Origin of the sequence: Halomonas sp. (genome assembly GCF_052095695.1) — a bacterium.
Taxonomy (GTDB): domain Bacteria; phylum Pseudomonadota; class Gammaproteobacteria; order Pseudomonadales; family Halomonadaceae; genus Vreelandella.
On the sequence record NZ_JBQDLQ010000023.1, the window covers coordinates 1 to 42,533 of the forward strand.

Here is a 42,533-nt window from a genome sequence, read left to right on the forward strand (position 1 = left end):
TAGGAAGACGCTGCCGATTACCGCGCCGAAATCCACCTGCCATTTGCTACTCCCATTTTTACATTACACATCAAGTTAATCGCCAAACGAATCGCCGTAGCTATCCGGGGCTAAATCTTCAAAGCGCGTATACTTACCGATAAACGCCATATGCACCGTACCGATAGGTCCATTACGCTGCTTACCAATAATCAACTCGGCAATCCCCTGGTTGTCGGGATTGTCAGGGTTATAAACTTCATCGCGATAAACGAAAGCGATAACATCAGCGTCCTGCTCGATAGCACCCGACTCACGTAGATCCGACATAACAGGACGCTTGTTAGGGCGCTGCTCCAGCGAGCGGTTCAGCTGTGAAAGTGCGACCACTGGACAATTAAATTCTTTCGCCAAGCCTTTCAAAGAGCGCGAAATTTCCGAAATCTCACCGGTGCGGTTTTCATTGAAGCCGGGGATCTGCATTAGCTGAAGATAATCGATCATGACCAGCGCAATGTTGCCATGCTCACGAACTACTCGACGCATCCTGGAACGCATTTCATTGGGCGATAACGCGGCCGTATCATCGATAAATAGCTGCTTATCTTTGAGCAAATTCACTGCCGAGGTTAAGCGTGGCCAATCTTCGTCTTCTAATTGGCCGGTACGAACACGCGTTTGGTCAATTCGTCCAAGCGAAGACAGCATCCTCAGCATCAGCGATTCGGCGGGCATCTCCATAGAGAACACCATCACCGGTTTATCGCTGGCGATCACTGCATGCTCGACCAGGTTCATAGCAAAGGTGGTTTTACCCATTGATGGCCGGCCGGCAATAACCACCATATCCGATGGCTGCAGACCCGTGGTCATATCATCCAGGTCACGAAAACCCGTCGAAAGACCGGTCATCTCACCTTTCAGATTAAACAACTCATCAATACGATCGACGGCTTTGGTTAGCAGCTCGCTCATGCCAATAGGGCCGCCCGTTTTAGGACGCTCCTCAGCAATCTGGAACACTAACCGCTCGGCTTCATTGAGCAGCTCATCCGCCGGACGCCCTTGCGGCGTAAAGGCGCTGTCAGCAATTTGATTAGCCGCGCGGATCAGCTTACGCAGCGTGGCACGCTCACGCACAATATCGGCATAAGCACGAATGTTGCTGGCAGACGGCGTGTTACGCGCAAGCTCGGCCAGAAATGCCAGGCCACCCACGGTATCCAAGTGATCGCGTGCTTCCAGCGCCTCAGAGATCGTCACCACGTCCAGCGGCTGTGCGGACTCGGCCAAATGGATCATCACGTTGAACACCAATCGATGCTCATAGCGATAAAAATCATCGGCGACGAGGCGCTCTGAAACGTTATCCCACGCCTGATTATCCAGCATGAGCCCGCCTAATACCGACTGCTCTGCTTCAAGCGAATGCGGCGGCAGTTTTAGCGCGGCCGTTTCTTTATCAGCAGAAGGCGTGTCCTGCATGGCAAGCTCCTTTAAATACGACAACGTACCCAGTGAAGATGCTTATCTTAGCCGAGCCCATACCGCGAGACGACCCACATCATCAAGATGTTGCCTTAAAGTACCCGGCGTTAATAAGTTGGATAATTTAGGCAACGTCCAGAAATAACAAAAGGCGCGGGAAAACCCGCGCCTTTTGAGGCGTATATGTCAGCGCAAAAAAATTACTCTGCGACGACAACCACGCGTACAACGGCGTCCACTTCAGCGTGCAAGTGTAGCACGATGTCATATTCGCCCGTTTGACGAATCGGGCCATTCGGCATACGTACTTCGCTCTTGGCAACATCGATGCCAGCAGAGGAAATTGCGTCAGCCAGGTCACGTGGACCAATCGAACCAAACAGTTTGCCTTCGTCGCCTGCTTTGGAAACCAAAGACAGTTCGATATCGTTCAACTGCTCAGCACGCGCTGCAGCTTCTGCTTTACGCTCAGCGGCTTGCGCTTCGAGCTCAGCGCGCTGCACTTCAAACGCTTCGATGTTGTCTTTGGTGGCCGGTACGGCTAAACCGTAAGGCACCAAATAGTTACGACCATAACCAGGCTTAACAGTGACCTTGTCACCCAGGCCGCCCAGCTTACCAATGTTGTCGAGCAGAATGACTTCCATCTCGTAAACCTCTTGTCAGTTGCTACGGGCAAGGCGTGCGCGAATGTTCGCGAATGTATCAATCAGCCCCAACAGCAGCACAATGAGAATCGTGGGCCAGGTCGTGATCAGCAGCACATAAAATGCTACCAGCCACAGCCCGTTCATCCCCTTTAATCCAATAAACCCGTGCACTAACGCAACGCCAGCTACCAATAGCGGAATCCAGCCAAGCATGGCCAGCGCGTGGACACCTAACAGCGAGCCTGCCACCCCAATCACGGCCAAAATGGCCAGCTCTTTGGGACTCAAGCGCAGTGCGTGAAACTCTTCGCGAAAGCCGCCTGGGTTGTACAACCCAGCTTGCCAGCTCCGCGCAAGCGCTAAACACACTATGGCTGCCAAAAGCACCACGAGCCCGGTAGCTCCCCCCACTACCAATGCGGCAATGGTTTGAGTGTCGTAACCTTGGTTGGCAAATTCCGTGAGCATGCGATCCACTTCTTGCGAACCTTCTCGCAATTGCTCAAGCATTAGCTCTGTACCACCTGGCGGTGAAAAAATGCCAAGTTGAACCATGACCACAGCGACCAATGTCCCCACAATCAATGTTTCTCCCCAACGCATCCTTTCGCGCAGGATGACGGCCATCAGCGTTACCAACAATATGCTAGCAAGCGGAATCACATCTCCCTGGGCCCACCACCAGCCAGCCGGTAGCGCTGCTGCGATGATCACCGGTAGCGCAGGCGCAAAGCCTTTACGTAAGGTCATCAGCGCGGCAATGGCTGCTCCTAACCAGAACAGCCAAGGCACTAGCGTTGCCAGGGCCGCCACGCCTGCAGCGTAGGGCGTGCCCCGCATCAGCCATCGGGCTAGTGCCAGCATCACGTTAAACGCTTACTGGTGACTATCGGAGTAGGGCAGCAGTGCCAGATAGCGCGAGCGCTTGATAGCGGTCGCCAGCTGACGCTGATAGCGTGCTTTGGTACCGGTAATACGGCTTGGAACGATCTTGCCGGTTTCGGTGACATAAGCCTTCAGCGTATCCAGATCTTTATAATCGATCTGTTTGATGCCTTCAGCAGTAAAACGGCAAAACTTACGGCGACGGAAAAAACGTGCCATGGGCTAGCTCCTTAAAACGTGCAGTGAATAAAATCAGGCAGTTTCTTCTTCTTCAGCACGCGGTTTTTCTTCGCGACGCGGACGTTTTTCTTCTGCCGGTTTCATCATCGGGGAAGCTTCAGTAACAGCTTCCTTGCAGCGTACAACCAGGCTGCGGATGATGGCGTCGTTGAAGCGGAAGATGTTCTCGATTTCTTCGAGAGTCTCGCCTTCACACTCAACGTTCATCAGCACGTAGTGGGCTTTGTGGATCTTGTTGATCGGGTAAGCCATGTGGCGACGGCCCCAATCTTCCAGGCGATGCACAGTACCGCCGTTTTCGGTGACGATGCTGGTGTAGCGCTCGACCATGGCCGGCACCTGCTCGCTCTGATCCGGGTGGACCATAAACACGATTTCGTAATGACGCATGGAATCTCCTTGCGGTTTGACAGCTTCCTTTGTGTGCCACGGCTAAACGCAGATAGCGACGACAGGGAAGCAAGGAGTTAACTGAAGTGTTCAGTGGCCACATTAAGCGATCACTGAAGCATCAAACAGATCGTTTATTTCAATTACCACTGTTCACAGCTAACGCCCGCTTGCATACAAACGGGCGCATGTATCTTAGTGGCGCTGGGGTTAACTTGCAAGCTGCCGCTGACGAACAGCCTCAAACAGACAAATTCCGGCCGCGACCGACACATTCAGGCTAGACACCTCACCTGCCATCGGAAGCTTAGCAAGGTTGTCACATGCTTCACGGGTTAACCGACGCATGCCCTTGCCTTCAGCGCCCATCACCAGAGCGGTCGGGCCAGTCATATCGATGGCAAATACGCTGCGCTCCGCCTCACCGGCCGTACCGGTTATCCAAACGCCCGCATCCTTGAGTTTGGCGAGAGTGCGCGCCAAATTGGTGACTTGGTAAACCGGAACAACTTCGGCGGCTCCGCAGGCCACTTTGCGCACGGTGGCATTTAGCGGCGCCGCTTTATCTTTCGCTACAATCACTCCGTGAGCACCGGCGGCATCGGCACTGCGTAGGCAGGCACCAAAATTATGCACGTCGGTCACACCGTCTAAAATCAGTAAAAGCGGCGGCGTTGACGACGGCCAGGCACTCAGCTTTAACCATAACGACTCTTCGCCCTCAGGCGTTAGCGGTGGGCAAAAAGCGACGACGCCCTGATGAGCCGCGCCTTGCGTCAACTGATCCAGCATATCTCGCGGCTGCTCCTTCACGCGAGCACCGCGCGCCTGAGCTTGAGCAACGACTTCTTTTAAGCGGTTACCTGCGCCCTGCTGCACCCAAAGTTCACGCGGTGATTCACCTCGATCCATAAGGCTTTGCAGCGCGTGCACGCCATACACTTGATCTAACCCATCGGGAGTCTTAGGCCCCCGTCGAGACGATGCCGGCTTCATGCTCAACCCTTATTCGGTGATGGCTTGCGCGGACCAGTGCGAGTGCGCCGAGGGCCACGACGTACAGCAGGCCGGTCGCCGTGAGACGCTTTGGCACCGGCAGCCTTAGCTCCCCCCGTAGAGGAACCACCACCCTCTTCGCGGCTCTTACGCGGCTGACGGCGCGGCCGAGGCTTCTCATCACCTAGGCCAAAGTCGATCTTACGATCGTCCATATCGACGCGTGCCACTTGAACAGTAAGACCATCGCCTAGCCGGTAGGTGGTGCCCGTCCGCTCGCCCTTGAGTCGATGCTTTTCAGCTTCGTAATGATAGTAGTCGGACGGCAGCGAGGTGACGTGAACCAAGCCTTCTACGTAAAAGGCATCTAAGCGTACAAACAGACCAAACTGAGTAACCGATGCAATGGTGCCTTCGAACATCTCACCCAGCTTGTCGGACATAAACTCACATTTCAGCCAGCTCTCTACATCACGCGTGGCCTCATCAGCGCGACGCTCGGTCATTGAGCAGTGTTCACCCAGCTCAAGCATTTGCTCGAACGTATACGGGCACCACTTGCTCGGCGGCTCAACCGGCGCACCCTCAACGCGTAATACCGTGTTGGTCTGGCGCGGCCCGCGGATAACCGACCGTATAGCGCGATGCACCAACAGATCAGGATAGCGACGAATGGGCGAGGTGAAGTGAGCGTAGGCTTGATAAGCCAAGCCAAAATGGCCTTCATTTTGCGGAGAATAAACCGCTTGATTCATCGAGCGCAGCATGACGGTTTGAATAATATCCGCATCAGGACGATCAATAATCGCCTCACGCAGCGCCTGATAGTCTTGTGGCGTCGGCATGTCACCGCCGCCAACAGATAAGCCGAGTTCGTTCAGGAACAGGCGCAGCTTATCAAGGCGTTCAGGTGTAGGACGCTCGTGGATGCGGTAAAGCGCGGGCAAATCGTGCTTGTCTAAGAAGCGCGCGGTCGCAACGTTGGCTGCCAACATGCACTCTTCAATCAGCTTATGGGCATTATTACGGCTACGCGGAACGATTTTTTCGATCTTCCGCTCATCGTTAAAGATAATCGCCGTTTCGGTGGTATCAAAGTCGATAGCGCCGCGCTCTGCACGCGCTTCTCGCAGCAAATAGTAAAGCTCTTCTAGGCTTTTCAGCGGCTTCACTAATTCGCTGTACTCTGAGCGGAGCGCTTCGCCCTCTTGACTGTCCTCATCAAGAATCGCCGCTACTTTGTTATAAGTAAGGCGCGCATGAGAGTTCATTACCGCCTCATAAAAGCGATAACGACTAATCGCACCCGCCTGAGATATATTCATCTCACAAACCAGCACTAACCGATCCACATGCGGATTCAGTGAACAAAGGCCGTTTGAAAGCAGCTCTGGCAGCATAGGAACGACTTGGCCAGGGAAGTAGACCGAGTTACCCCGCGTGCGGCCCTCATCATCCAATGCCGTACCAGGACGTACATAATGGGAAACGTCAGCAATCGCCACCAACAGCTTCCAGCCACCCGACTTTGTTTTCCACGCGCAAACGGCATCATCGAAATCTTTGGCAGACTCATCATCAATGGTGACCAGCGGCACATCACGCAAATCAACGCGATGCTGCTTATCGTCTTCCAGCACTTCGGCTGAAATACCGCCAATTTGATCAATGACCTCAGGCGGAAACTCAGCAGGAATATCATAGCTGCGAATCGCTATATCAATTTCCATGCCCGGATCCATGCGCTCACCCAGCACTTCAACTACCTCGCCTACCGGCTGCACGCGGGTAGCGGGCTGCTGAACGATTTTGGCAGAGATCACCTGCCCATCCTGTGCTCCACCGCAGGCGCTATGAGGAATAATCACTTCCTGCGTGATGCGCGGATTTTCCGGAATCAGAATGCCAAACTCAGGCGTGTTACTGCGGTAAACGCCTACAATCGTTTGCGTGTTGCGGGCGATGACGTCGGCGATGGTCGCCTCATCGCGGCCACGGCGGTCGCGACCACTAACGCGAGCCAGCACGTGATCGCCGTGAAAAACACGCCGCATTTGACGCGGTGGCAGCACCAAATCAGGCTTTTTGCCGTCATCGCGCAGTAAAAAGCCAAAGCCATCGCGATGACCCAGCACTTTGCCTTTCACTAAGTCGAGCTTATCAATCAGTGCGTAGGCGCCTCGACGGTCGCGCAACACTTGGCCATCGCGCTCCATGGCGGCCAAACGACGCCTGACGGCTTCGATAAGATCTTCATCCTCAAGCCCCAGCATGCGGCTCATATTTTCGTGGCTAATCGGCTTGCCGTAGCTTTCTAATGCGGCTAGAAGATATTCCCGGCTCGGCGCTGGGTTGCCGTATTTGTGCGCCTCGCGCTCGGCGTGCGGATCATCACTTAACGTCCAATACTTCATGCGATCAACATCCTTAATGGCGTCATTTGCGAGAGGCGTAAAAAAAGCGCAGACGCTATGCGTTGCGGGCGGGCTACTTCAGCGCTTGAGAGGCTAAAATGAATAGGGTTTTGTTTAGTCATGGGCGCAGTATAGCGCCGCGCGTTCAATCACCCAACCGTCTTAGCCGTTGTTTGTACAATTTGCTTTATAAAAAGCGCCCGCGGGGCCTTGCATTTAACCATCACCCCGGTATTATACGCGCCACTTGCCCAGATGGCGGAATTGGTAGACGCGCTAGCTTCAGGTGCTAGTGTCCGTATGGACGTGGAGGTTCAAGTCCTCTTCTGGGCACCAAACGACAACATGTTATCCCCTTTTCATGGTGTAATTTGGTGCGGCGGCAAGTAATAGCATTAAGCAAGAGCAGTCAGTTTGTGTTCGCCCAGGTGGCGGAATTGGTAGACGCGCTAGCTTCAGGTGCTAGTGTCTGTATGGACGTGGAGGTTCAAGTCCTCTCCTGGGCACCATACGAACACAAACAGCAAGTGTTAATCTAAGCGTTAGATGATGCGCCCAGGTGGCGGAATTGGTAGACGCGCTAGCTTCAGGTGCTAGTGTCCGTATGGACGTGGAGGTTCAAGTCCTCTCCTGGGCACCATGGCAACATGGTCTCGTACGCATCATCCCTCTATATAAATTCCCTTTTTTAAAACTTACTGAAAACGCCCAGGCCGACGCGATATGTCTTCAAGCGCCCACCCTTGCGTACGCAGCTCTCCTTCCAAAACAGCTTCCACGTCAGCGCTCAAGTCTGGAAAGAAGTTAAGGCCAGTCAGCGCTTCAATTTCATCAATTGTCACTAAGTAATCAGCGAGTGGTTCATTACCTCGGACATCTTGCGGCATGATAAATGCCAGCGCTAATGGCGCGTCACTATGCGGCGCGACGATAATTTTGTAGAACGCCTCTGGCACTTCTACAAAGCCCACACGGTTAAACACGTTATCCATAAAATTTGCGGGAAAAATAGGCCCCGTAATAACCTGCAAATGAGCAAAACGCGGGGCAAAATGATCCATGACCGCTTCTTCTAAACGTTGCCATAGCTGACGATTGAGCTGTGGCCGTTGAGGCGTCATGTTACTCATTAAGAAGGTATCGACCTGAGCGCTGCGGCCATGCACAGCAGCAATGGCATAGTTAGGCGCCATATGCCCTCGGTCATAGCCACTGCCCGCATAATCGCCAGTGCCTATTGGCCAGAGCGTGCGCCAATCCGCCTGAAAATTAGGTCGCGAACCGATTCGCGTGTCGTCGCCAACCGCTTCAACCTGATAACTCACCCACAGCGGATTAACTCGCACATCGGACCAGCCCACTAAATACCCGTCGTTACGCAGCACTCGATGCATCGTTGTAGGGCTAAACGCCTCCCATGTCGGCACGCCCATCCAGGTATACGCATCTTTATGTTGGCGCTCCTGAAACTCCCACAGCCCTGTACCTGCAACAATAAACAGCACAACGATGCCCAGGCGTCGACCGTTACTACGCCAGCGCGAAAGCGATTTCCCCAACAGACTTACTCCTTAGCTAACGCTTAAAAGCGCCTCTCGTTTTATTCAAGCTTTAATGGCGAATTTCGAAAACCTACCAGCCTAGGGAAAACATGGTTTCTAGATCGTGGCGCGAATGCACCTGCATGGCGTTGAGTGTTTCTGTATCGCTAATACCTTCAACGGCGTTTAGGCGCTCGGTAACAAGCTCGGCTAAGCTTTCAAAATCACGGGTACGGGCAATCGCTACCAGGTCGTAACGGCCACAGGTGGAATACACCTCACTAATACCTTCAACATCGGCCAGCCGCTCAGCAACAGCTTTAACTTGCCCTTTATCAGTATTGATTAAAATAACTGCGTTTTGCATGGTGCGCCCTCTCAACAGAAAAAATCACGACTCATAATGGAATGTCGGCGTTGAGCGGAGTATACCAGCGACGTGGTGGCTGGCGTAGCACCTGCCGCTGGCATGACTTCTTGCTGGCTCATCTCATCCCTATGCGCACAGCCTTATTTGCACAGACTTATTTGCACAGACTTTGTCATCCGCTAGCATCTAGCCGATAATGACCCGCAGGCTGACCAAGAGCCACTTGGAGGCTCTGAATGATGCGCTTTAAGTAAATTAACATAATGAAAAGGCTCAAGAGGTGGATAACCACCCGACAATCGTGGTCAAACGTCAAACCGTGACGATAAGGAGAAATCATGGCTAATCAGAATCGTCGTGACTTCATGCGCAACAGTCTGCTGGGGCTTGCCGTCCTTCCACTAGGTGTGGGCATTCTGTCTAAAACCGCTTTTGCTCAAGGCCTTCCGCGCCTTGATCCTTCAGCGCCTAACGCGCAGGCACTTAATTATGTAGAAGTTGCCAGTGATGCGAGTGATCATCCGGCTTTTGAAGAGGGTGAACTCTGCGACAACTGCATGTTCTATAGCGCTAATAATGAAGGTTGCCAGCTCTTTCCAGAGAATAGCGTTGAACCTGCTGGATGGTGTCAGTCCTGGACTGCCCAGTCCTAAGTATCTATCGCTAACGAGGTGCCTGTAAAGCACTGCCCCGCTCATCAGGCGGGGCAGAAATAGCTAAAGAGCCGGCGCTGAAACCCCCTTCAAAAACTCGCTTTAGGCAGTGCTGTTTTCGTCCTCTATCGGCCAGTGATAGCGGCGCGTTACGCGACCTTCCTCAAGCGAAACTAAATGAACGGGAAACCCCCATAGCTGCTGCAAATGGTGCATTACGGGATAGACACTACGCCCCAGCGGGCGACGGTTGTCCTGCACATGATGAAGCGTCAATGAGCGATCTCCTCGAATAGCCGCTTCGGCGACTTGTATATTAGGTTCGCGAACAGACAGCGCGTATTGGGTAGCCAACGCGTCACGCACGCGACGGTAGCCCTGTTCGTTGTGAATAGCCGCCACTTCAAGCGTCTCAGCCTGATCATCATCCACGACAAGAAACAGCTTATGGTCGCGCATCACCTTCGGTGATAAAAACTGTTGAATAAACGATTCGTCTTTGAAGTTACGCATCGCAAACTCTAGCGTCTCCCGCCAAGGTTTCCCGGCAATGTCTGGAAACCACGCTTGATCCTCCTCGCAGGGCGCTTCACAGATCCGCTTAATATCCATAAAAATCGCAAAGCCTAACGCGTAGGGGTTTATGCCACTGTAGTGCGGGCTATCAAATGGCGGTTGATAAATCACGGCCGCGTGGGACTGCAAAAATTCCAGCATCAGCCCTTCATCGACATCGCCATCGTCGTAAAGCCGATTCATTAACGTGTAGTGCCAAAAACACGCCCAGCCCTCATTCATCACCTGCGTTTGCCGCTGCGCATAAAAGTACTGTGCTAATTTGCGTACAATCCGCACGATTTCACGCTGCCACGGCGACAGCAGCGGTGCGTTTTTTTCAATAAAATAAAGTAAGTTCTCCTGAGGTTCCGAAGGATAATGACCGCCACTGTGCAGGCCTAACGGGTCATCATCACTATGCAGGTTGCCCAGTAGCGGCGAGTTGCCCTCTGGCAATCCCGGGATGGTGCGCCAAAGCATGTTCACCTGAGTCTGTAGGTAGGCCTCGCGCTCATCTTGACGTTTAGCTTCTTCTTCCGCAGAGATCGGCGAAGGCCGCTTATAGCGATCCACACCATAACTTTGAAGCGCATGGCAGGCATCCAGTAACTGCTCGACGGCCTGGACACCGTGACGCTCTTCACACTGATTGATATAGCGTCGAGCGAACACTAGGTAATCAACAATTGATGAGGCGTCAGTCCAGGTTCGAAATAGGTAATTACCTTTAAAAAAGGAGTTATGCCCGTAGCAGGCATGCGCCATCACCAGCACCTGCATCATCAAGGTATTTTCTTCCATTAAATAGGCTATGCAGGGGTCAGAGTTGATCACCAACTCATAGGCCAAGCCCATTTGGCCGCGCTTGTAAGCTTGATCAACCGCTAGAAACTGCTTACCAAACGACCAGTGATGGTAGCCAACCGGCATCCCTACGCTTGCATAGGCATCCATCATCTGTTCAGTGGTGATCACTTCTATCTGATTAGGATAAGTATCCAGCCGATACTCATCGGCGAGCCTGGCCAGCTGTGCATCAAAGCGCTCCAGCACGGCAAAGCTCCAATCGGAGCCGGTGGCAATCGGCCTGCGTTTGCGAGTCGCATTCATAGCCCACTCCTTTATACGCGGTCATTAGGACTGACTTACGCGGCGCTTAAACAGCTCGCGAAAGACTGGATAAATATCGCCCGCTTCGACAATTTGCCGCATCGCAAACCGGTCGGGAAACGCATTGACCACGCTCTCATACTCATGCCATAGCGATTGATGATCGTGGGGGGTGATTTCAACATAGGCATAGTATTGCAACTGTGGCATTAGCTGCTTAATCAGCAAATCGCGGCAGATATTCGAATCATCATCCCAATTATCGCCATCGGAGGCCTGCGCTACATATAGATTCCACTGGCTAGTGGGATAACGCTTCTCGATGATTTTATTGACGAGGTTTAGCGCGCTGGAAACAATCGTGCCGCCAGTTTCACGTGAGTAGAAAAATTCCTCTTCGCTTACTTCCCTGGCGGCCGTGTGATGGCGTACAAACACCAGCTCGACTTTCTCATAGTGTTTTTCCAAAAACAGATAGAGCAGTAGGAAAAAGCGCTTGGCGATATCCTTGTGGTTTTGGGTCATTGACCCGGAAACGTCCATGATGCAAAACATCACCGCTTGGTTAGAGGGCTGCGGCTGTGCGCTGAGCTGATGATAGCGCAGGTCATAAGTGTCAATAAAAGGCACGCCAGCAATGCGTTTTTCTAAGCGCTCGATCTCGGCTTTCAGCTCAGTGATACGCGTAGGATTGCGCAGCACCGAGTCTTTACGCTCTTCGACATCTAGTGCCTCAACCGCGTCCTTAAGCGCTCGTTTAATGGGCGCCCGCATCGCAATACGCCTGGCATACGCCTCTCGCATCGAACGGGTAATGCTAATACGCGAAGGAACCCCGTCGCGCGAAAGCCCCGCCCGCACCATTTTGACTTCTTCCAATGACTTAAGCGGCTTGCGCTCTAGGTGGGGCAATTCCAGACCATCGAAAACAAACTCTAAAAACTCCTCACGACTAAGGGTGAAAGCAAACTCATCAACGCCCTCGCCCTGGTTCGACGCCCCCCCTTCACCATTTCCGTTGCCATCCCCCTTACCGTTTGGTCGGCTAATCTTATCGCCGGCGATATATTCCTTATTACCAGGCGAAACGATATGCCGCGCACCGCCTGGGCCATGCTGGAAAACCGGCTCAGAAATGTCTTTTGCCGAAATAGAAATTTTCTCCCCGTGCTCCATGTCGGTAATTGAGCGGCGGTTAACGGCCTCCTCGACCGATCTCTTGATATGCTTACGGTAGCGCTCTAAAAAGCGCTGCCGATTAACCGCGCTTTTATGTTTAGCGTTTGGTCTTCGATCAATAAAGTAGGTCATGCGACCTCCTTAAGCGTACAACGTAAGCGCGGCTCTTAAGCGCAGCCCCTTACTGAGACTTGCGTACACGCAAATACCATTCGGATAACAGTCGAACCTGTTTCTCGGTGTAGCCGCGCTCGACCATCCTTGCCACAAAATCTTCGTGCTTTTTCTGATCCGACCGGGAAGCCTTGGCATTAAACGAGATGACCGGCAGCAGCTCTTCCGTATTGGCGAACATTTTATGTTCAATAACGCCTTTCAATTTTTCGTAAGACTGCCAGCTTGGATTCATGCCGTTATTTTGCGCCCGAGCCCGCAGCACAAAGTTAACCACTTCATGTCGAAAGTCTTTCGGGTTCGAAATCCCCGCAGGTTTTTCAATTTTTTCTAGCTCTTCGTTCAACGACTGACGGTTTAGCTGCTCGCCAGTTTCATGGTCACGATATTCCTGATCCTGAATCCAAAAATCGGCATAGGTGACGTAGCGATCAAAGATATTCTGGCCATATTCGCTATAGGATTCGAGGTAGGCAGTCTGAATTTCTTTACCAATGAACTCCACATAGCGAGGTGCCATAAATTCTTTGATAAAGCCTAAATAACGTTCAAACGCCTCCGACGGCAGTTGTTCGCGCTCTAGCGCCTGTTCCAGTACGTAGAGTAAGTGCACCGGATTAGCCGCCACTTCAGTACTGTCAAAGTTGAACACTTTAGACAGAATTTTGAACGCAAAGCGGGTAGACAGCCCCTGCATGCCCTCGTCCACACCGGCCGCGTCGCGATACTCCTGAATCGATTTAGCGCGCGGGTCGGTGTCTTTCAGATTTTCACCGTCGTAGACGCGCATTTTGGAATAGATATTGGAGTTTTCCGGTGCTTTAAGCCGCGACAGCACAGAGAACTGCGCCAGCATGCGCAGTGTGTCCGGCGCACAAGGGGCGGCGTTAAGCGAAGAGTCTTCAAGCAGCTTCTGATAGATTTTGATTTCTTCCGACACCCGCAAGCAGTACGGCACCTTAACGATGTAGACCCGGTCAAGAAACGCCTCATTGTTGCGGTTATTGCGAAAAGCCTGCCACTCAGATTCGTTAGAGTGGGCTAAGATGACGCCGTCAAACGGGATCGCCCCCATGCCTTCGGTAGGATTGTAATTGCCTTCCTGCGTTGCGGTGAGCAAGGGATGAAGCACCTTGATAGGCGCTTTAAACATCTCAACAAACTCCATCAACCCCTGATTAGCGCGGCACAGGCCGCCGGAAAAGCTATAGGCATCGGGATCATCTTGGGAATAAAACTCTAACTGACGAATATCAACCTTACCCACCAGCGACGAGATATCTTGATTGTTCTCATCACCGGGCTCGGTTTTAGAAATAGCGATCTGATGGAGTCGCGAAGGATATAAACGCACGACTCTAAACTGAGAGATATCGCCGCCGTACTCTTTTAGGCGCTTTGCAGCCCAAGGCGACATCGCGCTGCGTAAATAACGCTGTGGAATCCCATACTCTTTCTCTAATAGTTCGCCATCTTCTTCCGGGGAAAACAGACCCAGCGGCGACTCGTAAACCGGAGAGCCTTTAATGGCATAAAACGGAATGCGCTCCATGAGCAGCTTAAGGCGCTCCGCTAGCGAGGACTTGCCGCCGCCCACCGGGCCGAGTAAATAGAGGATCTGTTTACGCTCTTCAAGCCCCTGAGCCGCATGACGAAAGTACGCCACAATTTGCTCGATGGCGTCTTCCATACCGTGAAACTCTGCAAAGGCAGGGTAACGGCGGATAACTTTATTGGAAAAAATACGCGATAGCCGTGCATCCTTTGCAGTATCTACTACGCTTGGCTCGCCAATCGCTTCCAGCATGCGCTCGGCAGCACTGGCATACATCGCTGGCTCACGACGACACAGCGCCAAATACTCTTCCAGGCTCATGTCTTCTTGCTGAACGCGGGAAAAACGGTCTTGAACGTGATCAAAGATGCTCATGGCACTCTCCTGTGGCCCATCCCCGGGCAGTCACCGCCAAACCAGATTTTTCGCGACGGCGTGCCAAACGAGGTGTCGCTTTTTTAGCGTAGTCAGTATTAGCAAAAAGTGATGACTAAAACCTTCAACGCTAGAGGGCCGGAAAGATTTAAAGTGCCTCAAGGCATAGCAGCCGACGTTTGAAAACGATACTGGAACCCAGGGCTTGAAACATGTTCGAATGCAGGTAATCCTTAATCGCTTGGCGGCGACCGCTTTGGGTAGCCGTTTTCAAGCTATGTTTTAGCCCTGCTCACCCCCGGAGATATGAATTCATGCAAATTCGTCGCGCGCTGATGACCGCTTTGTTACCACTGTTCGCCGCTATCGCAACTTCAACGGCCCAGGCCCAGAGCGCCCCGAACGTCGACACCCAGAGCTTTCAGGACTGGGAAGTGAGCTGCCCCTCCGCGTCCGGTCAGCAGCAGGGCTGCACCATGAACCAGATAGTCAACAATCCTGACAGCAATGAACCCTTGATGAGGGCTATCGTCGGCCACTCGTCTCAGATAGATAGCCCAGTGATGGCTTTTGTGATGCCGCTAGGGGTGAACCTAGCGTCAGGCATGCAGTTGCAGGTAGATAACAATGAGCCGGTCGGATTCCCCTACCAGTTCTGCCAAGAACAGGGCTGTCGCGCAGATCTGCCGCTGGAACCAAGCATGTTGCAGCAACTGCGTGGCGGCACTACCGCGACCGTAAGCGCCATATCTCCGGACGGCCAGCGCCTTGACATGGACATGTCACTGATGGGCTTTACCAGCGCCAGTCGAGAGATCTCTCCCTGATCAGCACGGCGGCTAAGCCCATCCGATGCGAGCTATGCGATCACCTCTCTCACGTCGGCTAACAGCGCGTCTAGTAATTCAACGGTGGTGTTCCAAGCGCATACAAAGCGAGCGCCGCCGGCGCCAATAAAGGTGTAGAACGTCCATCCCTTGGCTTTCAACGCTTCAATCGCCGCGGGCGGCAGTTCGACAAACACACTATTGGCTTCAGTTGGAAACATCAGCGACACGCCTGGCAGCGCTTGTAGCCCTTCCGACAAATAGCGCGCCATGGCATTTGCATGCTGGGCATTGGTTAACCAGGCGCCGCTTTCTAGCAGCCCTAGCCACGGCGCCGAGACGAAGCGCATCTTAGAAGCCAACTGGCCGGCCTGTTTACAGCGGTAAGAGAAATCTTCGGCAAGCTCACGATTAAAAAACAAAATGGCTTCGCCAAATGCCAGGCCATTTTTAGTCCCTGAAAAACACAGCGCGTCCACGCCGACCTGCCACGTTAGCTCTGCTGGCGTGGCATTTAGGCTTGCACAGGCATTGGCAAAGCGTGCTCCATCCATATGCAGGCGCAGGTCGTGCTTATCGGCAACGGCACGGATTGCCATTAGCTCTTCGCGTGAATAAAGCGTTCCGACTTCGGTTGCTTGGGTCAGCGATACAACTTTGGGCTTTGGGTAGTGAATATCGCTGCGTTTAGTGACCAGCGCCTCAATACCTTCAGGCGTAAGCTTGCCATTTGCACCTGGGGAGGTCAGCAGCTTCGCGCCGTTGGAGAAAAACTCAGGACCACCGCATTCATCCGTTTCAATATGCGCCAACTCATGACAAATAACGCTGTGATAGCTGCGCCCCATTGCCGAAAGCGCCAGCGAGTTGGCGGCCGTGCCGTTGAAAACAAAGAAAACGTCGCAGTCATAGTCAAACATCTCGCGGAAACGGTCTGCGGCACGGGCCGTCCAAAGATCGTTGCCATAGGCCAGATCGTCACTACGGTTGGCTTCAAGCAAATATTCCATCGCCTCTGGGCAAATACCTGAGGTGTTATCACTGGCTAAAAAACGCGGGCTACACTCCGAGGTCATGACGCTTGTCCTTATATCTGGCGATCTTACGGCGCAGGCTGGGTGCCACCAACGCCTTTAATGCCTAGTTACGCTTAATAAATAGGCCAAGAAATCCCTTATTAACGGATCATTTAGTCTATCGCCATTTATAGGCTAACGTCACCCGCGCTTTTTAAGCACGTACTTATAAATACGCCCTCATACTTGTATTGCTATAACAGCGCCGCTAAGCGAGTGCCCTGTTCAATAGCGCGCTTGGCGTCCAGCTCGCTGGCTTCATCAGCACCGCCGATAATATGCACCGCCACTCCTGCCTGCGTTAGGGGAGTCAATAAATCACGCACGGACTCCTGCCCGGCGCACACCACCACGCTATCCACCGCAAGCAGTTGAGTAACGCCGTCTCGCCGGATATGCAAACCGGCGTCGTCGATATTGAGATACTCACAGCCGGTTAGCATCTTCACGCCACGCTGTTTAAGCGAAGCGCGATGCACCCAGCCAGTTGTTTTACCCAAGTACTTACCCGGTTTAGACGTTTTACGCTGCAACATCACAATGTCACGGGGAACCTCTGGCGGCGTAGGTGCCTTTAACCCACCTCGCTCGCCTACGGCTAAATCAACGCCCCACTCGTCGCACCAGGCATCGATATCCAGCGCAGCATGCCCCTGATGTGCTAATAGCTCAGCGACATCAAAACCAATGCCTCCTGCGCCAATCACCGCCACCCTACGCCCCACCCGATCAGGAGACTCAATCGCCTCAGCATAGCTAAGCACCGAGGCATGGTCGTAACCTGGCAAGCTTAGCTCGCGAGGCTGAACCCCCGTAGCCAGCACCACCTCGTCAAAGCCCACTAGCGCCTGCGCCGTGGCCGTGGTGTTCAAGCGCACCTCAACTGCATATTTAGTAAGCATGCCTTGGTAATAGCGCAGCGTTTCGTTGAATTCCTCTTTACCAGGAATTTTGCGCGCATAGTTAAACTGACCGCCTAGATCACTACGCCGCTCAAACAGCACCACGTGATGCCCGCGACTGGCCGCCGTCACCGCAGTGGCCAGCCCCGCAGGCCCACCACCCACAACGGCGATGTGCTTGGGCGCATGTGCCGGTGCAATGATTAGCTCCGTTTCATGGCAGGCACGAGGATTCACCAAGCAGGATGTCAGCTTTCCTGCAAAGGTATGGTCCAAACAGGCTTGGTTACAGGCAATACAGGTATTGATCTGCTCGGCCTGGCCTGCCTGCGCCTTACTCACCCAGGCCGCATCCGCCAGAAAGGGCCGCGCCATAGACACCATGTCGGCATGGCCTTGCGCCAGCACCTGCTCGGCAACGTCCGGCATGTTGATCCGGTTAGTGGTAATGAGCGGAATCGTTAGCGCCGACTTAATGCGCCGGGTCACCTCGGTAAAGGCCGCCCGCGGAACGCTCGTCACAATGGTTGGCACCCTGGCTTCGTGCCAGCCGATACCGGTATTGATCACATCGGCCCCGGCAGCTTCAATCGCCTGCCCCAGCGTGACGATTTCTTCCCAGGTACTGCCGTCTTCCACCAAATCAATCATCGAGAGACGGAAGATAATCACAAAGCGTTCCCCCACCGCAGCGCGTACACGACGGACAATGTCAACGGCAAAGCGCATCCGGTTCGCGAATGGTCCGCCCCATTCATCGTCACGCTGATTGGTCCGCTGACAGATAAATTGATTAATCAGATAGCCTTCCGAGCCCATCACTTCAACGCCATCGTAGCCCGCCCGTTGCGCAAGCTGGGCGCAGCGGACGTAATCGGCTATCTGCTGTTCAACGTCTTCGCTGCTCAGCGCCCGGGGCATAAAAGGGTTAATCGGCGCCTGAATGGCCGAAGGAGCGACTAAATCCGGCGAATAGGCATAGCGCCCGGCGTGAAGAATTTGCATGCATAAATGGCTGCCCTCTGCGTGCACCGCATCCACTACCTGACGATGCTCCGACAGCTGCGCGTCACCGGTCAGCGCGTGTGCACCCTGAAACACCGCGCCTTCAGCGTTGGGAGCAATCCCTCCCGTCACAATGAGGCTAACCCCTTCCCGTGCCCGCTCTGCATAAAACGCCGCTAAGCGTGAAAAGCCGTCAGGCGCTTCTTCCAAATTGGTATGCATTGAGCCCATTAATACGCGATTAGGCAGCGTTAAATGGCCAATGGTTAGCGGGCGAAAAAGATGCGGATAGGCGGGCTCACGGGTCATCAGGTTTCTCCAAATATTATTAGACGGCATTATTCAAACAAGCGTATGACATCCTGGCCATCGCGTATAGTCCCGTTAACGTCTGCCAATGGCTTGCCCAGCGTATGAATTCACGGCACATTACCCGGCTAACGATAAGGAAACGTTGCTATGCCCTTGATTTACTTTTTACCGCCGCTCGCTACCGTGCTCATCTGGTCGGGCAACATGACCATTAATCAGCTTAGCGTAGGTGCCATTGCACCGAGCAGCATCGCTTTTTTACGCTGGTTATTAGCTCTGGCGGTAATGACGCCCTTTATACTGCCAGCAGTGCTACGACACCGCGCGGAGATTAGCCGCCAATGGCCTAAACTTGCACTGCTTGGGCTGCTCGGCATGGGGCTATGGCAAGGGCTGGCCTATGTCGCGGCAGAAACAACTACCGCGACTAATATGGGCATTCTAGCCGCGATGGTACCGCTGTTAACGGTGCTGCTAAGCGCGCTGATCCTGCGCGAGCCACCCACCCTTGGCGGCGTCATGGGCGGCATGCTGGCGTTTGTCGGCGTCACGGTGCTGCTGGGGCGCGGCAATCCGCTGTCACTGCTGCATTTACAGGTCGCGCTCGGCGATGCGCTGATGGTCGTGGCGGCCACCTGCTACGCGCTGTATGGCGTTATGCTCAAACGCTGGTCGATGAATTTACCGCCTTGGGTAATGCTCTATGCGCAGGTTTGCTTTGCCGTTTTGTTCTTGCTACCGCCGTACTTGATGGGTCCGATGACGCCCATCGATGGGCAAAACATTGGGCTAATACTCTATGCGGGCATCCCTGCTTCCGTGATTACCACCTTTTTATGGATGCGTGCGGTGCGTCAAATCGGTGCCAGTCAATCAAGTATTTTCATCAATTTAATGCCGCTATTTAGCGCTCTGATCGCGATGTTTTTTTTAGGCGAGCAGGTGGCCGGTTTCCATCTGGCGGGAGGGCTGCTGATTCTGGCGGGCGTGATCATGGCCCAAACGCTGATCCGGCCGTTCACACGTGACTTAACCTCCGATAAGTCGAGCCGCGCTCGATAATGCTAGAATGGCCGTTTATTTCTGACGCTGGGAAGCCCTAATATGTCCCTGGAAGAGCTGCATCTTAATCTGCGCAACCTAATGAGCGATGACTACGATCAGCTCAAGGCCCTGATGGACGCGGTCTATCATGATATTGGCGGTGCTTGGCCAAAGCGCACGATCGACAAGCTCATTCAGGAGTTTCCTGACGGCCAAATCGCCATTGAAGATGATGGCATTCTGGTCGGTGTGGCGCTAACGGTTCAGGTCGATTACGACGAGTTCTCTAACCCGCACAAGTATGACGATCTTATTGGTCATCGCGAAACCATCCTCAACGACGAGGATGGCGATGCTATGTACGGGCTAGACGTGCTGATTCATCCCGACTACCGGGGTTATCGACTAGGACGACGTCTTTACGAAGCACGTAAAGAGCTGTGCCGTTCGATGAACCTGCGGTCGATTCTTGCCGGTGGTCGTATCCCAGGCTACCACCAGCATGCCGATGAACTTACCCCCGCTCAATATATTGATAAAGTCTCACGCAAAGAGATTTACGACCCGATTTTGTCTTTCCAACAGGCGAATGATTTCCAGGTAAAACGTTTGTTGCGTAAATACCTACCCGAAGATGAGCAGTCTCGCGGCTACGCTACCCTGCTGGAGTGGAATAATATCTTATTTGAGCCCGCCGATAGTGTGCTCGACAACAAGCCAACTCAAGTGCGTGTAGGTGCCGTGCAGTGGCAGATGCGCGAGTTCTCCTCGGTAGAAGCCGCACTGCAACAGATCGAATACTTTGTTGATGCCCTCTCCGATTATCAGAGTGATTTTGCGGTCTTTCCAGAGTTGTTCTATGCACCGCTGATGGGCCTTCAAGACCGCGATGCCCAGCAGGATCAAATGGGGGCTATTCGCTTTTTGGCCGGTTTCACCGAGCGCTTTAAGCTCGAGCTATCGCGCATGGCGGTCTCGTACAACATCAACATTGTTGGCGGCTCAATGATAGAAGTCGGCGATGATGACAGGCTCTATAACATCGCTTACCTGTTCCACCGTGATGGTAGCGTTGAGCGTCAGGCCAAACTGCATATTACCCCTCAAGAGCGCCGCGATTGGGTGATAGAGGGTGGTGATGAGCTTCAGGTGTTTGATACTGACGCAGGCCGCGTAGGCATCTTGATTTGCTATGACGTGGAGTTCCCGGAGTTGGGTCGCCTGCTGGCCGATCAAGACATGGACATCCTGTTCGTACCCTTCTGGACCGACACCAAAAACGGCTACCTGCGCGTGCGCCACTGTGCCCAGGCGAGGGCAATTGAAAACGAGTGCTACGTGGTGCTCTGTGGCAGCGTTGGCAACCTGCCTTCGATTGAAAACCTCGACATTCAATACGCTCAGTCAGCGGTTTTCTCGCCGTCTGATTTCGCCTTCCCTCACGACGCGGTGCTGGCGGAAACGACACCCAATACAGAGATGATCTTCTTCTCTGATTTAGATCTCACACGCCTTACGGTCGTGCGCGCTGAAGGCTCAGTAACGAATTTGAAAGACCGTCGTAAAGATTTGTTCGATTTACGCTGGCGTGACTGGTCGTGGAAATCCGGCGGTAAGTCAGAAGAGTGAATGACCGCATAACGCCTTGATCGCTCAGCCGAATACAACAACGCCGCCCCATTGGGCGGCGTTGTTGTTAGCAAGCAGTATGGCTTTACTCAATCGGGCCAAACGAGATGGGCAGGCACTCGCCCTTTAGCATCAAATAACACACCTTCATCGCGTAGTTTCTGATGCTGACGCTCAGCCCCACCATGATCAGCAAGCTTTAACGACGCCGCAATCACGCGATGCCAAGGCAGTTGATGGCCGTCCGGCAAATGACGCATCGCCGAGCCCACCATGCGCGGGGTCGCGCCTTCCGTCATTTTAGCAACGCGGCCATAGGTAGTGACACGGCCCGGCGGAATCTGATCAACGATCGTGTAAATCTGTTCGAGTAGTTCAGGCCGAGCCATGACGATAACCTCCTTTTTACTTTTTCGGCCAAGCCTTTGGATCAACTTTATTGACCAGCTTAGGGAAGCGGCTTGGGTCAAATACCGGCTCTTTACCCGCTTTCAACTGCTCTTCGTAGTCACGGAAAAGAGAGAAAGCCACCGGCGACAGCATCAAAATGGCCACCAAGTTAATAATCGCCATCATCCCCATCGATAGATCTGCGAAGTTCCAGATCGCCCCGAGACTAGCCACCGACCCCACCATAATCATCGCCAGCACCGCGAAGCGATAAAGCATAACGGCCACAGGGGCACGACGTCCGGCTAAATATTCAATGTTAGACTCACCGTAAGAGTAGTTGGCAATAACCGACGTAAACGCAAACAGCAGAATCGCCATCGCGACAAACATACCACCCCAGTCGCCCACGTGGCTGGATAGCGCCATTTGGGTTAGCTGAATGCCATTATTCTCATCACCTGACATTAGCTCTGGCCCGGCCATAATGATAATCGCCGCCGTTGCCGTACAGATGACCAGGGTATCTAGAAACACCCCCAGCATTTGAATAAAGCCCTGCGCGGCAGGGTGATCGGGGCGCGTAGAGGCCGTTGCCGCTGCGTTGGGTGCCGAGCCCATACCCGCCTCGTTAGAGAAGAGTCCGCGCTGAATACCGTTCATTATCGCTTGAGAAACGGCGTAACCAACAGCACCGCCAGCGGCTTGTTCAAGACCAAAAGCACTGCGCACAATTGTCATGATCGCGGCGGGCAATTCACTGATATTCAACCCCACCACAACCAGCGCCAGCACCAGATAAAGCAGTGCCATCAGCGGTACAACCAGTTCAGCTACTTTGGCGATCGACTTTAAACCGCCAAAAATGATCGGCGCGACCACCGCCATCAAGACTAACCCCATGGCCCAGGTGGGAATGGCAAATGCCTGTTCCATCGCCTGGGCGATGGAGTTGGCCTGAACACTGTTAAACGCCAATCCAAACGCAATAATCAAACAAATGGAAAACAGCATCGCCAACCAGCGTAAGCCAAGGCCTTTTTCAATATAGCGGGCCGGGCCACCGCGGAAGGTATTATCGCCATGGTCGGTTTTATACGCCTGAGCCAACGTTGACTCTACAAAACTGGTCGCCATGCCGACCATCGCAGTCATCCACATCCAGAAAATGGCGCCAGGGCCACCAAAATAGATCGCGACGGCCACCCCAGCAAGGTTACCCGTACCGACTCGCGCCGCTAAGCTGGTTGAAAGTGCTTGAAACGAAGAGATACCGCCGTTTGATTCGCGGGAGCTGCGCAGAAGCTTAAACATATGGCCAAAATAACGAACTTGAACACCGCGAGTCATAACGGTGAAGTAGATGCCAGCGCCAATCAATAAGTAAACCAGTACGCTGCCCCACAGCAATCCATTGCCACGATCCACTAGCGCTGCAAGAGAAAATTCCATATATCAGACGCCTTTTTTAGCATTGAAAACGCATCATTCTTCACGGTTGCACCAAAATGGCAAGAACATTGGAAAAATGATGCCGACCACCAGCGCACCAATCCAGTTTTAACAGCAGCTTAACGTGACTCAACCAGCCACGCCCAAACCAAGGCAGCATCCTCATCTACGTGACGACGATTAGGCCGCACTAGCCAAAAGCGCTCATCACTCACTACGCTAAGCGCAAAGGGGGCGACCAGGTCCGTCCGCCGCTCCATTAAACGCCGATGGGTAAGCGCGACACCTCCACCCTGGCTGGCTAATACCAGCGTCATCACCTGGTTATCGCAGGTTATTGACCAACACCGTGCTTCCATATCCGCTACGTTTGCGGCCTGAAGCCAGCCTGACCAGCCAATGCCAAACCCTGCCGCATGAAGCAATGTATGCCCAGCCAAATCGCTTGGTGACGCCAGTGTTTTAGCCAGCGAGGGCGAACAAACCGGCTGCAGTTGATCCTCACCTAGCGACTGCATATCAACACCGGCCCATTCCCCTTTGCCGTAACGAATTTCAATGTCGGCGCCCTCGGGGCCGAAGTCATCCGGCCAGATCGCACTTACCAAGCGAACGGCCACCTGCGGATAGGCACGGTGGAAAGCAATTAAGCGCGGAGCCAGCCAGGACTGCTGAATCACCGGTGTCGTGCGTAGCGTGACCGGCTGCTCAGTGGTGCTGCCAAAGACTTCTAGCGTGCCTTCACTAATACGCATGAAGGCATCATGAATACTTGGCAGCCATGCCTGACCGGCGGGCGTTAACGTCAAACTTCGGGCATGGCGCACAAACAATTTTTGACCTACGCGATCCTCCAACAGCCGAACACGCTGGCTGATAGCGGCCTGAGTGACGCCTAGCTCGTTACCTGCGGCGGTAAAACTCAATGTACGTGCCGCAGATTCAAAGGCTTGCAGCCATAGCAACGGCGGTAATTGACCCATGAAAAAGCAACCTATAAGTAAAATGATGTCTTAGGGGCCAGATTAATCGTTTGTCACTGACGCGGCTACTCCTTCATCCTCAATAACAATAATGCACCGCCCCATAGGCATTGCCGCCAAGGGAGCTATTCGGAGTTTTAATGAACAGCGCAGCACATACGATACCCTCGACAATAACGAATAATGCTCACGCCCCAGACATGGGCGAATTAACCCCCTACCAAGCCGGGCCTGCACTTACCCAGGCGATGCTCGCCCAATATGGCGTCTCACTTGAGTGGCAAGATGGCCAGCAAACCACCCTTCCCTTGCTCTGGTTGCGCGATCACTGCGCCTGCCAAGCCTGCCGCCATCCGCAGACACGCGAAAGGCTCTATCTACCACTTGAAGCGATTGCTGAGCCGCCAAGCATTGCGCTACTGGATGGCCACCTGCACCTGAACTGGCAGGATGGGCATGCCAGCGCGTTTCATTGCGGCTGGCTATATCAACGCCGTCCAGAAGCAAGTCTGAGCTCAGCGGTACCCAGCAGCATGCCGTGGAATGATGACTTTACGCCTGAGCGCATCAGTCACAGCGGTTTAGTAACGCCTCAAGGTGAGAAAGTCTGGCTCACCGCCATGCTACGCGATGGCTTGGCACTAATGACGGATGGCCCCTTAGTGGAAGAAGAAGTGTGCCGTTTAGCTGAGCGTATTGGGCCGCTGCGAGCCACCAACTTTGGTGTTCGCTTCGACGTGCGCTCAAAACCCAACCCCAACAACGCGGCTTATACTGCGGTCGGGTTACCGCTGCATATCGATTGCAGGGCACCTACCTCGACCGCGATATGCTGGCTTCACGCCTTCGCGTTCTCGCCCGCCATAGCGATCATTCGACCGTTACCTGCGACTAATATGGCGTGCAACCCAAGCTAGTGCTCTAATCAACGCCCACTGAACAGATTTACCGGCAAGGAGCTCGATCATTGAAAACGCTACATGCCCAAACCGCTAATCGTTTCTTCTGGCAGCACTGACACCCGCCCCACCATCTCCCGTTGCGCAAAATTAATAAAGGCACGCAGCCTGGCGGGCACGTGGCGGCGCTGCTCGAACACCGCGTAAAAATCTGCTCGTACGCCTTGCCAGCTAGGCAGTAACGCCACTAAAGCACCGCTGGCGAGGTGCTCATTAACGTCCCACCAAGAGCGCAACATCACGCCGTGGCCATCTAGCGCTAACCGAGTGATCACCTCCGCATCATTGCTTGCCAACCGACCGCTGACTTTAACCGACTGCACCTTGGTAGGCTGACCGCATCGCTCAAAGCGCCACACCGGAAAGTCACTGTCGTTCTCACGGATCACTAGGCAAGCATGCTGCTGTAAATCTGCGGGCGCTTGAAGCATTGGCGCCTGAGAGATATACGTCGGCGATGCGCAGAGCACGCGCCGATTCGCTAAAATTCGCCGGGCAACCAAGCGCGACTCAGGAGGCTCGCCAATGCGAATGCCAATATCAAAGCCGTGATCGCTTAAATTAAGCGGAAAGTTAGTGAGCTCGAGCCACCCATCTACGTCTGGATGTTGAGTACAAAAACGTGACAGCAATGGAGCAATGTGACGACGGCCAAAACCAAAGGTGGCGTTAATACGTAGCCTGCCGCTAAGTGCCTGGTTGATGCTCTCGCCCAATGAGTTTTCCAGTTCATCAAGCTCGTCCAGAATCAGCGCCCCGCGTGCAAAATAGCGTTCGCCCTCGGCCGTCAGCGTTAATCGCCTTGTGGTACGGGCAGCCAACTCGACGCCTAAACGTCCTTCAAGCATTTTTAATCGCTTGCTCACCGCTGACAGCGAAAGGCCAAGCTCGCGCGCCGTCGCCGTTAAACTGCCGGCACGGGCTAAATGCTGAAAAAAAGCCAAATCATCCATGTGGGCCATCTAATCCCTCAGCTATTCTCTACTTTATGGCAACAATAGCTTGAATAATAGCCTGATTATCTATTAACAAATAGCCGCTACACTCAATTCTGATAGTGCTTTATGTTTCAGTATTCATGCATCTGAACTGATATTGCATAACCAACAATGTAAGGAGTTACCATGGCTCATACGATTGCGGTCATCGCTGGCGACGGCATTGGCACCGAAGTAATGCCTGAGGGCATTCGCGCGCTTGAAGCTGCTGCTAAGCGTTTCAATATTGATCTAGAATTTAGCGTCTTTGAATTTGGTAGCTGCGACTACTATTTGGAACACGGCAAGATGCTGCCGGATGACTGGTTCGAGCAGCTAAAAGATTTCGATGCGCTCTTCTATGGTGCCGTTGGCTGGCCTGAAAAAGTGCCTGACCATATATCCCTGTGGGGTTCATTGCTCCAATTCCGCCGCCAGTTCGATCAATATATTAACCTGCGTCCTTGCAAATTAATGCCCGGCATTAAGAGTCCGCTAGCAGGTCGCAAAGCGGGTGATATCGACTTTTATGTGGTTCGCGAGAACACCGAAGGCGAATACTCAAGCGTTGGCGGCAAGATGTTTGAAGGCACCGACCGTGAAGTCGTCATTCAAGAAACCATCATGACCCGCACCGGCGTTGACCGCGTGCTGAAATATGCGTTTGAGCTAGCGCAAACACGCCCACGCAAAAAGCTCACCTCGGCGACCAAGTCCAACGGCATCTCAATCACTATGCCCTATTGGGATGAGCGCGTAGTCGAAATGTCGAAAGGTTACCCAGAGATCGCCGTGGATAAATTTCATATCGATATTCTGACCGCTAACTTTGTGCTTCATCCGGACTGGTTTGACGTGGTGGTGGGCAGCAACCTATTCGGCGATATTCTTTCCGACCTAGGCCCCGCCTGCACCGGCACTATCGGTATTGCGCCTTCCGCCAACATTAACCCAGAAGGCAACTTCCCCAGCCTGTTCGAGCCGGTTCACGGCAGCGCACCGGATATCGCCGGCAAAGGCATCGCCAACCCCATCGGCCAGATATGGTCGGGGGCGATGATGCTGGAACATCTTGGCTATAAAGAAGCCGGAGATGCCATCGTGACCGCCATTGAGAGCGTGCTAAGCGAAGGTGATAGCCAAGTACTCACCCGCGATGTGGGTGGTAATGGCACCACGGAAAACCTAGGCAAAGCGATTGCCGACAAGCTGGCTGAGTAAAAAGCCCCAACGCAATCGCTAATCAAAAGCCTCGCTGGATTTCGCCAGCGAGGCTTTTTACATTACGAGCGGAACAAGTTAACCGCTAAAAACTTATCAACCGCCTTAACGATCAATCAGTTAGCTAATTTAGCTGCCGTTTTAGCCACTAACTCACCTTGGAAACGGGCAATTTTCAGTTCGCGCTCATCAGGCTGGCGAGAGCCATCGTATCGATATGTCCATACATGGAGTAACAAAGAACCAGTACCTTTGTCATTGCTATCTCCTATACTTTGTGGTGCATTGCGATGGAGGTCTACCCGGTGAGCTAATGAATAACAAGATAGCGCACCCTATGGTGGAAAAAAGCGAATGTTTTCGACCGCGAGCATCGATTTCATCGACGAGCATACCCTTGCACTTTACGCCATCCACCACTAGCTTTTGTCATGCCACCCTTTAAAACGTTTCCAAGGAGCCTGGAATGACGATTTTTGAAGCCCTGCGCAAGGATCATGATATTCAGCGCGACCTGCTCGCCCAGTTAGTTGAGACCCACGGCGACAGTGAAGAGCGCGATAGTCTTTATCAGCAGGTACGGGCTGAACTTCACTACCATGCGGCGGCGGAAGAGCGGGCGCTGTATATCCCCATGATGGGCATGGATCTAACTCAAGAAAAAGCGCGCCACAGCGTGGCTGAGCATCATGAAATTGACGAGTTACTAGAGCTACCCGATGAAACTGAATATAGCGCAACTCACTGGCTGACCCATGCTAAACAATTGCAGCATTTAGTGACCCATCACCTGGATGAAGAAGAGCAAGAAGTCTTCCAGCTGGCTGGACGTGGGCTTGAAGACAAACAAAAAACCTCCCTTGCCAGCGAGTATCAGCAAGAGATGAAGCGCCAGCGTTCAGCCTAACCGGACTTTTTTTCTGCCAAAAAGCGCTCATGCTTAGTATGGGCGCTTTTTTATTGTTTCATGATTAAACTGGGCTTTTTCACGCGAACGACCTATGGGTTTGTCACACCAGTCCAACGTGCTAAACCTAGGCTCACGGTTATGCTGAAAACGACACGGATGAAGGAACCAACAATGCTAGGCCACTGGCTCGATTGGTCGCTTGACGGGCAGCCCCCCGCCTCTCGTAGCGGCGCTTTTAGAAGCGGAACGTATTCTTTGCACGCGCCAGGCATTATGGAGCTTACCCCTCATCAGGCAAGCGCTGATGCCCACGCGTGTATCTTTTCAGCAGCGATCCATGGCAACGAAACGGCACCGGTCGAGCTTGTTGGCGAGTGGCTAAGCGCCTTGGAAGCAGGCACGGTGACGCTGGGCACGCCCGTGTTAGTTATTCTAGGCAATTTGCCTGCGCTTAAGGCTCAGCAGCGCTTTCTCAGCACTAATTTAAACCGCCTGTTCAATCGCGAGCTAACGGCTAAAGGCCTAGAGCCTGATCGTGCCCGTGAACTAATGGCCGCGGTCGATCATTTTTACGCCCGACATGCCCATCAGCCCAAACTACATTACGACCTTCATACCGCCATACGAGGCAGCCGCTACCCACGCTTTGTAGTGGAGCCCTTTGCGCAATCAGCGACCGCCCCTAGTCAGTGGGACTGGTTAGCCGCGGCGGACATGCAGGCAGTGCTACATCAACACCAGCACAGCTGGACATTCTCCCACTACAGCAAGCATTATCACGCAGCCCAGGCGTTTACGTTTGAGCTGGGTCGTGTCGCACCTTTTGGCCAAAACGACATGGCATCGCTGACACCCATGCGTGCGCTGCTTACGTCACTGAGTGAAGGTCATCAGCCGGCCAGCAAGTCAGCATCACAGATGGTGTTTTTTCAAGTTCACCACGAGCTCATGCGCCGCTCTGACGATTTCCAGCTGTGCTTTGCCGATGACACGCTCAATTTCAGCCGCTTCGAACCCGGCACGCTTTTGTCGCAAGACAGCACTGCGGGTGATTTTAGAGTAGGCGATACGCCTCTTTGCGTCGTATTTCCTAATGCCAACGTTGAAGTTGGCGCTCGGGCAGCATTATTAGTAGCGCCCATTTCAGCGCAACCTTAAGTCAGTACAACACTAAGAGCATCACGAAAGAATTGAGAAAAATGAGCTTTAGAACCGTAGGAAAGCAAGCGATGTTGACAACAATAATGGCGAGAAGATCACAGGCCATTAAGCAAAACGACTAACATCGAACGCTTAATGTCATAATTAGGGCGCGCTCAGTGCGCCCAGCCTGATAGAATCGCCCCTTTTTTCGCGCCAGCCGCACCAAACAACCTACTGTTGCTGCGGCAACCCTGTACTGGAGCCAATGTTATGGCCGCTACGCCTACTCCTCTTGAAGTGCGTAATATTAAAAAACGCTTTGGCGATACGGAAGTCCTAAAAGGCCTTTCACTGCAAGCCCAAAAGGGCGATGTCATCACGCTGATTGGCGCCTCTGGGTCAGGTAAAAGTACCTTTTTACGCTGCATGAACTTGCTAGAACAGCCAGACGATGGCGATCTTATTGTGCACGGCGAACCTATTCGTTTTAAAACCACGAAACATGGCCGTGAACCCGCAGATTGGAAGCAGGTAGTACGCATGCGTGCCAAGCTTTCCATGGTGTTCCAAAGCTTCAACCTTTGGGCTCACATGACACTACTGGAAAACATCATCGAAGCGCCGATTCATGTATTAAAAAAACCGAAAAAAGAAGCGCTAGAGCATGCTCACGCTTTGCTTGACCGTGTAGGGTTAAGCGCTCGTGCGAATGCCTACCCTGCGCAAATGTCGGGTGGTCAGCAACAACGCGGCGCGATTGCACGCGCTCTGGCGATGGACCCAGAGGTCATGCTGTTTGATGAACCCACCTCTGCGCTTGATCCTGAGCTGGTTGGCGACGTGCTCAAGGTAATGCACGGTTTAGCTGCAGAGGGCCGCACCATGGTGGTGGTGACCCACGAAATGAGCTTTGCCCGGGATGTTTCTAGCCAAGTGATTTACCTTCATCAGGGCTTAGTGGAAGAAGCGGGAGCACCTGCAGATATCCTAGGTAACCCTCAATCACCACGCCTGAAACAGTTCTTGGCCCCTAAATACTGATCCGCGAGGCTCACCATGCTTGATTTGCAAGGTTATGGTCCCCGGCTGATCGAGGGGGCTGGCGTTACCATTCAACTGGCAGTGTTGTCGCTAATATTAGCGATTGTATTAGGGCTACTAACTGCCAGCGCTAAGATGTCGCGCAACTGGCTATTGCGCCGCACCGCAACGGTCTACACCACACTGATCCGCGGTGTGCCGGATCTCGTCTTGATGATGCTGCTGTTTTTTGGCGGTCAGATAGGCGTTAACGCGATCAGCGATATGCTCTATGACAGCTACGATATCGATCTTTACATTAACTTCAACGCCTTCACTGCAGGCGTGCTCACCATTGGCTTTATCTTCGGCGCCTATATGGGCGAGACATTTCGCGGTGCCTTTATGGCGGTCGACAACGGTCAGATTGAAGCGGGTAAAGCCTACGGCATGAGTAGCGGCCTGGTATTTAGGCGCATCCGCTTTCCGCAAATGATGCGCCATGCGCTGCCAGGGCTATCGAATAACTGGATGGTGTTGCTGAAAACCACCGCGCTGGTGTCCGTTATTGGCCTGACCGATATGGTTCGCGTAGCCGCCGAAGCCTCTCGCACTACTCATGAACCGTTTACCTTTTTAATTCCCGTCGCAGTAGTTTATCTGCTGATAGCCAGCGTATCCGAATGGTTTTTTGCGCGCCTGCAGAAACGCTATGACATCGGCTTTGGAGGTCAGTGAGATGCTTGATATTTCCACTTGGTTTAATGACCTGCTAGCCGGCAACACCATTTTTACCGTGAATACGCTGGGTTACTATTGGGAAGGATTGGTCACCACCACACAGCTGGTCTTTTTATCACTGATTACGGGACTGATTATTGCTGTGCCGCTGGCAATTATGCGCAGCTCAAAGCATAAGTGGATTAGTTTGCCGATTTACCTGTTTACCTATGTATTTCGCGGCACGCCGCTGCTGATCCAGCTTTACATTATTTATTACGGTGTGGTGTTTATCGACGGCATTCAAGAGTCTTTTTTATGGCCCATACTGCGCGGCGCTTTTTACCCGGCGCTGATTGCCTTCACACTAAACACTGCCGCTTATACCACCGAGATTTTTCGCGGAGCGATCAAAGCGACCTCGCAAGGTGAGATTGAAGCCGCCCGCGCCTACGGCATGTCACAAAGTCTAATGATGCGGCGTATTATTTTGCCCAGCGCCTTTCGTCGTGCCCTACCCGCCTACGGCAACGAAGTCATCTTTATGCTGCATGCCAGCGCGATTGCCAGCGTAGTAACACTGATGGATTTAACCGGTGCCGCACGGTTTGTATATGCACGTTTTTACGCCCCGTTCGATGCGTTTCTGTTCGTCGCGGCTATCTACCTGTGCTTAACCTTCGGAATTTTGTACTTTTTCCGTTTCTTGGAAAAACGCCTGTTGGCGCACTTACAGCCGCAAACGCCGTAATCAATCAATGCTAGCCCCTGGGCCTGATAAGTTAATGGCAGTAGCAAACCTAAATCTGCCACCGTCAAACAAGCGTTGGTTTATAGCAGTAATTACCCCTTTTCGTCTGCCACCAGCTGGGGTACGTTAAGGGGGATGATAATTAGTGAACCAGTTCCCTTCGGAGTAGAAAAATGAAAAAAATAGTAACGGTTTCTCTTCTGGGCTTAGCCGTCGCAGCCGCCTCCTCGGCTCAAGCACGCGACTACGACAACGTGCGCATTGGTGTTGACGTGCCCTACGAGCCGATGGAGTTTCGCACCGCTGAAGGCGAGCTTACCGGTTTCGATATCGACCTTGGCAATGAGCTGTGCGATCGCATGGGCGTTACCTGCGAATGGGTTGAGCAAGAATGGGATGGCATTATTCCTGGCCTGATGTCACGCAACTACGACGCCATCATGTCATCGATGACCATTAACGATGAGCGTCGCGAGCAGGTGCTGTTTTCAGACCCCTACATCACTATGCCATCAGCCTGGTTTGCCGCCAGCGACCTGGACATCAGCGAAGCGAATGAAGAAACGCTGGAAGGCATGACCATCGGCGTTCAGCGCGGCACCTTGCAAGATAACTACGTCACAGACAACTTTAGCAGCGTCGCCGAAATCAGCCGCTACTCCACGGCTGACGATATGGTGCTGGACATGGAAGCCGAGCGTCTGGACATCGTTTTCCTCGACTTCCCGATTGGCCAAACAACGCTGCTTGAAAGCGACGACGCTGACTACGTAGTGATCGGTGAGCGCATCAGCGAACCCAAGGAATACTTCGGTGACGGCTTTGGCATCGCCTTCCGTCAGCGCGATGAAGCGCTAGCCGAGAGATTCAACGAAGCGCTGGCTGAAGTACAAGAAGACGGCACCTACGACGAAATCTCTACTCGCTACTTCGGCGAAGAGTAGTCGCAAAGCCGGGTGAGCAGTCTCCCGCTTAACAAGTAACAAGCCCTATCGTCACCCCGGCCCATGCCGGGGTGACGCGTTTTAAAGCAGCACAATGCCGGCACGCTCTCGCTCAGCAACCGCCCATTCCCAAACGCAGCAAATTCAGTGAACTAGGTAGAACAACCTGAGTCTGTGTATCATTGCCGTTGATCAACACGGAGGTTTTATGGCTCTTTCACCGGGTACTCACCCAGACACTCGCTCGCGCCCGTCATCCCATTGGACTGGCTGGGGGCAATGGTTAGCACTGTTCACAATGACCGTCGATCACCTCACGCGCTATGTATTGCCGGGCGATTGGGATTTAGGGTGGGCAGGTTCATCCATTGGCCGCATTGCTTTCCCACTTTTTGCTGCGATGGTGGCCTGGCACGGGCTGTTTAATACGCGTAACCCGCTGCGCTATTCACGCCGCATTTTAGTGATTGGCCTGGTTGCTCAGTTGCCCTATATGGTCATGCCCCGTGCATCCGATGCGTTTATCTTAAACGTCTGCTTTACCCTGGCCAGTGGCCTTGTGCTGGGTACGTTAGTCCGCCAAGGCTGGCAGCACTATCAGCAACAAACGCTAGGATTACCTTGGCTGTTAGCCGGTTCAGCGGTAGTCGTGACGGTTTGGTATTTGCTCGGATTTTGGGTGGAATACGGTCATAACGGACTGCTGCTGATTCCGCTATTAATGTTTGCGATGCACGCATTACACCATGCTGGCAGCCATTTCCAAGCGCGCCTATGGGCGGGGCTAGCGGCCTTTCCCGTGCTCTGGATCGCAGGGCAAATGAATGCTTCGGATATGGCCAAATCCTTCACCGTTGGCACCTGTGTCATCGTGCTGATTTTAGCCGCCGGTGCGGCCCGCTACATTCCCACTGTCATCGTGGAGATGCCGCGCCGTTTATGGCTAGCCTGGTATCCCGGTCACTTCGCATTGATTGCGCTGTGGGTACTACTGAGTGGCCAGTTGAGCTAGATGCGTCAGTGATCAGCCGTACTAAAAAAGCCGCCTGTTCAACAACAGGCGGCTTTTTACTATCACAGTTTGCTATCAGAGCGTGTCCGTAAAACTTAGCGCTGGGGGCGGGGCTTCTGGCAGCAGCGCGCTACAGGCGCGCACTTTTTCAAGCAGTTCAGCGTGGTTGGCCGCTAGGATATTGACGTGAGCAAGCTTACGACCGGCGCGCTCAGCCTTGTCATAGCGGTGCAGATGCGTGCTAGCAAGCGCCAGCACGGCCGCGTTATCGCCTTCGCGGCCAATGACGTTAATCATGCAGGTGGGCGCAATCGCTTGCGTATCGCCTAGCGGCAGGCCCTGTATCGCACGCAGATGGTTTTCAAACTGGCTGGTGACCGCTCCATCCATGGTCCAATGGCCAGAATTATGCACGCGTGGCGCCATTTCATTGGCTAGCAGGCTGCCGTCATGGGTTTGAAACAACTCCAGCGCCAGTACACCCACATAATCCAGCTCATCTAACAGTGCACGAATATAGCTATCGGCGGTTTGCTGAACGCCGGCATCCAAGTCTGGCAGCGGCGCAACCGAGTAGCGCAAGATGCCGTCGACGTGCTGATTTTCCGCCATGGGATAGAACGCCACCTCGCCATTGCGCCCCCGTACGGCAATCATGGACACTTCGCGCACGAAATCGACGAAGGCCTCAACCACTAGCTGCGAGTGGCCGATAGCTGCCCATGCGTACTGCGCCTGCTCAGGATGCTTCAACACCGCCTGGCCTTTGCCGTCGTAGCCTTCAGTGACTGATTTGGCCACTACGGGGCAGCCAAGCTCACGAGCGGCAGCTTCAAGCTGCTCGGCACTCTCAACAACCCGGTAGGCGGGCGTTGGGATGCCCAAGCGATCAAACAGCGTCTTTTCTTCGACACGGTTCTGGCAAACCTCAATGGCTCGACTGCTGGGATATACGGGCTTGTGCTGTTCGATGTCACGGACCAATTGAACGGGCAAGTGCTCGAACTCGTAGGTCACTACATCAACGTTAGCCAGAAACTCGGCCAAGCGCTGGTTATCGGGGTCGATGACCACCTCACCAATGCCTGCACTGGGGTTGCCCGTGGTATCCAAGAAGGTGAAGCGATTACCCAACGGATACCCTGCCAGCGCTAACATACGGCCAAGCTGGCCAGCGCCTAAAATGCCAATACGCTGGGTAATGCCTGAATGTTTGGTCATACCAGACGTCATAACCGAGCTTCCTTATTCAACGTCCGGCTCGGGGCGCGGATCTGGGTTGTCGAGTACTTTCTGGGTCTGCTCAGCGCGAAAGGCCTCTACCGCACTGCGCACCGTGGCATCTTGAAGGCCGACGATTTGTGCCGCCAATAGCCCGGCGTTGGTCGCCCCTGCTTTACCAATAGCCAGCGTTCCTACCGCAATACCACCCGGCATCTGCGCAATCGAAAGCAGTGAATCCAAGCCCTTCAAGGCTTTGGACTCTACCGGCACGCCCAGCACGGGCAGCGGCGTTTGTGAAGCTACCATGCCCGGCAAGTGGGCCGCGCCACCCGCGCCAGCCACAATCACCTGCAGGCCGCGCTCAGCCGCGCTCTTGGCATAGTCGAACAGCAGGTCAGGCGTGCGATGAGCCGATACCACGCGCGTTTCATACGCCACGCCCAACTGTTCCAGCATCGCCACGGCGTGCTCCATGACGGGCCAGTCAGACTTAGACCCCATGATCACGCCCACCTTGGGTGTGCTGCTCGACGACATGCAAAACTCCTCGGCCCAACGGCCTATAAAAGCAAAACTAAATTGAAAAAATGGCATGCACCTAGCCAGGCACACTGAAAAATAGGAAGGCGGATAGTTTACCAGAGCTAGCCCGCTTGCGGGCTTTGCCTGCGTCGTGAAATTTTCATCAAAAAAGGCATTGAAAAGCGTACCGGTTGGCGGCATTGTGTGTTGGTCATTTCAGACTAATGGAGCCACATGAGCACGGCACGCGCAACTGCCACAGCGGAACAGGTTGATCCCCCGCGAAGCAGCCCTGACCTCGATGTCAGGGAACTAGAAAAACGTACGCGTTTAATGCGTATCATCACGCGTCTGATCGCAGTATCAGACCTAGGAAGTCGAGAAATTGCCCGCCAGGCAGGGCTTCCCGTTCAAAAAATTAGCGACTTGCTCGCCGGAAGGCTTGAGCATCTGTGCGTGGATGAACTCCTCGCCCTGCGTCGCACCTTAGAGCTGGAGGCGCCTTAGCAGTATTCTTCTGCTTTCTCATTGCGCTTTCTTCCACAGGCCGCCTCCCGGCGGTCTGATAAATTATTTATACTCTCGCATTTAAAAACCAACTCAATAGCTGCACCGATTCGCATACCTGTCATGATTCTATCTACTTTATACCCATAAAAAAGCGCAAGGCTTTGATATTCAGCCTTGCGCTTTATCACTTCATGACAACGCGATTATTACGTTGATTTACTCTTGGTCAGTTACCGCACCGGTGCTGGCAGAGCTAACGAGACGCGCATATTTAGCCAGCACACCGCGCGTATAGCGGGGTTCTGGCTGCTGCCATGCCGCGCGACGACGAGTCAGCTCTTCATCTGACAAGTCAACGTCAATGGTGTCCGCTTCGGCATCAATGGTGATGGTGTCGCCATTTTCGACCAGCGCCAGCGGGCCACCGTCAAAGGCTTCCGGTGACACATGGCCAACCACGAAACCATGGCTGCCGCCCGAGAAACGCCCGTCGGTGATCAGTGCAACATCGTTACCCAGGCCGCGACCCATAATGGCCGATGTAGGCGTGAGCATTTCGCGCATACCCGGGCCACCTTTGGGGCCTTCATAGCGAATCACCACAACATCGCCCGCCACAACGGTGCCGTCATTAATACGTGCCTGGGCTTCTTCCTCAGAGCCAAACACCCGCGCGGAGCCTGAAAAACGCGTACCTTCCTTGCCGGTAATCTTCGCAACGGCCCCTTCTGGCGCCAAGTTGCCGTAAAGCATACGCAAATGGCTTTCAGCTTTAACGGGCTTATCAAGCGGCGCGATGATCGGCGGCTCAACAGGGTAAGGCGCAACGTTTGCCAGGTTCTCTGCCAGGGTTTTGCCGGTGACGGTCATGCAGTTACCGTGCAGCAAGCCTGCGTCTAGCAATATTTTCATCATTGGCTGAATACCACCAATCGCCACCAGCTCGCTCATCATATAATGGCCGCTAGGGCGCAGGTCAGCTAGTACCGGCACGCGCTTACCAATCTCGGTAAAGTCAGAAAGCGTCAGTTCGACACCAATGGTGCGCGCCATACCAATCAAGTGCAGCACCGCATTGGTTGAACCACCCAATGCGATGGTGACCGTAATGGCGTTCTCGAACGCCTCGCGGGTCATGATATCGGAAGGCTTAATATCGGCTTCTAGCAGCGCCAGTACCGCCTCGCCTGCCGCTTTGCAGTCATCGCGCTTCTCTTGAGAGATAGCGTTCTGCGCTGAGCTACCCGGCAGGCTCATGCCCAGCGCTTCAATTGCCGAGGCCATGGTGTTAGCGGTGTACATACCGCCACAGGAGCCAGGACCAGGAATAGCGGTTTCTTCGATATTTTTTAATTCGATCAGGTCGATATCGCCGCGGGAGTGCGCACCCATGGCCTCGAAAACCGAAACGATATCGGTGTGCCCTTTACCCGGCATGATGGTGCCGCCGTAAACAAACACGCTGGGGCGATTCAAACGCGCCAAGCCCATCATGCAGCCGGGCATATTTTTATCGCAGCCGCCAATTGCCACCAGGCCATCAAAGCCTTCACAGCCAGCCACCGTTTCGATGGAATCCGCAATGACTTCACGGGATACCAGCGAGTACTTCATACCTTCGGTGCCATTCGCAATGCCATCAGAGATAGTGATGGTGTTGAAAATCACGCCTTTACCACCGCCAGCATCAGCGCCATCACGGGCGAAATCAGCCAACTCACCAATATGGCTGTTACACGGGGTCACCATGCTCCAGGTGGAGGCAATACCTACTTGGGGTTTCTTAAAATCATCATCATTAAAGCCCACCGCCCGCAGCATGGCGCGACTAGCAGCTTTACCTGGACCATCGACCACTAGAGAAGAGTGGCGACGGGAATGTTGGGATGACTCAGTCATTGTTGATCTCTCTTAGCTTTGCTCACGGTATCCGTATAGCTTGGCGATATATTTCGTATCCCGCAAGATGATTAACATATGGCACCATAGCGCTATGCCCATCGCCACTGCCGCCAAGGAATCATTCATTAAGGACTATCGTGCATGCCTGTAAACCCTCTGCTCTCACAAACGCCGTTAGCGCCAGGCTTTATGGTGGTGCATGCCAATCGTCTTGAAGACCTGCGTGGCTTGGCGGTGGCGTGGATGCGCAGGCACCCGCTAGCGCCGTTGGAAAATGAAACCATCTTGGTGCAGAGCAACGGTATCGGGCAATGGTTGAAACTTGCGCTTGCGGAAGACCCCGCACAAGGCGGCGCAGGGATTGCCGCGGCGCTGAATGTCACTCTGCCCGCGCGCTTTTTATGGCAAGCCTACCGTACGGTGCTAACGCACGTTGCGCATGACGAAAGCGAACAAGCCGTTCCCGAAACATCGCCTTTTGATAAATCGCGGCTGATATGGCGACTACTGCGCCTGCTACCCAGCCTTGCCGAGCAGGAAGCCTTTGCGCCACTGGCACGCTTTTTAGAGGTCGACCGCGACCAGCGCAAACACTACCAGCTGGCCGAACGGCTAGCGGATCTGTTCGACCAGTATCAGGTCTATCGCGCCGACTGGCTGGACGCCTGGGCGAAGGGCAACGATGTATTGATTACCGCCCGCGGTGAGGCGCGCCCGCTGGAAGCGCATCAGCAGTGGCAGCCGGCACTATGGCGAGCGCTACGCGACGATGTGGCCAACACACAAGGTGCTGCGGGTCTTAACAGCAGCCGCGCCCAGGTCCACAGCCGGTTTTTAATCGCCGCTGAGCAGCGAGAAGGCCAGCCATGCCCCCCTGGCCTGCCTCGGCGGCTGATCATTTTTGGCATTTCATCGCTGCCACAACAGACCTTGGAAGCCTTGGCGGCGCTGTCGCGCTGCTGCCAAATTGTGCTCTGCGTTCACAACCCCTGCCAGTACTACTGGGCGGATATCATCGAACACAAAGACCTGCTCCGCGCCAGCCGCTACCGCCAGCAGCGTAAGGCAGGCATGCCCGACGCGCTGGACGTACTGGGTACCGGGGATGCCACTGACGCCCTGCATCTGCACGCCCAACCCTTGCTGGCCGCCTGGGGCAAACAGGGTCGCGATTACTTACGCCTGCTTGATGAGCACGACGATTCAGGCAACTACCAAACGCTGTTTGAGCAGCAGGCGCTACGGATCGATATGTTTGAGCCGTTTAGCGGCGAAGAACGCAACTGCCTGCTCAGCCAGCTTCAGGACGACATCCGCGAGCTGCGCCCAGTAGCGGAAACCCAAACCCACTGGCCCGCGCTAGACCCGGCCAATGACGACTCCATCGTGTTTCATATTGCCCACGGCCCCCAGCGTGAAGTGGAAATCCTCCACGACCAGCTGCTTGCCGCGTTCAGCGCCGATCCCGATCTTCGCCCACGCGATATCATCGTGATGGTGCCAGACATCGACCGCTACGCGCCGCATATTGCAGCCGTGTTCGGCCAGCTACAACGTGACGACACGCGCTATATTCCTTACACGCTGTCGGACCAGGCCAGCCGCCACCGGCTACCGCTGATGATCGCGCTGGAAAAACTGCTGCGCCTGCCTGAACTACGCCTTTCGGTGAGCGATCTTTTAGACCTTTTAGAAGTCCCTGCGCTGCGCACCCGCTTTGGTATCGATGAGCACGATCTACCCACGCTTAGCCGCTGGATTGAAGGCGCGGGCATTCGCTGGGGGCTCAATGCCGAGCAGCGTACCCGGCTAGATTTACCCGAAGGGCTGACCCAGAACACCTGGGCATTTGGACTGCGCCGCCTGCTGCTGGGCTACGCCATGGGTGACGCCGACGCCTGGCAAGGCATTGAGCCGTTTGATGACATTGGCGGGCTAGAAGCGTCGCTAGCGGGCCCGTTGGCCACGCTGCTAGAGCGCCTGGAAAACACCTGGGAAACGTTCTGCCAGCCCACCGATACCGCCACCTGGGTGGCGCGGCTGCGCGAGCTATTGGAAACTTACTTTGTGACCGACGACGCTCAAGAAAGCGTGATGCTCACCAAGCTGGAAACCGCGCTTCAGCAGCTGTTGGACAGTACCGACGAGGCCCAGCTTTTTGACCCCCTGCCGCTTTCCATGGTGCGCGAACACTGGCTGGGGCAAATCGACGAACATAGCCTCTCGCAGCGCTTTTTAGCCGGGGCGGTCAACTTCGCCACGCTAATGCCGATGCGCGCGATTCCCTTCAAGCACGTCTGTTTACTGGGTATGAACGACGGCGAGTACCCGCGTTCGCAGCCACCGTTGGATTTTGACCTGATGGGCAGTGACTACCGCCCCGGCGACCGCTCACGTAGGGAAGACGACCGCTACCTGTTTTTGGAAGCGCTGCTCTCTGCCCGCCAGCAGCTCTACATTAGCTGGGTCGGGCGCAGCCTGATCGATAACAACCCGATGCCACCTTCGGTGCTGGTCGGCCAACTGCGCGACCATCTTGAAGCAGGCTGGCACACGCACGAAGGCACACCGCTGCTAGACGCCTTAACCACCGAGCACCCGCTTCAGCCATTTAGCCGTCGCTATTTCACCGCACAAACCAACGACTCCCCTGCCCAGGCGCGGCTATTTACTTATGTACATGAATGGCGAGAAGTACATGAATGGCGCGCCCCGCATACGCAGATTAACGGCAGCAACTCTCGTCCGAACAACCCAGCGCCGCTACCTGAGTGGGATCTTGAACAGCAAGGCTCGCTGACCCTTGGCCAGTTGGGCAGCTTTCTACGTGAACCGGCGAAAGCTTTTTTCAATACCCGCCTCGGTGTTTACTTCGAGCACGAAGAGCTCGCCCAACTCGATGTGGAACCCTTTACCCTAGATGGGCTACAGAACTGGCAGTTACAGGATCAGCTAATCGCCGCCCAGCGCCATGCAATCGATAACGGCCTGCCGCGCATTGAAGCACTGCACACAACGCTTGAACGCTTCAAAGGCCAAGGCGTACTGGCCGTGGGCGCCTTTGGTGAACGTATGCGCGAAGCGCTGGCTGAGCCGATGGAGGCACTGTTTGGCGCCTACGAAGAAGCGCTACAAGAGTGGCCCCACATAGTGACGGCGCCGCAGGCCGTGCATGTTGTTGAAGAACGAGTTGTTGAAAGCGTTGAAGGCAAGGTAACGCTGGAAGACTGGCTAGGCGAGTTACGAGAAGATAGCAAAGGCAACCGCTGCCGCCTATTATTGCTCAGCAGCAGCCTGGTTAGCCAAGGGCGCGGCCGTGCTCAGTACCGCTGGCAGCACCTGCTGCGGCCCTGGGTCGCCCACTTAGCGGGTAATGCCGAGCGCCCGATGACCACGCAGTTGCTCTCAAAAGCAGGCCATGTGCGGCTGGAACCTTTAGAGGCCGAGAATGCCCTCTACCAACTACACAACATTCTCAACGCCTGGAGCGATGGCATGCAGGCTCCGCTACCGCTCGCCCCACAGGCTGCGTTTGCCTGGCTAGCCAAACAGGGCACGCCAGAATCTGACCCATCAAGCGACGCTTACGCCGCCGCTGAAACGGCCTATGAAGGCGGGCGTTTTCAGGCCGGCGAAGTTGCCCAAAGCGCCTACCTCGCCCACCAATGGCCAAGCTTCGAAAGCCTGTTTAGCGAGAACAATAACGGCCACTGCTTTGCGACACTGACGGAGACGCTTTATGCGCCACTGCATCGATCCATTAAAGGAGGTGCCGCATGAGCCAACTGCCGTCAACCAACAGCGTTACACCGCTTAACCCGCTTACGCTCCCGCTTCACGGCAGCCGGCTGATAGAAGCCAGCGCAGGCACTGGCAAAACTTTCACCATCGCACTGCTGTACGTGCGCTTGGTACTCGGCGGCCACCGCGTTGACGACGACACGGCGTTTGTACGCCCGCTCACCCCGCCGGAAATACTGGTTGTCACCTTCACCAACGCCGCCACCCAAGAACTACGCGAACGTATCCGCAACCGGTTGGTAGAAGCTGCTGAAGTGTTTCGCGACGATCCAGCTCTCGCGAAGGGAGCAGGCCAAAGCGAGGGTCTTTTGCCAGGGCCGGAAAATGTTCCCGACGATTCCGGCATTCCCGCCATCTATGGCGGTCAGATGGCAAAAGTAGTGCCCAAGGACGGGTTCACAGCGCCCTCGCAGTGGCCTGCTTCCGTGCCTGCGGACGATCCGTTACTGCTAAAACTCCGCGACCAATACGCCCCCGCCACCTGGCCCGCCTGTTCGCGGCGCTTGGCGTTGGCCGCCGAGTGGATGGATGAAGCCGCCGTTTCCACCATCCACAGCTGGTGCTACCGCATGCTGCGCGAACACGCCTTCGATAGCGGCAGCCTGTTCTCGCTCAATTTAGAGAACGACCAGCGCGAGCTTGAACAGGAAGTGGTGCGCGACTACTGGCGCAGCTTCTACTACCCGCTGGACAGCGACGCCCTCGGCATTGTCACCCGCTACTGGAAATCACCGGACGAC

37 protein-coding genes, 3 tRNA genes and 1 pseudogene are annotated in these 42,533 nt (G+C 54.2%); 19 read left to right on the forward strand and 22 right to left on the reverse strand.

Annotated features, from left to right (window positions below; translation table 11 throughout):
- Nucleotides 1-75: 75 nt before the first annotated feature.
- From dnaB to rnr, 7 genes are all read right to left on the reverse strand, one after another.
- Nucleotides 76-1,464, reverse strand: coding sequence for a replicative DNA helicase (dnaB, locus tag ACTH5D_RS06580; protein ID WP_441669463.1), 1,389 nt, complete (start codon nt 1,462-1,464; stop codon nt 76-78).
- Between the two features lie 203 nt (nt 1,465-1,667).
- A complete protein-coding gene (rplI, locus tag ACTH5D_RS06585; RefSeq protein ID WP_441669465.1) occupies nt 1,668-2,114 on the reverse strand; it encodes a 50S ribosomal protein L9 in 447 nt (148 codons plus the stop codon).
- Between the two features lie 15 nt (nt 2,115-2,129).
- Entirely contained in the window at nt 2,130-2,981 is an 852-nt protein-coding gene (locus ACTH5D_RS06590; RefSeq protein ID WP_441669467.1) for a hypothetical protein, read from the reverse strand.
- A 12-nt stretch (nt 2,982-2,993) separates the two neighbouring features.
- Nucleotides 2,994-3,221, reverse strand: coding sequence for a 30S ribosomal protein S18 (rpsR, locus tag ACTH5D_RS06595; RefSeq protein ID WP_007113337.1), 228 nt, complete (start codon nt 3,219-3,221; stop codon nt 2,994-2,996).
- Nucleotides 3,222-3,254: 33 nt separating this feature from the next.
- A complete protein-coding gene (gene rpsF, locus ACTH5D_RS06600) occupies nt 3,255-3,632 on the reverse strand; it encodes a 30S ribosomal protein S6 (protein WP_441669470.1) in 378 nt (125 codons plus the stop codon).
- Between the two features lie 210 nt (nt 3,633-3,842).
- On the reverse strand, nt 3,843-4,628 hold the full coding sequence (rlmB, locus tag ACTH5D_RS06605; RefSeq protein WP_441669472.1) for a 23S rRNA (guanosine(2251)-2'-O)-methyltransferase RlmB: 786 nt from the start codon (nt 4,626-4,628) through the stop codon (nt 3,843-3,845).
- A gap of 2 nt (nt 4,629-4,630) precedes the next feature.
- Nucleotides 4,631-7,042: a ribonuclease R gene (gene rnr / locus ACTH5D_RS06610; RefSeq protein WP_441669474.1), complete on the reverse strand. Its 2,412-nt coding sequence runs from the start codon at nt 7,040-7,042 to the stop codon at nt 4,631-4,633.
- 249 nt (nt 7,043-7,291) lie between these two features.
- Here rnr and ACTH5D_RS06615 point away from each other — a divergent pair.
- The 3 genes from ACTH5D_RS06615 (at nt 7,292) to ACTH5D_RS06625 (ending at nt 7,682) form a co-directional block, all read left to right on the forward strand.
- Nucleotides 7,292-7,378: transfer RNA gene (locus tag ACTH5D_RS06615), tRNA-Leu, on the forward strand.
- Between the two features lie 86 nt (nt 7,379-7,464).
- Nucleotides 7,465-7,551: transfer RNA gene (locus tag ACTH5D_RS06620), tRNA-Leu, on the forward strand.
- A gap of 44 nt (nt 7,552-7,595) precedes the next feature.
- Nucleotides 7,596-7,682: transfer RNA gene (locus tag ACTH5D_RS06625), tRNA-Leu, on the forward strand.
- A gap of 55 nt (nt 7,683-7,737) precedes the next feature.
- On the opposite strand, the gene ACTH5D_RS06630 is transcribed toward ACTH5D_RS06625, so the two are convergent.
- Nucleotides 7,738-8,601 (reverse strand): DNA/RNA non-specific endonuclease, encoded by an 864-nt coding sequence (locus ACTH5D_RS06630; protein ID WP_441669476.1) that lies wholly within the window; start codon nt 8,599-8,601, stop codon nt 7,738-7,740.
- A 73-nt stretch (nt 8,602-8,674) separates the two neighbouring features.
- Nucleotides 8,675-8,950 carry an Lrp/AsnC family transcriptional regulator gene (locus tag ACTH5D_RS06635; RefSeq protein ID WP_008958975.1) on the reverse strand — a complete coding sequence of 92 codons (276 nt, stop codon included), beginning with the start codon at nt 8,948-8,950 and terminating at the stop codon, nt 8,675-8,677.
- 341 nt (nt 8,951-9,291) lie between these two features.
- Between ACTH5D_RS06635 and ACTH5D_RS06640 the strand changes: the two genes are divergently transcribed.
- Nucleotides 9,292-9,606, forward strand: coding sequence for a high-potential iron-sulfur protein (locus ACTH5D_RS06640; protein WP_441669479.1), 315 nt, complete (start codon nt 9,292-9,294; stop codon nt 9,604-9,606).
- Between the two features lie 102 nt (nt 9,607-9,708).
- On the opposite strand, the gene ACTH5D_RS06645 is transcribed toward ACTH5D_RS06640, so the two are convergent.
- The 3 genes from ACTH5D_RS06645 to ACTH5D_RS06655 are packed head-to-tail and all read right to left on the reverse strand — an operon-like array spanning nt 9,709 to nt 14,557.
- On the reverse strand, nt 9,709-11,274 hold the full coding sequence (locus tag ACTH5D_RS06645; protein WP_441669481.1) for a SpoVR family protein: 1,566 nt from the start codon (nt 11,272-11,274) through the stop codon (nt 9,709-9,711).
- 24 nt (nt 11,275-11,298) lie between these two features.
- Entirely contained in the window at nt 11,299-12,585 is a 1,287-nt protein-coding gene (locus ACTH5D_RS06650) for a YeaH/YhbH family protein (protein ID WP_441669483.1), read from the reverse strand.
- 49 nt (nt 12,586-12,634) lie between these two features.
- The gene (locus ACTH5D_RS06655) at nt 12,635-14,557 is read right to left on the reverse strand and encodes a PrkA family serine protein kinase (protein WP_441669485.1); all 1,923 of its coding nucleotides are present in this window, start codon (nt 14,555-14,557) and stop codon (nt 12,635-12,637) included.
- A gap of 314 nt (nt 14,558-14,871) precedes the next feature.
- Here ACTH5D_RS06655 and ACTH5D_RS06660 point away from each other — a divergent pair, with 314 nt between their 5' ends.
- A complete protein-coding gene (locus ACTH5D_RS06660; RefSeq protein ID WP_441669487.1) occupies nt 14,872-15,384 on the forward strand; it encodes an invasion associated locus B family protein in 513 nt (170 codons plus the stop codon).
- A 32-nt stretch (nt 15,385-15,416) separates the two neighbouring features.
- Here the strand turns inward: ACTH5D_RS06660 and ACTH5D_RS06665 are convergent, their stop codons facing one another.
- Together ACTH5D_RS06665 and ACTH5D_RS06670 are read right to left on the reverse strand one after the other, a co-directional pair.
- Complete coding sequence (locus ACTH5D_RS06665; RefSeq protein WP_441669489.1) at nt 15,417-16,460, reverse strand: threonine aldolase family protein; 1,044 nt, start codon at nt 16,458-16,460, stop codon at nt 15,417-15,419.
- A 194-nt stretch (nt 16,461-16,654) separates the two neighbouring features.
- A complete protein-coding gene (locus ACTH5D_RS06670; protein ID WP_441669491.1) occupies nt 16,655-18,676 on the reverse strand; it encodes an FAD-dependent oxidoreductase in 2,022 nt (673 codons plus the stop codon).
- A 150-nt stretch (nt 18,677-18,826) separates the two neighbouring features.
- Here ACTH5D_RS06670 and ACTH5D_RS06675 point away from each other — a divergent pair, with 150 nt between their 5' ends.
- Both ACTH5D_RS06675 and ACTH5D_RS06680 read left to right on the forward strand, forming a co-directional pair.
- Complete coding sequence (locus ACTH5D_RS06675; protein ID WP_441669493.1) at nt 18,827-19,741, forward strand: DMT family transporter; 915 nt, start codon at nt 18,827-18,829, stop codon at nt 19,739-19,741.
- Nucleotides 19,742-19,783: 42 nt separating this feature from the next.
- A complete protein-coding gene (locus ACTH5D_RS06680) occupies nt 19,784-21,352 on the forward strand; it encodes a GNAT family N-acetyltransferase (protein ID WP_441669495.1) in 1,569 nt (522 codons plus the stop codon).
- A gap of 89 nt (nt 21,353-21,441) precedes the next feature.
- On the opposite strand, the gene ACTH5D_RS06685 is transcribed toward ACTH5D_RS06680, so the two are convergent.
- The 3 genes from ACTH5D_RS06685 to ACTH5D_RS06695 all read right to left on the reverse strand — a co-directional run bounded on the left by ACTH5D_RS06685 (nt 21,442) and on the right by ACTH5D_RS06695 (nt 24,177).
- The gene (locus ACTH5D_RS06685) at nt 21,442-21,741 is read right to left on the reverse strand and encodes an MGMT family protein (RefSeq protein ID WP_441669497.1); all 300 of its coding nucleotides are present in this window, start codon (nt 21,739-21,741) and stop codon (nt 21,442-21,444) included.
- A gap of 16 nt (nt 21,742-21,757) precedes the next feature.
- Nucleotides 21,758-23,194: an alanine/glycine:cation symporter family protein gene (locus ACTH5D_RS06690; RefSeq protein WP_441669499.1), complete on the reverse strand. Its 1,437-nt coding sequence runs from the start codon at nt 23,192-23,194 to the stop codon at nt 21,758-21,760.
- A 119-nt stretch (nt 23,195-23,313) separates the two neighbouring features.
- Nucleotides 23,314-24,177 carry a LysR substrate-binding domain-containing protein gene (locus ACTH5D_RS06695; RefSeq protein ID WP_441669501.1) on the reverse strand — a complete coding sequence of 288 codons (864 nt, stop codon included), beginning with the start codon at nt 24,175-24,177 and terminating at the stop codon, nt 23,314-23,316.
- Nucleotides 24,178-24,317: 140 nt separating this feature from the next.
- On the opposite strand from ACTH5D_RS06695, the gene ACTH5D_RS06700 reads away from it, so the two are divergent.
- Nucleotides 24,318-25,094, forward strand: coding sequence for a gamma-butyrobetaine hydroxylase-like domain-containing protein (locus ACTH5D_RS06700; RefSeq protein ID WP_441669503.1), 777 nt, complete (start codon nt 24,318-24,320; stop codon nt 25,092-25,094).
- Nucleotides 25,095-25,153: 59 nt separating this feature from the next.
- Here ACTH5D_RS06700 and ACTH5D_RS06705 read toward each other — a convergent pair whose 3' ends face one another.
- Complete coding sequence (locus ACTH5D_RS06705; protein WP_441669505.1) at nt 25,154-26,098, reverse strand: LysR family transcriptional regulator; 945 nt, start codon at nt 26,096-26,098, stop codon at nt 25,154-25,156.
- Nucleotides 26,099-26,260: 162 nt separating this feature from the next.
- Here ACTH5D_RS06705 and ACTH5D_RS06710 point away from each other — a divergent pair, with 162 nt between their 5' ends.
- Nucleotides 26,261-27,334, forward strand: a complete 1,074-nt coding sequence (locus ACTH5D_RS06710) for a tartrate dehydrogenase (protein WP_441669507.1) — start codon at nt 26,261-26,263, stop codon at nt 27,332-27,334.
- Between the two features lie 116 nt (nt 27,335-27,450).
- Here ACTH5D_RS06710 and ACTH5D_RS06715 read toward each other — a convergent pair.
- Nucleotides 27,451-27,543: pseudogene (locus ACTH5D_RS06715) on the reverse strand (NAD(P)H:quinone oxidoreductase); the annotation flags it as partial.
- A 257-nt stretch (nt 27,544-27,800) separates the two neighbouring features.
- On the opposite strand from ACTH5D_RS06715, the gene ACTH5D_RS06720 reads away from it, so the two are divergent.
- From ACTH5D_RS06720 to ACTH5D_RS06750, 7 genes are all read left to right on the forward strand, one after another.
- Nucleotides 27,801-28,241 (forward strand): hemerythrin domain-containing protein, encoded by a 441-nt coding sequence (locus tag ACTH5D_RS06720; protein ID WP_441669509.1) that lies wholly within the window; start codon nt 27,801-27,803, stop codon nt 28,239-28,241.
- A gap of 174 nt (nt 28,242-28,415) precedes the next feature.
- The gene (locus tag ACTH5D_RS06725) at nt 28,416-29,402 is read left to right on the forward strand and encodes a succinylglutamate desuccinylase (protein WP_441669511.1); all 987 of its coding nucleotides are present in this window, start codon (nt 28,416-28,418) and stop codon (nt 29,400-29,402) included.
- A gap of 255 nt (nt 29,403-29,657) precedes the next feature.
- Nucleotides 29,658-30,428 (forward strand): ABC transporter ATP-binding protein, encoded by a 771-nt coding sequence (locus tag ACTH5D_RS06730; protein ID WP_441669513.1) that lies wholly within the window; start codon nt 29,658-29,660, stop codon nt 30,426-30,428.
- 15 nt (nt 30,429-30,443) lie between these two features.
- Nucleotides 30,444-31,145, forward strand: a complete 702-nt coding sequence (locus tag ACTH5D_RS06735) for an ABC transporter permease (RefSeq protein ID WP_441669515.1) — start codon at nt 30,444-30,446, stop codon at nt 31,143-31,145.
- Nucleotide 31,146: 1 nt separating this feature from the next.
- The gene (locus ACTH5D_RS06740) at nt 31,147-31,878 is read left to right on the forward strand and encodes an ABC transporter permease (RefSeq protein WP_441669517.1); all 732 of its coding nucleotides are present in this window, start codon (nt 31,147-31,149) and stop codon (nt 31,876-31,878) included.
- A gap of 173 nt (nt 31,879-32,051) precedes the next feature.
- Nucleotides 32,052-32,822, forward strand: coding sequence for a transporter substrate-binding domain-containing protein (locus tag ACTH5D_RS06745; RefSeq protein WP_441669519.1), 771 nt, complete (start codon nt 32,052-32,054; stop codon nt 32,820-32,822).
- Nucleotides 32,823-33,030: 208 nt separating this feature from the next.
- Complete coding sequence (locus ACTH5D_RS06750) at nt 33,031-33,834, forward strand: TraX family protein (RefSeq protein ID WP_441669521.1); 804 nt, start codon at nt 33,031-33,033, stop codon at nt 33,832-33,834.
- A gap of 75 nt (nt 33,835-33,909) precedes the next feature.
- On the opposite strand, the gene ACTH5D_RS06755 is transcribed toward ACTH5D_RS06750, so the two are convergent.
- Entirely contained in the window at nt 33,910-35,067 is a 1,158-nt protein-coding gene (locus tag ACTH5D_RS06755; RefSeq protein ID WP_441669523.1) for a 5-(carboxyamino)imidazole ribonucleotide synthase, read from the reverse strand.
- Between the two features lie 12 nt (nt 35,068-35,079).
- Nucleotides 35,080-35,595 (reverse strand): 5-(carboxyamino)imidazole ribonucleotide mutase, encoded by a 516-nt coding sequence (purE, locus tag ACTH5D_RS06760; RefSeq protein ID WP_441669525.1) that lies wholly within the window; start codon nt 35,593-35,595, stop codon nt 35,080-35,082.
- Nucleotides 35,596-35,814: 219 nt separating this feature from the next.
- Between purE and ACTH5D_RS06765 the strand changes: the two genes are divergently transcribed.
- Entirely contained in the window at nt 35,815-36,087 is a 273-nt protein-coding gene (locus tag ACTH5D_RS06765) for an XRE family transcriptional regulator (RefSeq protein ID WP_441669527.1), read from the forward strand.
- 219 nt (nt 36,088-36,306) lie between these two features.
- Here the strand turns inward: ACTH5D_RS06765 and ilvD are convergent, their stop codons facing one another.
- A complete protein-coding gene (ilvD, locus tag ACTH5D_RS06770; protein WP_441669529.1) occupies nt 36,307-37,989 on the reverse strand; it encodes a dihydroxy-acid dehydratase in 1,683 nt (560 codons plus the stop codon).
- A gap of 144 nt (nt 37,990-38,133) precedes the next feature.
- Between ilvD and recC the strand changes: the two genes are divergently transcribed.
- Both recC and ACTH5D_RS06780 read left to right on the forward strand, forming a co-directional pair.
- On the forward strand, nt 38,134-41,772 hold the full coding sequence (gene recC, locus ACTH5D_RS06775; protein ID WP_441669531.1) for an exodeoxyribonuclease V subunit gamma: 3,639 nt from the start codon (nt 38,134-38,136) through the stop codon (nt 41,770-41,772).
- Nucleotides 41,769-42,533, forward strand: a 765-nt coding sequence (locus tag ACTH5D_RS06780; protein WP_441669533.1) for a UvrD-helicase domain-containing protein, incomplete at its 3' end; no start/stop codon positions are given. The genes recC and ACTH5D_RS06780, both read left to right, overlap by 4 nt.

Bases quoted from the DNA above. Each gene is read 5' to 3' on its own strand.
- dnaB (WP_441669463.1), bottom strand. From the start codon at position 1,464: ATGCAGGACACGCCTTCTGCTGATAAAGAAACGGCCGCGCTAAAACTG.
- rplI (WP_441669465.1), bottom strand. From the start codon at position 2,114: ATGGAAGTCATTCTGCTCGACAACATTGGTAAGCTGGGCGGCCTGGGT.
- ACTH5D_RS06590 (WP_441669467.1), bottom strand. From the start codon at position 2,981: ATGCTGGCACTAGCCCGATGGCTGATGCGGGGCACGCCCTACGCTGCA.
- rpsR (WP_007113337.1), bottom strand. From the start codon at position 3,221: ATGGCACGTTTTTTCCGTCGCCGTAAGTTTTGCCGTTTTACTGCTGAA.
- rpsF (WP_441669470.1), bottom strand. From the start codon at position 3,632: ATGCGTCATTACGAAATCGTGTTTATGGTCCACCCGGATCAGAGCGAG.
- rlmB (WP_441669472.1), bottom strand. From the start codon at position 4,628: ATGAAGCCGGCATCGTCTCGACGGGGGCCTAAGACTCCCGATGGGTTA.
- rnr (WP_441669474.1), bottom strand. From the start codon at position 7,042: ATGAAGTATTGGACGTTAAGTGATGATCCGCACGCCGAGCGCGAGGCG.
- ACTH5D_RS06635 (WP_008958975.1), bottom strand. From the start codon at position 8,950: ATGCAAAACGCAGTTATTTTAATCAATACTGATAAAGGGCAAGTTAAA.
- ACTH5D_RS06640 (WP_441669479.1), top strand. From the start codon at position 9,292: ATGGCTAATCAGAATCGTCGTGACTTCATGCGCAACAGTCTGCTGGGG.
- ACTH5D_RS06645 (WP_441669481.1), bottom strand. From the start codon at position 11,274: ATGAATGCGACTCGCAAACGCAGGCCGATTGCCACCGGCTCCGATTGG.
- ACTH5D_RS06650 (WP_441669483.1), bottom strand. From the start codon at position 12,585: ATGACCTACTTTATTGATCGAAGACCAAACGCTAAACATAAAAGCGCG.
- ACTH5D_RS06655 (WP_441669485.1), bottom strand. From the start codon at position 14,557: ATGAGCATCTTTGATCACGTTCAAGACCGTTTTTCCCGCGTTCAGCAA.
- ACTH5D_RS06660 (WP_441669487.1), top strand. From the start codon at position 14,872: ATGCAAATTCGTCGCGCGCTGATGACCGCTTTGTTACCACTGTTCGCC.
- ACTH5D_RS06665 (WP_441669489.1), bottom strand. From the start codon at position 16,460: ATGACCTCGGAGTGTAGCCCGCGTTTTTTAGCCAGTGATAACACCTCA.
- ACTH5D_RS06670 (WP_441669491.1), bottom strand. From the start codon at position 18,676: ATGACCCGTGAGCCCGCCTATCCGCATCTTTTTCGCCCGCTAACCATT.
- ACTH5D_RS06675 (WP_441669493.1), top strand. From the start codon at position 18,827: ATGCCCTTGATTTACTTTTTACCGCCGCTCGCTACCGTGCTCATCTGG.
- ACTH5D_RS06680 (WP_441669495.1), top strand. From the start codon at position 19,784: ATGTCCCTGGAAGAGCTGCATCTTAATCTGCGCAACCTAATGAGCGAT.
- ACTH5D_RS06685 (WP_441669497.1), bottom strand. From the start codon at position 21,741: ATGGCTCGGCCTGAACTACTCGAACAGATTTACACGATCGTTGATCAG.
- ACTH5D_RS06690 (WP_441669499.1), bottom strand. From the start codon at position 23,194: ATGGAATTTTCTCTTGCAGCGCTAGTGGATCGTGGCAATGGATTGCTG.
- ACTH5D_RS06695 (WP_441669501.1), bottom strand. From the start codon at position 24,177: ATGGGTCAATTACCGCCGTTGCTATGGCTGCAAGCCTTTGAATCTGCG.
- ACTH5D_RS06700 (WP_441669503.1), top strand. From the start codon at position 24,318: ATGAACAGCGCAGCACATACGATACCCTCGACAATAACGAATAATGCT.
- ACTH5D_RS06705 (WP_441669505.1), bottom strand. From the start codon at position 26,098: ATGGCCCACATGGATGATTTGGCTTTTTTTCAGCATTTAGCCCGTGCC.
- ACTH5D_RS06710 (WP_441669507.1), top strand. From the start codon at position 26,261: ATGGCTCATACGATTGCGGTCATCGCTGGCGACGGCATTGGCACCGAA.
- ACTH5D_RS06720 (WP_441669509.1), top strand. From the start codon at position 27,801: ATGACGATTTTTGAAGCCCTGCGCAAGGATCATGATATTCAGCGCGAC.
- ACTH5D_RS06725 (WP_441669511.1), top strand. From the start codon at position 28,416: ATGCTAGGCCACTGGCTCGATTGGTCGCTTGACGGGCAGCCCCCCGCC.
- ACTH5D_RS06730 (WP_441669513.1), top strand. From the start codon at position 29,658: ATGGCCGCTACGCCTACTCCTCTTGAAGTGCGTAATATTAAAAAACGC.
- ACTH5D_RS06735 (WP_441669515.1), top strand. From the start codon at position 30,444: ATGCTTGATTTGCAAGGTTATGGTCCCCGGCTGATCGAGGGGGCTGGC.
- ACTH5D_RS06740 (WP_441669517.1), top strand. From the start codon at position 31,147: ATGCTTGATATTTCCACTTGGTTTAATGACCTGCTAGCCGGCAACACC.
- ACTH5D_RS06745 (WP_441669519.1), top strand. From the start codon at position 32,052: ATGAAAAAAATAGTAACGGTTTCTCTTCTGGGCTTAGCCGTCGCAGCC.
- ACTH5D_RS06750 (WP_441669521.1), top strand. From the start codon at position 33,031: ATGGCTCTTTCACCGGGTACTCACCCAGACACTCGCTCGCGCCCGTCA.
- ACTH5D_RS06755 (WP_441669523.1), bottom strand. From the start codon at position 35,067: ATGACGTCTGGTATGACCAAACATTCAGGCATTACCCAGCGTATTGGC.
- purE (WP_441669525.1), bottom strand. From the start codon at position 35,595: ATGTCGTCGAGCAGCACACCCAAGGTGGGCGTGATCATGGGGTCTAAG.
- ACTH5D_RS06765 (WP_441669527.1), top strand. From the start codon at position 35,815: ATGAGCACGGCACGCGCAACTGCCACAGCGGAACAGGTTGATCCCCCG.
- ilvD (WP_441669529.1), bottom strand. From the start codon at position 37,989: ATGACTGAGTCATCCCAACATTCCCGTCGCCACTCTTCTCTAGTGGTC.
- recC (WP_441669531.1), top strand. From the start codon at position 38,134: ATGCCTGTAAACCCTCTGCTCTCACAAACGCCGTTAGCGCCAGGCTTT.